The organism is Nostoc sp. LEGE 12447 (genome assembly GCF_015206985.1).
Classification (GTDB): domain Bacteria; phylum Cyanobacteriota; class Cyanobacteriia; order Cyanobacteriales; family Nostocaceae; genus Nostoc.
Genome location: NZ_JADEXT010000004.1, coordinates 1 through 57,671, shown reverse-complemented (window position 1 = coordinate 57,671; position 57,671 = coordinate 1). Strand labels below are relative to the sequence as shown.

The 57,671-nt window shown below is 40.4% G+C and carries 51 protein-coding genes and 2 pseudogenes (1 of these 53 running past the window's edge); 33 read left to right on the top strand and 20 right to left on the bottom strand.

Features of this window, described 5'->3' with window-relative positions; translation table 11 throughout:
• Nucleotides 1-352, top strand: partial view of an SDR family oxidoreductase gene (locus IQ274_RS07020; RefSeq protein WP_163929424.1) — the 3' portion only. The gene continues 329 nt to the left of window position 1, outside the view; only the last 352 of its 681 coding nucleotides appear in the window; its start codon lies beyond the left edge, outside the window; its stop codon occupies nucleotides 350-352.
• A 10-nt stretch (nucleotides 353-362) separates the two neighbouring features.
• On the opposite strand, the gene IQ274_RS36355 is transcribed toward IQ274_RS07020, so the two are convergent.
• Nucleotides 363-554 carry a hypothetical protein gene (locus tag IQ274_RS36355; protein ID WP_228058076.1) on the bottom strand — a complete coding sequence of 64 codons (192 nt, stop codon included), beginning with the start codon at nucleotides 552-554 and terminating at the stop codon, nucleotides 363-365.
• A 216-nt stretch (nucleotides 555-770) separates the two neighbouring features.
• On the opposite strand from IQ274_RS36355, the gene IQ274_RS07010 reads away from it, so the two are divergent.
• The 18 genes from IQ274_RS07010 to IQ274_RS06925 all read left to right on the top strand — a co-directional run bounded on the left by IQ274_RS07010 (nucleotide 771) and on the right by IQ274_RS06925 (nucleotide 36,190).
• Complete coding sequence (locus IQ274_RS07010; RefSeq protein ID WP_175586673.1) at nucleotides 771-971, top strand: hypothetical protein; 201 nt, start codon at nucleotides 771-773, stop codon at nucleotides 969-971.
• A gap of 647 nt (nucleotides 972-1,618) precedes the next feature.
• Nucleotides 1,619-5,788 carry an SDR family NAD(P)-dependent oxidoreductase gene (locus IQ274_RS07005; RefSeq protein ID WP_322745211.1) on the top strand — a complete coding sequence of 1,390 codons (4,170 nt, stop codon included), beginning with the start codon at nucleotides 1,619-1,621 and terminating at the stop codon, nucleotides 5,786-5,788.
• A complete protein-coding gene (locus tag IQ274_RS07000; RefSeq protein WP_194141803.1) occupies nucleotides 5,789-10,534 on the top strand; it encodes a non-ribosomal peptide synthetase in 4,746 nt (1,581 codons plus the stop codon). It abuts the gene before it with no gap.
• 145 nt (nucleotides 10,535-10,679) lie between these two features.
• Complete coding sequence (locus tag IQ274_RS06995; protein ID WP_163931233.1) at nucleotides 10,680-11,276, top strand: LysR family transcriptional regulator; 597 nt, start codon at nucleotides 10,680-10,682, stop codon at nucleotides 11,274-11,276.
• Between the two features lie 9 nt (nucleotides 11,277-11,285).
• Nucleotides 11,286-11,987 (top strand): cupin domain-containing protein, encoded by a 702-nt coding sequence (locus IQ274_RS06990; RefSeq protein WP_194141802.1) that lies wholly within the window; start codon nucleotides 11,286-11,288, stop codon nucleotides 11,985-11,987.
• Between the two features lie 12 nt (nucleotides 11,988-11,999).
• The gene (locus tag IQ274_RS06985; protein WP_194141801.1) at nucleotides 12,000-12,794 is read left to right on the top strand and encodes an SDR family oxidoreductase; all 795 of its coding nucleotides are present in this window, start codon (nucleotides 12,000-12,002) and stop codon (nucleotides 12,792-12,794) included.
• Nucleotides 12,795-12,898: 104 nt separating this feature from the next.
• On the top strand, nucleotides 12,899-17,815 hold the full coding sequence (locus IQ274_RS06980; protein ID WP_194141800.1) for a non-ribosomal peptide synthetase: 4,917 nt from the start codon (nucleotides 12,899-12,901) through the stop codon (nucleotides 17,813-17,815).
• Between the two features lie 52 nt (nucleotides 17,816-17,867).
• Nucleotides 17,868-18,884 (top strand): fatty acid desaturase, encoded by a 1,017-nt coding sequence (locus tag IQ274_RS06975; RefSeq protein ID WP_194141799.1) that lies wholly within the window; start codon nucleotides 17,868-17,870, stop codon nucleotides 18,882-18,884.
• A gap of 101 nt (nucleotides 18,885-18,985) precedes the next feature.
• Nucleotides 18,986-20,155: an aldo/keto reductase gene (locus IQ274_RS06970; protein ID WP_194141798.1), complete on the top strand. Its 1,170-nt coding sequence runs from the start codon at nucleotides 18,986-18,988 to the stop codon at nucleotides 20,153-20,155.
• Between the two features lie 19 nt (nucleotides 20,156-20,174).
• On the top strand, nucleotides 20,175-21,977 hold the full coding sequence (locus IQ274_RS06965) for an ABC transporter substrate-binding protein (RefSeq protein WP_194141797.1): 1,803 nt from the start codon (nucleotides 20,175-20,177) through the stop codon (nucleotides 21,975-21,977).
• 16 nt (nucleotides 21,978-21,993) lie between these two features.
• Entirely contained in the window at nucleotides 21,994-22,929 is a 936-nt protein-coding gene (locus IQ274_RS06960; protein ID WP_163931254.1) for an isopenicillin N synthase family dioxygenase, read from the top strand.
• A gap of 21 nt (nucleotides 22,930-22,950) precedes the next feature.
• On the top strand, nucleotides 22,951-24,594 hold the full coding sequence (locus IQ274_RS06955) for a glycosyltransferase family 39 protein (protein WP_163931257.1): 1,644 nt from the start codon (nucleotides 22,951-22,953) through the stop codon (nucleotides 24,592-24,594).
• A gap of 25 nt (nucleotides 24,595-24,619) precedes the next feature.
• Complete coding sequence (locus tag IQ274_RS06950; RefSeq protein WP_163931260.1) at nucleotides 24,620-25,114, top strand: GtrA family protein; 495 nt, start codon at nucleotides 24,620-24,622, stop codon at nucleotides 25,112-25,114.
• A gap of 9 nt (nucleotides 25,115-25,123) precedes the next feature.
• Nucleotides 25,124-26,233, top strand: coding sequence for a hypothetical protein (locus tag IQ274_RS06945; RefSeq protein WP_163931263.1), 1,110 nt, complete (start codon nucleotides 25,124-25,126; stop codon nucleotides 26,231-26,233).
• Nucleotides 26,234-26,418: 185 nt separating this feature from the next.
• Nucleotides 26,419-27,750, top strand: a complete 1,332-nt coding sequence (locus IQ274_RS06940; protein ID WP_194141796.1) for an MBOAT family O-acyltransferase — start codon at nucleotides 26,419-26,421, stop codon at nucleotides 27,748-27,750.
• A gap of 112 nt (nucleotides 27,751-27,862) precedes the next feature.
• Nucleotides 27,863-32,539, top strand: a complete 4,677-nt coding sequence (locus tag IQ274_RS06935; protein WP_194141795.1) for a non-ribosomal peptide synthetase — start codon at nucleotides 27,863-27,865, stop codon at nucleotides 32,537-32,539.
• A gap of 35 nt (nucleotides 32,540-32,574) precedes the next feature.
• Nucleotides 32,575-33,945 (top strand): MFS transporter, encoded by a 1,371-nt coding sequence (locus IQ274_RS06930; protein WP_194141794.1) that lies wholly within the window; start codon nucleotides 32,575-32,577, stop codon nucleotides 33,943-33,945.
• 232 nt (nucleotides 33,946-34,177) lie between these two features.
• Nucleotides 34,178-36,190, top strand: a complete 2,013-nt coding sequence (locus IQ274_RS06925; protein WP_194141793.1) for an ABC transporter ATP-binding protein/permease — start codon at nucleotides 34,178-34,180, stop codon at nucleotides 36,188-36,190.
• Nucleotides 36,191-36,404: 214 nt separating this feature from the next.
• Here the strand turns inward: IQ274_RS06925 and IQ274_RS06920 are convergent, their stop codons facing one another.
• From IQ274_RS06920 to IQ274_RS06900, 5 genes are all read right to left on the bottom strand, one after another.
• On the bottom strand, nucleotides 36,405-36,560 hold the full coding sequence (locus IQ274_RS06920) for a hypothetical protein (protein ID WP_163932919.1): 156 nt from the start codon (nucleotides 36,558-36,560) through the stop codon (nucleotides 36,405-36,407).
• A 78-nt stretch (nucleotides 36,561-36,638) separates the two neighbouring features.
• Entirely contained in the window at nucleotides 36,639-36,827 is a 189-nt protein-coding gene (locus tag IQ274_RS06915; protein WP_163932916.1) for a hypothetical protein, read from the bottom strand.
• 136 nt (nucleotides 36,828-36,963) lie between these two features.
• On the bottom strand, nucleotides 36,964-37,434 hold the full coding sequence (locus IQ274_RS06910; protein ID WP_194141792.1) for a DUF3592 domain-containing protein: 471 nt from the start codon (nucleotides 37,432-37,434) through the stop codon (nucleotides 36,964-36,966).
• A 211-nt stretch (nucleotides 37,435-37,645) separates the two neighbouring features.
• The gene (locus tag IQ274_RS06905; RefSeq protein ID WP_194141791.1) at nucleotides 37,646-37,807 is read right to left on the bottom strand and encodes a hypothetical protein; all 162 of its coding nucleotides are present in this window, start codon (nucleotides 37,805-37,807) and stop codon (nucleotides 37,646-37,648) included.
• A gap of 2 nt (nucleotides 37,808-37,809) precedes the next feature.
• On the bottom strand, nucleotides 37,810-38,028 hold the full coding sequence (locus IQ274_RS06900; protein ID WP_194141957.1) for a pentapeptide repeat-containing protein: 219 nt from the start codon (nucleotides 38,026-38,028) through the stop codon (nucleotides 37,810-37,812).
• Between the two features lie 17 nt (nucleotides 38,029-38,045).
• Between IQ274_RS06900 and IQ274_RS36350 the strand changes: the two genes are divergently transcribed.
• A complete protein-coding gene (locus IQ274_RS36350; protein ID WP_322745210.1) occupies nucleotides 38,046-38,468 on the top strand; it encodes a hypothetical protein in 423 nt (140 codons plus the stop codon).
• On the top strand, nucleotides 38,443-38,685 hold the full coding sequence (locus IQ274_RS37690; protein ID WP_322745209.1) for a hypothetical protein: 243 nt from the start codon (nucleotides 38,443-38,445) through the stop codon (nucleotides 38,683-38,685). Before IQ274_RS36350 ends, IQ274_RS37690 begins: the two co-directional genes overlap by 26 nt.
• Nucleotides 38,686-38,807: 122 nt before the next feature.
• Here the strand turns inward: IQ274_RS37690 and IQ274_RS06890 are convergent, their stop codons facing one another.
• The 3 genes and pseudogenes from IQ274_RS06890 to IQ274_RS37955 all read right to left on the bottom strand — a co-directional run.
• Nucleotides 38,808-39,797, bottom strand: a complete 990-nt coding sequence (locus IQ274_RS06890; protein WP_194141790.1) for a helix-turn-helix domain-containing protein — start codon at nucleotides 39,795-39,797, stop codon at nucleotides 38,808-38,810.
• 42 nt (nucleotides 39,798-39,839) lie between these two features.
• The gene (locus IQ274_RS06885; protein WP_194141789.1) at nucleotides 39,840-40,160 is read right to left on the bottom strand and encodes a hypothetical protein; all 321 of its coding nucleotides are present in this window, start codon (nucleotides 40,158-40,160) and stop codon (nucleotides 39,840-39,842) included.
• A 163-nt stretch (nucleotides 40,161-40,323) separates the two neighbouring features.
• Nucleotides 40,324-40,415: pseudogene (locus IQ274_RS37955) on the bottom strand (IS5/IS1182 family transposase); the annotation flags it as partial.
• A 187-nt stretch (nucleotides 40,416-40,602) separates the two neighbouring features.
• Between IQ274_RS37955 and IQ274_RS06875 the strand changes: the two are divergent.
• The 5 genes from IQ274_RS06875 to IQ274_RS06855 all read left to right on the top strand — a co-directional run bounded on the left by IQ274_RS06875 (nucleotide 40,603) and on the right by IQ274_RS06855 (nucleotide 44,757).
• Complete coding sequence (locus IQ274_RS06875) at nucleotides 40,603-40,878, top strand: hypothetical protein (protein WP_163932904.1); 276 nt, start codon at nucleotides 40,603-40,605, stop codon at nucleotides 40,876-40,878.
• A gap of 280 nt (nucleotides 40,879-41,158) precedes the next feature.
• On the top strand, nucleotides 41,159-42,055 hold the full coding sequence (locus tag IQ274_RS06870; RefSeq protein ID WP_163932901.1) for an acyl-ACP desaturase: 897 nt from the start codon (nucleotides 41,159-41,161) through the stop codon (nucleotides 42,053-42,055).
• Complete coding sequence (locus IQ274_RS06865) at nucleotides 42,031-42,414, top strand: holo-ACP synthase (protein ID WP_194141788.1); 384 nt, start codon at nucleotides 42,031-42,033, stop codon at nucleotides 42,412-42,414. Before IQ274_RS06870 ends, IQ274_RS06865 begins: the two co-directional genes overlap by 25 nt.
• A 275-nt stretch (nucleotides 42,415-42,689) precedes the next feature.
• The gene (locus IQ274_RS06860) at nucleotides 42,690-43,103 is read left to right on the top strand and encodes an acyl-CoA thioesterase (RefSeq protein ID WP_163932936.1); all 414 of its coding nucleotides are present in this window, start codon (nucleotides 42,690-42,692) and stop codon (nucleotides 43,101-43,103) included.
• Nucleotides 43,104-43,113: 10 nt separating this feature from the next.
• Nucleotides 43,114-44,757 (top strand): AMP-binding protein, encoded by a 1,644-nt coding sequence (locus IQ274_RS06855; protein WP_228058075.1) that lies wholly within the window; start codon nucleotides 43,114-43,116, stop codon nucleotides 44,755-44,757.
• Nucleotides 44,758-45,123: 366 nt separating this feature from the next.
• Here the strand turns inward: IQ274_RS06855 and IQ274_RS06850 are convergent, their stop codons facing one another.
• The 4 genes from IQ274_RS06850 to IQ274_RS37255 all read right to left on the bottom strand — a co-directional run bounded on the left by IQ274_RS06850 (nucleotide 45,124) and on the right by IQ274_RS37255 (nucleotide 47,180).
• The gene (locus tag IQ274_RS06850; protein WP_194141787.1) at nucleotides 45,124-46,458 is read right to left on the bottom strand and encodes an HlyD family secretion protein; all 1,335 of its coding nucleotides are present in this window, start codon (nucleotides 46,456-46,458) and stop codon (nucleotides 45,124-45,126) included.
• Between the two features lie 149 nt (nucleotides 46,459-46,607).
• The gene (locus IQ274_RS06845; protein ID WP_194141786.1) at nucleotides 46,608-46,727 is read right to left on the bottom strand and encodes a bacteriocin; all 120 of its coding nucleotides are present in this window, start codon (nucleotides 46,725-46,727) and stop codon (nucleotides 46,608-46,610) included.
• A gap of 98 nt (nucleotides 46,728-46,825) precedes the next feature.
• Nucleotides 46,826-46,951: a hypothetical protein gene (locus IQ274_RS37260; protein WP_265578520.1), complete on the bottom strand. Its 126-nt coding sequence runs from the start codon at nucleotides 46,949-46,951 to the stop codon at nucleotides 46,826-46,828.
• 103 nt (nucleotides 46,952-47,054) lie between these two features.
• Nucleotides 47,055-47,180 (bottom strand): hypothetical protein, encoded by a 126-nt coding sequence (locus IQ274_RS37255; RefSeq protein ID WP_265578519.1) that lies wholly within the window; start codon nucleotides 47,178-47,180, stop codon nucleotides 47,055-47,057.
• Between the two features lie 214 nt (nucleotides 47,181-47,394).
• On the opposite strand from IQ274_RS37255, the gene IQ274_RS06840 reads away from it, so the two are divergent.
• On the top strand, nucleotides 47,395-49,554 hold the full coding sequence (locus IQ274_RS06840; protein ID WP_194141785.1) for a peptidase domain-containing ABC transporter: 2,160 nt from the start codon (nucleotides 47,395-47,397) through the stop codon (nucleotides 49,552-49,554).
• Nucleotides 49,555-49,562: 8 nt separating this feature from the next.
• On the opposite strand, the gene IQ274_RS06835 is transcribed toward IQ274_RS06840, so the two are convergent.
• Nucleotides 49,563-49,787: a hypothetical protein gene (locus IQ274_RS06835; RefSeq protein ID WP_163932881.1), complete on the bottom strand. Its 225-nt coding sequence runs from the start codon at nucleotides 49,785-49,787 to the stop codon at nucleotides 49,563-49,565.
• A gap of 170 nt (nucleotides 49,788-49,957) precedes the next feature.
• Here IQ274_RS06835 and IQ274_RS06830 point away from each other — a divergent pair, with 170 nt between their 5' ends.
• The 3 genes and pseudogenes from IQ274_RS06830 (at nucleotide 49,958) to IQ274_RS36340 (ending at nucleotide 50,996) form a co-directional block, all read left to right on the top strand.
• Nucleotides 49,958-50,122: a hypothetical protein gene (locus tag IQ274_RS06830; RefSeq protein WP_194141784.1), complete on the top strand. Its 165-nt coding sequence runs from the start codon at nucleotides 49,958-49,960 to the stop codon at nucleotides 50,120-50,122.
• A 76-nt stretch (nucleotides 50,123-50,198) separates the two neighbouring features.
• Nucleotides 50,199-50,698: pseudogene (locus IQ274_RS36345) on the top strand (hypothetical protein).
• Entirely contained in the window at nucleotides 50,640-50,996 is a 357-nt protein-coding gene (locus IQ274_RS36340; protein ID WP_228058074.1) for a hypothetical protein, read from the top strand. Before IQ274_RS36345 ends, IQ274_RS36340 begins: the two are co-directional and overlap by 59 nt.
• Before the next feature lie 39 nt (nucleotides 50,997-51,035).
• Here IQ274_RS36340 and IQ274_RS06820 read toward each other — a convergent pair whose 3' ends face one another.
• The gene (locus IQ274_RS06820) at nucleotides 51,036-51,173 is read right to left on the bottom strand and encodes a hypothetical protein (RefSeq protein WP_228058073.1); all 138 of its coding nucleotides are present in this window, start codon (nucleotides 51,171-51,173) and stop codon (nucleotides 51,036-51,038) included.
• Nucleotides 51,174-51,377: 204 nt separating this feature from the next.
• Between IQ274_RS06820 and IQ274_RS06815 the strand changes: the two genes are divergently transcribed.
• Entirely contained in the window at nucleotides 51,378-51,638 is a 261-nt protein-coding gene (locus tag IQ274_RS06815; RefSeq protein ID WP_163932877.1) for a hypothetical protein, read from the top strand.
• Between the two features lie 35 nt (nucleotides 51,639-51,673).
• Here IQ274_RS06815 and IQ274_RS06810 read toward each other — a convergent pair whose 3' ends face one another.
• From IQ274_RS06810 to IQ274_RS06795, 4 genes are all read right to left on the bottom strand, one after another.
• Entirely contained in the window at nucleotides 51,674-52,807 is a 1,134-nt protein-coding gene (locus IQ274_RS06810; protein WP_228058072.1) for an efflux RND transporter periplasmic adaptor subunit, read from the bottom strand.
• A gap of 274 nt (nucleotides 52,808-53,081) precedes the next feature.
• Nucleotides 53,082-53,423: a hypothetical protein gene (locus tag IQ274_RS06805; RefSeq protein ID WP_194141782.1), complete on the bottom strand. Its 342-nt coding sequence runs from the start codon at nucleotides 53,421-53,423 to the stop codon at nucleotides 53,082-53,084.
• A gap of 151 nt (nucleotides 53,424-53,574) precedes the next feature.
• On the bottom strand, nucleotides 53,575-54,921 hold the full coding sequence (locus IQ274_RS06800) for a sensor histidine kinase (RefSeq protein WP_416209829.1): 1,347 nt from the start codon (nucleotides 54,919-54,921) through the stop codon (nucleotides 53,575-53,577).
• Nucleotides 54,921-55,595 (bottom strand): response regulator transcription factor, encoded by a 675-nt coding sequence (locus IQ274_RS06795; protein ID WP_163932870.1) that lies wholly within the window; start codon nucleotides 55,593-55,595, stop codon nucleotides 54,921-54,923. The genes IQ274_RS06800 and IQ274_RS06795 overlap by 1 nt, the downstream gene beginning before the upstream one ends.
• 241 nt (nucleotides 55,596-55,836) lie before the next feature.
• Between IQ274_RS06795 and IQ274_RS06790 the strand changes: the two genes are divergently transcribed.
• Complete coding sequence (locus IQ274_RS06790; protein ID WP_163932868.1) at nucleotides 55,837-56,232, top strand: hypothetical protein; 396 nt, start codon at nucleotides 55,837-55,839, stop codon at nucleotides 56,230-56,232.
• 565 nt (nucleotides 56,233-56,797) lie between these two features.
• Here IQ274_RS06790 and IQ274_RS06785 read toward each other — a convergent pair.
• The gene (locus IQ274_RS06785; RefSeq protein WP_175586849.1) at nucleotides 56,798-57,079 is read right to left on the bottom strand and encodes a hypothetical protein; all 282 of its coding nucleotides are present in this window, start codon (nucleotides 57,077-57,079) and stop codon (nucleotides 56,798-56,800) included.
• 135 nt (nucleotides 57,080-57,214) lie between these two features.
• On the opposite strand from IQ274_RS06785, the gene IQ274_RS06780 reads away from it, so the two are divergent.
• A complete protein-coding gene (locus tag IQ274_RS06780; RefSeq protein WP_194141781.1) occupies nucleotides 57,215-57,355 on the top strand; it encodes a hypothetical protein in 141 nt (46 codons plus the stop codon).
• The last annotated feature ends 316 nt before the right edge of the window (nucleotides 57,356-57,671 follow it).

Here is a 57,671-nt window from a genome sequence, read left to right as displayed (position 1 = left end):
AGGAGTAGCGAATATAATTCGCCATTTCGTACCAGCAATGGTGAAAAAGAAACGGGGTATTATTGTTAACTTTAGTTCCGGCTGGGGACGTTCGACTTCAGCCCAAGTTGCACCATACTGTGCTTCCAAGTGGGCAATCGAAGGATTAACTCGTTCTTTGGCACAAGAATTGCCAACTGGTATGGCTGCTATACCCCTCAATCCAGGTATTATTCATACAGATATGCTTTCTATTAGCTTTGGAGAAGAAGCTGCTAATTATACACCCGTGTCCGATTGGGTATTGAAAGCTGTTCCGTTTATTCTCAATTTAAAACCCAAAGATAACGGGATTCCCTTGACTATACATTAAAGAGTGAATCTCAATTGCGTAGGCGTAGCCAGTCGTAGACATCGTTGCCATTAGGAGCCGACAGTTGAATCATCTCAGTAAAACGTGAATACTTAACCGCATCGGTAGGGGGATAATCTGCCGACACTGCAAGTAACCCAATTTTGATATCCTCGAAATAAATCACACCCCCAATATGTCCATCAAGAAAGGAAAGCTCCATGAAATAAATGATATGGAGCTATGTAGATCAGCAAAAAGTCACTAATATTTATTGCCCTGCTAAACATCTGCTGACAAGTTTTTTGGAGGACAGCATCTAGATATTTATTATGGGCAGGCTCACCCAGGTCAGTAAATTCCGGCCAATCTGCAAAATGATCCATATAAAATAGCCAGATATCGGACAAGTCTGCGTCATTCGTCAGTTTTTGCTTAAGTGACTGCAATCGGTCGATATTCATATTGTGGCAAACAGACAGTACTGTTAAAAAGTTACCAATTATTTGTGCGTGAATGGGGGATTGTTGAGCCGGCTGGTGAATTAGCTGGTTTGCCTTTCCCTATTAATGCTCAGATGCTGCGGCATGGAACAGGTTATCCCAAGGCGAATAGAGGCGATGAAGTTTGTAGATGCTGAGTTATCATTGTCTACTCTTACACTTGTACACTTAACCGTATTTTCTCGTAATTTCTTTCAAAAATCAAATAGGATTCCTATCTTAAGAAGTTAATATAAAGCAGTCAATTTCCTATATGAAGGTTAGTTAAATATTTGCTCAACTGTCTTAACTGTCCACCTTATTATCTTCTTAACTGTCTTAACTGTCTTAACTGTCTTAACTGTCCACCTTATTATCTTCTTAACTGTCTTAACTGCTATTGCATTTTATTGACAAAACTGAGATTATTTAAAAGATTTAGGTTAAACAGACTAATTTCATAAATTTTGTACTTTAATACAACAATAATTTCTAAATATTATCTATAGTAAATTGATATAACAAAAAAAGGCTATTCCTGAATTAATTGATATAAAATAACAGCAAAATTTATATTTTGCAATATAAAACAGAGTAGTGTTTACAATAGTTTTTCGGTTGCCTAAATTATAGATTAGTAAGTATAAGCTTGTAATTTTTAAGTATATTTAAATTATAGTAAAGAGTGTAAAAAATGAATTTTTTAGAAGAAGAGAGTTTATTTTTGAAAAAAATACAACAAATAAAAACTAAATTTGAATTAGTTTTATTGGAGAAAGCTCCATTAAAGGAATGCACAGTGATTGTGAATAAAACATATCCACTGGAAGTTGTACCATATATTGTTTCAAGCTCAAATAACTCGCTAAAGCAAATTCGCTCTTATCTTCAAAATGTGTCCGGGGAAGCATTATTACCCAAAGCCGTAGTACCAGTATCATATATACCTTTAACTGCCACAGGAGAGGTAGACGAATTGGCTCTGATGAACATTCCTATTGTTGATGAAAGTTTAATTGAGCAAGTAGAAAAGCAACTAAACTCGCATCACAAAATTGAACAGGCAGTGGTAGTGGTGCAGGAGTTGAGAAAGAATATCCCCTCACTCCATTTATCGGATTTGATCCCAGATTGGCAAGACAAGAACGCGATCGCGGGAGGCGGGGTTTTGCCCATCGCTAACGTTACCCCAATTCCCATAGGCTCCCAAGCCAATACACAACAGCATTTCTCAGAGCCAAAGCCACTTGCCATCAGCCACGGCGGTATTCTACCGGATGATCCCAATGCACCTATTACCTTGCCCGAAGTTTTGCAAAGAGCTGCTCAACAGGTTACAAGTGGGGGAATTATTTACCTGTTGCCCGATGGCACAGAACTACGCCAATCATACGCTGAGTTACTGGAAGTTGCAGAGCAGATTCTTGCTGGTTTGAGAAAGTTGGGACTCAAGCCAAAAAACAAAGTCATATTGCAAATGGAACTTAGCTGTGACATTATTTCAGCTTTTTGGGGCTGCATATTGGGAGGCTTTGTTCCCGTAATCATGGAAGTGCCACCGACTTATAGAGAATCAAACAAGGTGGTGGATAAGCTTTGTCATATTTGGCCGTTCTTAGATAGTCCAGTTATCTTAACTACAGAAGTTCTCAAACCAGAGATAGAATTACTATCGCAATGGCTACCAACAGAACGCCTCAAGATAGGCACAATTGAAGTATTAAAAAACAATACTGTCAGTAAACAATATCACCATAGTCAACCAGATGAGGTAGCTATTTTCAACCTGACTTCTGGCAGTACAGGAATACCAAAATGCGTTCAATTGACTCATCAAAATCTCATTGCTCGCGCCAGAGGAGCTAACCTACTTAATCAACACGAGTCAGAAGATGTAATTTTGAATTGGCTGCCGTTCGATCACATTGGCAGCATTTCCGACTGGCATATTCGTGGTGTGGAATTAGGTTGCACGCTGGTTTATGCACAGAAAGAATATATCTTGGGTCGCATTCTCAACTGGTTGGATTTAATTAATAAATACCAGGTTACTCATAGCTGGGCACCCAACTTTGCTTATGCGATAGTTAATGACTCTCTCAAACAAGAACCAGAACAAAACTGGAACTTATCGTGCGTGAAATTTCTACTGACAGCTGGTGAAGCAGTATCTAGTAAAGCTGTGGAGGATTTTCGAGAAAACTTGGTTGCCTATGGACTCAAAGCAACGGCAATTCGCCCAGCCTTTGGTATGGCTGAGATGGGTTCGGGAATTACATATTATCAGCCTCTCCAAGAAGCACCTTTGTTGTTCCATAGAGTAGACAAATCTATATTGCAAGGTACTATTAAACGAGTAAAAATAGATCATCCGAATTACAGTATTTTTACTGATTTAGGCTCAGTCATTCCTGGAATTACCATTCGCATAGTAGACGAGCAAAACTCTGTATTAAGAGAAGACACCATAGGGCGTTTGCAAGTTAAAGGCGATGCCGTTTCTCCAGGATATTACAACAACCACAATGCCAACGGTCAATCCTTTTTAAAAGATGGCTGGTTTGATACTGGAGATTTAGGATTTATTACCAACGGACAATTAGTGGTTACTGGTCGTGCCAAAGAAACTATTATCATCAATGGAGCCAACTACTACAGCCATGAAATTGAAGCAGTAGTTGAAGAAATTGCAGAAATTGAAGTGTCCTACACTGCCGCTTGTGCAGTGTGCAATGCTGATGATGCAACAGAGAAACTGGCTATTTTCTTCAGTTCGCCAATTACAGAAGAAGCTAAACTGTTAGAGTTACTGAAGAAAATTCGCCAGACAGTGGTGAACCAAATCGGTTTAAATCCTGATTATTTAATTTTATTAGCTAAAGAAGATATTCCCAAAACCGTTATTGGTAAAATTCAGCGATCGCAACTTAGCGATCGCTTCCATGCAGGTGAATTTAACTTAATTCTCAAACGATTCGATATCTTACTAGACAATACCAACACGATTCCTGATTGGTTCTACCAAAAAGTCTGGCGACGTAAGCAAGCCAAGGTTTTAAAGACTTTATCCCAAAATAGCCTGACTATAGTATTCCTTGACGAGTTTGGATTAGGTACATTTGTTTGTCAGCAATTGCAAAAGCAAAACTTGCCATATCTGTGTGTCTCACCTGGATCGTATTTTACTAAAAAAAGTCCTAATAATTTCTGTTTAACTCCTGGAAATGCAGGTCATTATCAGCTATTGTTTGAGACTATAAAGGCAGACAACCTGACCATTGGTCAAATTTTGCATTTGTGGAATTATCAAGAATATGGCGTAGAAATCAAAAGCATAGAAGCTCTGGAAAAAGCCCAAGAGCAGGGAATTTACAGTTTATTGTTTCTTGTCCAAGCCCTAGCAAAAACTCAGGTATCCCAAGATTTAGTTCAATTATTATTTGTTTCTAGCTATACCCAGTCGACACAACCAACAGACAAGATAGCTTATGAAAAATCCCCAGTTCTAGGTGTAGTTAAAACTATTCCCCAAGAAATACCCTGGTTAAATTGCCGCCACATCGATTTGACACCAAATTCAATACAGGTGGATGGTAACTATCTTCTACAAGAACTCCAGGTTTTATCAAAAGACCAAGAGGTTGCTTACCGGGATGGACAGCGTTTTGTTGCAGGTTTGGAAAAAGTCAAACTGCAAGACAAACCTAAGCAAGAACTTCCCTTTAAACCAGGAGGAATGTATCTGATTAGTGGTGGACTTGGAGGTGTTGCGATTGAAATTGCTAAATATCTGATTAAGTTTTTTAATGCCAAATTGCTATTACTAGGTCGCACTCCTCTACCAAGTACGGACGTTGTATCCAAAACAATATCAGACAAAATTAAAGCTTATCAAGAATTAAAGCAGCTTGGAGCGGTGGTTTATGAGGCAGTGGATATCTGCGACTTGCAAGCCACACAGCAAGTAGTAGAAAAAGTCAAATCTAACTGGGGAAGTCAGTTAGATGGGGTGATTCATCTGGCGGGAACTTATCACGAACAAATGTTAGTGGATGAAACACCAGAGAGTTTAGCTGCAATTTTACGTCCCAAAGTCTTAGGTGCTTGGGTACTGCATCAAGTTTTAGAGAAGCAAGGACAGGGGGTTTTCATTAGCTTTTCATCTTTAGCAAGTTTCTTTGGTGGCGCTACAATTTCTGCTTATGCTGCTGCTAACAATTTTTTGGAAAGCTTTAATCAATACCAACGTTCTATTGGTGGGTTGCACAGCTATTGCTTTGCTTGGACAATTTGGCGTGATACAGGGATTAACAAGGGTTATCAGAGGCAAGAAATCACCCGCGCTCAAGGCTTTTATGAGATGAGCCTGCAACAAGGATTGTATTCCTTCTTGGCTGGTTTATATCATGACCAACCACAGCTGATAGTTGGTTTAGATGGTAGCAATCCCAAAATTCGGCGTTTTACCTTGGAGTTTTCAGGGTTACAGAAATTAACTGCCTATTTCACTACGAGTAACGGTGCTGCCGTACCAGAGTTATCAGATTTTACAGTGCGCGATCGCTTCACAACAACTGTTAACTGTGACTTTGTGCAACTATCACAAATGCCTCTCACTGCCAAGGGCGAAATTAATCGAGAATTATTGGCTAGGGGGATGACTCGTATAGGAGCGATCGCTCCCCGAAACGAAACGGAACGGCAAATAGCTCAAACCTGGCAAGAAGTTTTAGGCATACCCCAGATCGGCATTCATGACAACTTCTTTGAACTGGGAGGAAATTCTTTGCTAGCCTTCCAAGTCATTTCTCGGTTGCGCGAGACTTTTTCTGTTGAATTGTCGCCAAATCGTTTTTTTGCATCCCCGACTGTAGCTGGTTTGGCAGAAAGTCTGGAGGCGCTACAAACTGTTGTCACCACATGGAATGCAGCTATGGATGACGCAGAAAAAGAATATGAGGGAGGCGTATTATAAATGACAATAATAGAATTTGTATCTTATTTAAATAGTTTAGGCATCAAAATTTGGCTGGAAGGCGGCCAGTTAAATTATCGCGCTCCCAAGGGAGTGATAAACCCAGACCTGAAAAACCAACTGTTAGGGCGCAAATCAGAAATCCTGGCTTTTCTAGAAGAAGCTCAGATTGCAACAGACTCCTCTTTTGAGCCAATACCATCTATAGAACGCTCTGAAGAGTTGCCTTTATCCTTTGCCCAGCAGAGGATGTGGTTTCTCTATCAATTAGAAAGCCAAAGCCCATTTTATAACGAGGGTTTACAGCTGCGCGTTGCAGGTGTACTCAACGTAGAAGCTCTACAGCAAAGTATCAACGAAATCATCCGCCGCCACGAAATTTTACGGACAACATTTCCAGCAGTGGATGGAAAACCCTTGCAGGTAATTTTTCCTAGCTTGGCGTTGGTAATGCCAGTTTTAGACTTCCAAGGTATAGAAGAATCAGAAGTACAACAGATTGTCACCAAGGAAGCTCGCCAACCTTTTGATTTGAGTAATGGCCCTTTGTTGCGGGTTACTTTACTGCGCCTGGGATCGGAGTCCCATATCCTGGTATTGATCATGCACCATATAATCACGGATGGCTGGTCAATGGGGATATTCATCCAAGAATTGTCCACCCTCTACCGAGGTTTTACTCTTAGTTCTCCTTTACTCCTCCCTGAGTTGCCCATCCAGTATGCTGATTTTGCAGTTTGGCAGCGACAGTGGTTGACTGAGGAAATTCAAAAACAGCAACTAAATTACTGGAAGCAACAGTTAGCCGATGCGCCACCCTTATTAGAACTACCCACAGACAAACCACGCCCCGCCGTTCAGACTTTCTGTGGTGCTACCCAGGAATTTCAAATTGACCAGAATTTGAGCAAGCAAATCAAAACCTTCAGCCAACAGTCAGGAGCTACCCTATTTCATACCCTACTGGCGGCTTTCGTCGTTTTAATGTTTCGCTACAGTGGTCAAGATGATATCTGCATTGGTAGCCCCATTGCCAACCGCAACCGCAGGGAAATAGAACCATTGATTGGCTTTTTTGTCAATACATTGGTACTGCGTAACCAGATTAAAGGAAATCCCAGTTTCAATGAGTTTCTCTCTCAAGTGCGACAAGTTGCAACCTCCGCTTACACTCACCAAGACGTTCCTTTTGAACAAGTGGTAGAAGCATTGCAACCAGAACGTTCTCTCAGCTACAATCCCCTATTCCAAGTGGTGTTTGTCTTAGAGAATTTCTTGTTGGATACATTAGAATTGCCTGATGTCACCCTGACTCCTCAATTTGTAGAACGTGGAACATCTCAGTTTGATTTGACCTTGGCAGTTTGGGAGACAAAAGCGGGACTAATAGGTTCGTGGGAATATAACAGCGACCTATTTGAGGCAGATACCATTGCGAGGATGACAAGTCATTTCCAGACTTTGTTAGCAGCGATTATTGCTAATCCAAATCAATCCATTGGTGAATTACCAATGCTGAGTCAGCCGGAGCGACATCAGTTGTTAGTGGAATGGAATGATACTTATACGCCTTATCCTCACAGCAAATGCATCCATGAGTTGTTTGAGGAGCAGGTAGAAAAAACACCAGATGCGATCGCAGTAGTCTATGAGAATGAGTCTCTCACATACCAACAATTGAACCTCCGCGCCAATCAGTTGGCGCACTATCTGCAAACTTTAGGTGTGAAACCAGAAGTTTTAGTGGGAATTTGCATTGAGCGTTCGCCCTTAATGTTGGTAGGATTGCTGGGCATTCTCAAGGCTGGTGGGGCTTATGTACCCCTCGATCCGGCATATCCCCAAGAGCGGTTGGCGTTCATGCTAGCAGATGCCCAGGTATCGGTACTGCTGACCCAGGAAAGTCTGGTGACAACACTGCCGCCACATCAAGCGCGGGTAGTTTGTCTTGATAGCGCAACCTTCAGCACGATCGCAGAGAATTTACCTCACACGGTGACAACTGACAATCTGGCTTATGTGATTTACACCTCCGGTTCCACCGGCAGACCCAAAGGAGTCCAAATTGAACATCGAGGATTATTAAATCTCGTCTTTTGGCATCAACAAGCTTTTGCCGTGTCGTCCTTTGACCGAGTAACACAAGTTGCTGGAGTAGCATTTGACGCTTGTGGTTGGGAAATCTGGCCTTATCTGATGGCTGGAGCGAGTATCCACTTTCCCGATGATGAAACCCGGCTTTACCCTGAGCAAATGCGAGACTGGCTGTTGTCAAAGGCAATAACCATTAGCTTCCTCCCGACACCAATGGCCGAGAAAGTTCTGTCATTAAATTGGCCGGCCAATGCTGCTTTGCGAACTTTGCTCACAGGTGGAGATCAACTTCATCAGTATCCTTCAACTTCTCATCCCTTTGAGGTGGTGAATAATTACGGGCCAACGGAGAATACTGTAGTCGCAACATCCGGTACTGTTCCTAAAAGACAACAAGCTTACTTACCACCTGCGATCGGGCGAGCGATCGCTAATACCCAAGTTTATATACTAGATTCCCTGTTGCAGCCTGTACCCATTGGTGTCACTGGCGAATTGTACATTGGTGGTGAGAGCTTGGCACGGGGTTATCTCCACCGTCCCGACTTGACCGCAGAACGCTTCATTCGTAACCCTTTCGCACCCGAAGGACGACTTTATCGGACGGGCGATTTGGTTTGCTATCAAGCCGATGGCAATATAGAATTCTTGGGTCGCATTGATCACCAAGTTAAAATTCGCGGCTTCCGCATTGAACTTTCGGAAATTGAGGCTACTTTAACTCAACACCCCCAGGTACGTGACGCTGTGGCGATCGCCAGAGAAGATATACCTGGTGTTAAGAGTTTGGCAGCATACATCATCCCAGAATTGACACAGCCAACCAGTAATGAGCTACGCCTATTTCTTAAGTCAAAGCTCCCCAATTACATGGTTCCTGCATCCTTCACATTTCTAGAAGTTCTGCCGATTACCCCCAACGGGAAAGTAGATCGTCGGGCATTACCAGTACCGGAGTTCGATTCCGACGAATTTACTAGCTTTGTCTCACCCCATACCCATACTCAAGAAGTCTTGGCAAAGATTTGGCGGGATGTTTTAGTACTAAAACAAGTTGGTATCCACGATAATTTCTTTGAATTGGGTGGAGATTCCATCATTAGTATGCAAATTATTGCCAAAGCTAATCAAGCTGGACTCAAACTGACTCCCAAACAATTATTTCAACACCAAACAATAGCTGAATTAGCTACTGTTGCTGGTATAATTAATTCGGTTCAATCAGAACAAGGTTTAGTTACAGGGGTTGTCCCTCTAACACCGATTCTGCACTGGTTCTTTGAGCAAAATCTACCTCAACCTCATCACTTTAACCAATCCTTCCTACTAGAAGTTCCTGCAAATTTGCAACCGGAATTACTAGAGCAGGCATTACAAAAGTTACTCTCCCATCACGATGCTTTACGCCTGCGGTTTGTGCAGCAGGATGGGCAATGGCAGCAGTACAACAGTGATGCAAGCGATGTATCGTTGGGTATTGCAGATTTGTCATATCTGCCCCCAGCAGAACAGTTAAAGGCGATCGCAATCAGGGCAGATGAAGCACAAAGGACGCTGAACTTAGCAGATGGGCCGCTGATGCGGGTCGTTCTGTTTCACTTAGGCAATTCTCCCGGACGGTTACTCATCGTCATCCATCACTTGGCTGTCGATGGGATCTCGTGGCGGATTTTACTAGAAGACTTATCTGAGGCATACAAACAATTAGAAGTTGGCAAAAGTATCCAACTACCTGCAAAAACAACTTCCTTTAAGGATTGGGCAATTCGATTGCAGGATTATGCCCGCAGTCAAGAACTCCACTCACAGCTAGATTATTGGCTGGACTCAATGCAGTTCCCAATTGCTCCTTTACCGTTGGATTATGCTGCTGTTGCTCAAGATAACACTGTAGCTTCTAGTCAAATTGTATCTGTATACCTGAGTGTAGAACAGACTCGCGCTCTGTTACAGGATGTCCCTGGAGCCTACAACACTCAAATTAACGATGTGCTGCTGACGGCATTGGTGCAAACTTTCACTCGTTGGACAAGTTCTTACTCCCTACTGATTGACTTAGAAGGTCATGGACGAGAGGACTTGTTTGATGATGTGGACTTGTCCCGCACGGTAGGCTGGTTTACTAGTATATTCCCCGTTCTCTTACAACTTGAGGATCGCAACGATCCCGGAGAGGTTCTCAAGTCGGTAAAAGAGCAACTACGACGTATTCCCAACCGGGGTATTGATTACGGCATCTTGCGATATCTTAGCCCGAATGAGAGCGATCGCAATCAATTACAAGCGTTCCCCAAAGCTGAGGTGAGCTTTAACTACTTAGGTCAATTCGATCAAACACAGTTAGCAACCCTGGAATGGAAATTTGCCCACGAGTCTAGCGGTTCTATTCACAGCCCCAAAGGACAGCGCCGCCATTTGTTAAGTGTAGATGGATTAGTTGTTGAAGGGAAGCTGAAATTAGAGTGGCAATATAGCGAGCATTTTCATTCTTGGGCCACTGTGGAAAATCTGGCTAATGAGTATATAGAAGCCTTAGAAACTATTATTACCCACTGTTTATCCCCAGAGGCAGGTGGCTATACTCCTTCTGATTTCCCGGAAGTTGAGTTTAGCCAAGAAGCTTTGGACGAACTGCTAGCAGAAATTAATTAAATAAAGTTGTCTGTCCATACTAGAAACCCGGTTTCTGTTTTAACAAGATTTTCTGCAAATAAACTAAATTCCTGGAGGTAATTTATAACAAAGCTACTAATGACTCGCTACCAAAAAATATCATGATGATTACTCAGGAAAAACTATGCTGGAATTTCAGATTGAATTTCAACCTCGTATCCCTCCTTCCAAAAACTTAGTCATAGGTACTTTGGGGCCTACTGCTACTAGTAGTGACTACGCTGCCAAGCATATAACTAACCATCTGCTCTCAGAACAATTTACTGTATCAACTCAGTTATTTGATACTTTTATAGATGTCAAAGAAGCTTTGCTACAAGACAAAGTAGATATGGCTTTAGTCCCTCATGCTTACGACCGAATTAATGAGTTTTATATGGAGCCAAGTTTTGATTTAGGCTTCATTTTTATATATCCTACTCCAGTTTATGGATTGGCTAAGAAAAAAAATAAAGAGGTAGTTTTCAACGGTTCTAGAATTGTTACCCATCCTGCTCCTCTACCTTTGTTAACGAAACTGTTGCCAGATTCTCAAGATCAAACACAAATACAAGTGGATTTGTCTCCTTCTACCAGCGATTCAGCGATTCAGGTAATGCAGGGTTTAGCCGATTTCGCTATTACTAATGAGAATGCGGTGAAAGCCTACGATTTAGAATTTATTTCAATCTATGGAAACATCCGTATGAGTTGGTCGATTTTTCAGAAAAAATTAAATTAACAGAAAGTTATGTCTAAATATTTCCCCCAACCAAAAACCATCAAAATTAATTCTGATGTAGAGTTAATCGCATTTCAATGTCAAGACACAGTTGTGCAATTAGCTTCTATTCCACCAGGAGCTACTTTCGAATTACATCGACATCCCGAAAATCAAATTGGAATGCAAATCGCGGGGCGTTTGGAAATTAATATTAATGGTACTAAAGAAATTCTTGAACCCCTTCAGCAAGTTTATGTGGCTGGTGACAATGTTCTTCATGGTTCTATAAACCCTTTCTCAGAAACAGCATTAGCATTTGATGTGAAACGCATCACAAATTCTGAGGAAGCTGAGGAGGCTATTCTAAAAGTTTCACCAACTCAAGATGAAATTACAGGTTTTGAGTGTCAGTCTGTTGTTGGTTCTTGGTTTGAGATTGTCATCACCAAAATTCCTCCAAAAGGAATAATCCCAATTCGCCAAGCTGCTAGTGAAACAATGGGAATAATTCTTAACGCTCGATTGACGATCGCAATAGAAGAACAACAGCAGAATTTAAAATATGGTAGTGTTTATTATGCTCCTGCTGACGCTCTTTATGGAGGACATAATCCTTCTGATGAAACAGTATCTTTGATTGAAATTTTGATTAAACCTCGCTCTCGTGTTTCAGTCAAAGATGCTTTTTTAAAGACAGATATGATGGCGCGATCGCTAACTACTTCATAAAGGATATTTATCATGGATTTAGGCTTAACACAGAAAGTAGCTTTAGTGACAGGAGCAAGTGCTGGTATTGGTTATAGCGTTGCTCAAAAGCTGGCAGCAGAAGGTTGTCAGTTAATAATTTGTGGGAGAAATTCTGAGCGATTAGAACAAGCTTATCAAGGTTTGGTTGGCTCTCAAGCAAAAGTTATCCCGATTTGTGCTGATGTTCAAAATGCAAGTGATTCTCAAAATTTAATCCAAGAAGCTCTCAGCCAATTTGGAAAACTTGATATATTAGTCAATAATTCTGAGGGGGCAACATTTTCTAATGAAGCTGTAGAAAATCTATCTGATGAAGATTGGTTGTCTGTTTTTGAAGGTAAGTTAATGGGCTATATTCGCATGACGAATCTGGTGCTACCGACGATGAAAAATCAGCAATGGGGACGGATTATCAATATTGTTGGGACATCAGGGAAAGAACCTTCTAGTCGTCTTGTTAAATCGGGGGTGGCGAACGCTGGATTAATCAATTTTACTAAAACTGTTGCTACGCAAGTTGCTAAGTGGAATGTTTTAGTTACTTGTGTTAATCCTGGTTTGATTGATACTCCAAGGCATAGAGAATATTTGGAAGTATTCGCCCAAGAGGAAGGCCGGACTGTTGATTCAATCATTGCAGGAACGAATAAGATGATTCCTCTTGGTCGTCGCGGTGTTTCTAGTGAGGTTGCTAATTTGGTTGCTTTTCTAGCTTCAGAATGTGCTAGCTATATTACGGGTGTTACTATTCCAGTTGATGGCGGGTTGTCAACTTCTGCTTTTTAACAATTACTTTTTTAAACGAACCGCGAAGACGCGAAGAACGCGAAGTAAAGAGAGAAAGAGAGAAGAAGAGAGATAAATTACGTAATTAATATTATTTAAAAAAAATGGTAGTTGCACAAAAACAAAGTAAAAATAAAGATATTGAATCTATTTATCCTCTTTCACCTACGCAGGAGGGTATGCTCTTTCATACTCTCTATGAGCCGGAATCGACAATCTATTTTGAGCAGTTTAAATTAACTGTTCATGGCAATTTAGATCCAGGTATATTTGAGCGGGCTTGGCAACTTTTGGTAGAGCGACACTCGGCTTTGCGGACTCTTTTTGTTTGGAAGAATCGCAAACAATCTGTTCAGGTAGTGCGTAAAGGAGTGAATTTGCCTTGGTCTAATTTAGACTGGCGGATGTTTTCTAAACAAGAGCAAGAAATACGTCTTAATTCTTTCTTAGATTCAGATAGAAAACAAGGTTTTGAACTTGACAAAGCTCCAATAATGCGCCTTGCTTTAATTCGAGTAGCTGATGAAACTTATGAGTTTGTCTGGAGTTTTCATCACTTGCTGGTTGATGGCTGGAGTTGGCCGATTATTTTCCAAGAATTGTTTGCTTTATATGAATCAATTCAGAATAAGCAACAGTTGTATTTAGCTCCTAGTCGCCCTTACCGGGATTACATTAATTGGTTGCAGCAGCAAGATTTGGCTGGGGCGAAGGCGTTCTGGCAACAAAATCTTGAGGGTTTTACTGCACCTACGCCTTTGATAGTTGAACGAGCAATCGGGCAGAGTTCTCACCAACAGCAAAATATTGATGTGCGATCGCAGCATCTATCAGCCGAGAGGACAACTACCTTAAAATCTTTTGCTCAACAACATCATCTGACGCTTGCCACCTTGGTACAAGCAGCTTGGGGGCTGTTACTAAGTCGCTACAGTGGCGAGTCTGACGTAGTTTTTGGAACTACTGTATCTGGCCGCCCTGCTAGTTTATCTGGTGTGGAGTCGATGGTGGGGTTATTTATTAATACTCTACCTGCACGGGTGAAAATCCCTGATAAAACCGATTTGTTAACCTGGCTGGGGTTGTTGCAACAAGAATATATAGAGCGGGAGCAGTATTCATACACCCCACTGGTAGATATTCAAGGCGTAAGTGAAGTTCCTCGAAATCAACTTTTGTTTGAAAGCCTCGTTGTATTTGAAAACTATCCTGTAAATGTAACGTTGCAACAACTCCCTGGAAACTTGAGCATCGGGGAGCTACAAGACAGGGGACAAACCAATTATCCTCTCACACTGCTGGCAATTCCTGGCGAGGAAATGACCGTAAAAATTTACTACGATCGCGATCGCTTTAATGCAGAGATTATTGATCGCATGGCTGGTCATTTCCTCACTCTGTTGGAGGGAATTACCATCAATCCTCATCGCACCCCAGGAGAGTTACCGCTACTAACTTCAGCAGAGCAAGATTTACTTTTAGTCGAGTGGAATGCTACCTCACCAGCGCATCCCATCAATCGTTGCATCCATCAGTTATTTGAGGAACAAGTCAAAAAAACACCCCAAGCTTTGGCGGTGGTATATGAAAATCAACAATTGACTTATGAAGAGTTAAACCAGCAAGCCAATAAAATTGCCCACTATTTGCAACGTTTAGGTGTGAAACCAGATGTTCCAGTGGGTATTTGTGTGGAGCGATCGCTAGCAGCTGCGATCGCCATTTTAGGAACTCTCAAGGCTGGGGGAGTTTGCGTTCCCCTCGATCCTACCTATCCACCAGAGCGTTTAGCGTTCATGCTCAACGATTCTCAAACACCAGTCGTCTTAACTCAAACACATTTGCAGTCATTATTTAATGGCAACTTGGCTCATCGTCTAATTGTGTTAGATGAATGTGGGGACGAAATCGCCAAAGAATCTGAGAGCAATCTGCAAGTTGAAGTAGCAGCTGATAATTTAGCCTATATCATATATACCTCTGGGTCTACCGGCACTCCTAAAGGCACTCTTGTTCCCCAGCGATCGCTTACCAATTTAATAGAACACCATCAGGCAAAAATGGCCACAGGTATTGGTGTACTTCAGTTTGCATCCCTGAGTTTTGATGTCAGCTATCACGAAATATCCGTGGCGTGGGGCTTCGGAGGTACGCTGTATATGATTTCTGAATGCGATCGCAAAGATTTAGATAAATTAATCCATTTACTTGCTAATAACCCAATTGGTAAAGTTTTTCTGCCAGTTAGCCTTTGGCAGCAATTAGCAGAAATATACGGAGAGCAAGAACATTTATTTCAGAATATTCGGGAAGCGATCGCTTGTGGCGAACAACTCCAAATTACTCAGCCGATGATTAAGCTGTTTAAGCGTCTGGAAAATTGTACACTCTACAATTTCTATGGCCCTACGGAAGCAGATTTAGTGACAGCTTATACTTTTAGTCAAAAGCCGGATGAATGGCCGATTTATCCACCCATTGGTAAAACTGCCGTCAATGTGCAAGTTTATCTGTTAGACAGCAACCTTCAACCCGTGCCGATTGGCGTTCCTGGTGAACTCTACGTGAGTGGTGATGGTTTGGCTCGTGGCTACCTCAACCGTGCAGATTTGACTAATCAAAAATTTCTACCAAATCCCTTTGGAAGAGGCAGGGGGGCAGGGGAGCAGGGGAGCAGAGGAGCAGAAATTCTCGCCAGTCCCCAGTCCCCAATCCCCAATCCCCGCCTCTATAAAACGGGGGACTTAGCCCAATACTTGCCAGATGGGAATATCGAGTTTTTGGGACGGATAGATGATTTAGTAAAAATTCGGGGCTTTCGCGTTGAACTGGGAGAAGTTGAAGCCGTTCTGAGCAAACATCCTCAAATTAACCAAGCAGTAGCTAAAGTGCATGGGGAAAGTGCCAGGGAAAAATATTTAGTCGCTTACTTTGTCCCCATTGTGGGAGAGACAATCACAGTTGAACAACTGCGGACTTATTTGACTGAGCAATTGCCAGATTATATGATTCCATCGGCTTTTGTAGAAATGGAATCGTTCCCGCTCACACCCAATGGTAAGGTAAACCGTCGCGCTCTCCCAGAACCAACAACCAGCCGACCGGAATTAGGTCAAACTTTTGTTGAGCCGCGTACTCCCACCGAAGAAATCTTGGCTGGGATTTGGAGAGATGTTTTAGGGTTAGAACGAGTTGGTATTTACGATAACTTCTTTGATTTGGGGGGACATTCTTTACTAGCAACTCAAGTTATTGCTTTAACGCGCAAAGCATTTGGGATAGAATTACCACTATTGAGTTTATTTGAATCTCCCGCGATCGCACCTTTAGCCCAAAAAATCGCCACAGCTAAAGCGCCAGATCATCACGAATTAGCCCTCAAAAGCTTTCCCTCCCAAGGCGAGCCAATACCAATTTCTTTAACACAGCTAGAGTTGTGGTTTTTTGACCAATTCTATCCAGGGAATTCCATCTATAACCTGCCTTTGGTCTATCGCATCACAGGTGCGCTGAACGAGAAGGCATTAGAGGAGAGTTTAAGGGAAATTGTCCGGCGACACGAGACACTGCGATCGACTTTTCAGGTTAAAAATGGCCAAGTCGTTTATGCTGTTGTTAACGATCCTGTTTTTGACTTTTCTGTAATTGATCTCCAGCACCTCCCCAAAACTGAGCGCGAAGCTCAAGCCACACAACAGGCTGAACAGGAAATTAAGCATCCTTTCGATTTGGCACGAGGCCCTTTATTACGCAGCAAGCTTTGGCGTTTGGATGAACAAGAGTATCTATTCGTTGCCGTCACCCACCATATTGTTGCTGATGGTTGGTCTTTTAGTGTCCTCACCCAAGAACTGGCAAAAGTTTACGAAGCCTTCTGTGAGGGTAAGCGATCGCCACTGACTGAGTTACCGATCAAATATACCGACTTTGCTCAATGGCAAAGGCGGTGGTTACAAGGAGAAGTCTTAGAATCTCAGCTTCAGTTTTGGAAAAAGCATTTAGGCACTAGTCCGCCAATATTGAAGCTACCAACTGATTATCCACGTCCACCAGCGCGAACCTTTAAAAGTGCAGGCCAATCGGTAATTCTTTCCCAAAAATCAACAGATGCGCTCAAGGTACTGAGTCAACAGGAAGGCGTAACCCTATTTATGATCTTGTTGGCAGCATTCCAAACATTACTCTTCTCTTATACAACACAGGAAGACATCATTGTCAGCAGCGCCCTTGCCAATCGCACCAGAGTGGAAACTGAGGGACTGATTGGTTTCTTTGTCAATTTACTGCCATTTTGTACCAACTTAGGAGGAAACCCCAGTTTTCGGGAACTACTTGGCCGAGTGCGTGAGGTAGCTTTGGGTGTCTACACTCATCAAGAAATGCCCCTGATCAAGCTAATAGAAGAACTCCAGCCTGCGAGAGATCCTAGTTACACATTAATAAATCAAGTAATGTTTGTCTTTCAAAATACTCCAGAGGATAATTTACAATTTGCAAATCTCACTTTGAAGGAGCAGTTTATTGCTAGAGATACAAAAGATACCGCAGAGTTTGATTTAGAGTTAACGCTCGAAGAAACATCAACAGGTATTGAAGGTCTGCTCGTATACAGAACCGATTTATTTGAGCCTGCCACTATTACCCAGATGGTCGATAATTTTCAGACTTTGCTGGAAAAAATAACGACCAATTATAACCAACGTCTGGCTGAACTTATCTTAATATCGGAACCTCCAAGTTTGCCCCCTCAAACTGTTGTCTCCCCAATATCGAGGGATTTTATTACACCTCAAAATTCTATCGAAGAAGTTATGTTAGCTATCTGGAAAGAAATTTTAGAGATAGAGCAGATTAGCACTCAAGACAACTTTTTTGAACTGGGAGGGCATTCTGCTCAAACTCTTGAAGTTATATACAAACTACAGTCAGCTTTGCAAGTCGAACTACCGTTGATTTACTTGTTTGAAAAACCTACTGTATTTCAGCTAGCAGCAGCCATCCAAGACCAATTAAACAGTTAATAGGTTGATATCTCGTTTTTCAATTGTTATTGTCAACGTAGAGGTGAACAACATGGAAATTACAAAAAATAATCAAATAATTGAGAATGCCAGACCTAGTATTAGTGAAGTTACTCAAATATCTAACGAAGAACTTCGTATATTGCATGAGATTTCTACATTTAGACCGATTGTTCAAACAGTCGTTGTCATTAGTACATATTTAATCCTTGCAGCTATTGGTTTCTGGTTGAATAACTGGGCAGTGTGGTTATTAGTCTGGTTTGTTCAAGGATTTTTATTTGTCTGTTTTTTTGCGGCAATACATTATTGCTCTCACTATAGTTTGTATAAGTCAAAAAATGCTAACCGATTCATAGGGACTTTCTTATCATTAATATTATTGATGAACTTTTCATTTCACAAATATATTCATATTGGACATCATCGAGAAGCAAAAATCAAAGGTAACATTGTAGGAGATACCTCAGCATGGCAAACTTTTCCTAATATTAAGACCTATCTTCTAGCCTTGACATATTTTTATCCTCTCGCAGCATGGAAAAATTGGTGGATAGTGACCAAAGATTTATATTTAGAATCTTTTAAAACACATACACAAGAGGAATCAGCCTTACCAGCTAACTTTTATTTGAGCTATTTTAAAACACCGGAACAACGCCAATTTGTATTACAAAATAATTGGTTACTATTGGGCTGGTTTGTATTAATGGGAGGATTGACTGTAATTTTTCCTGTAATTTTATTCTTTGGTTACTGGATACCATTAATAACTTTTGCTTCTCCATTCGGTTTTATTTTCAGCATTACAGATCACTATGGCTGTAAGTTTGACTTAAATCACAACTTATGGAATGATACACGAACAATGATTTCTAATCCTATCATTAGGTTTTATTACTGGAATAATAATTACCATGTAGAGCATCATCTCTACCCAAGTATGCCACCGTGTAACTACTCTAAGATACATGAGTTAATTAAACATCAACTTGAGTATCTTGAAAAATCATACTTTATGTTCCATCTAAAAGTAATGCGAGGCTTGATTTCGGCAAAAAGTCAGTAGATATGTGCAAGCCTTTCAATTTGGAGATTTTTCGAGTAGCCAATTAATCGTTTGAAACGCCAATTTTCTTAATGAATCGCTCCAATCAAAACACATTTATAATGCAACATCGTAGATTTGGGCGTACAGAATTGCCAATGCCAGTGTTTTCCTGCGGTGGAATGCGCTATGTCTATACTGAGTATGAGGAACTGACTCAAGAAAAAATTCCCGATAAAAATCAGCAGAATCTAGAAGCCACCATTCGCCGTTCTTTAGAAGTTGGCATCAATCACATCGAAACTGCTCGAATGTATGGAACTTCTGAGATGCAATTAGGAGCGATTTTACCTAAGTTACCCAGAGAAAAAATCATTGTCCAGACTAAGGTTAATCCTACATCTGACTCTGAAGACTTCCGCCATTTATGTGAGAAATCTTTGGCTTTATTAAAGTTAGATTACATTGATTTATTAACACTGCATGGTATTAATTATTACCAACAACTTGAAGATAGCATTCGTCCCAATGGTTGTCTTGATGTAGCGCGGGAATTGCAAGCTCAGGGTAAGGTAAAGTTTATTGGCTTTTCTACCCACGCTCCGACAGACTTAATTATCAAAACTATTGAAACCAATCAATTTGATTATGTAAATCTCCACTGGTACTACATTAATCAATTCAATTGGCCAGCCATTGAAGCCGCCAAACATTATGACATGGGTGTATTTATCATTAGCCCATCAGACAAAGGTGGTATGCTCTATAAGCCTCCACAAAAGTTATCAGACTTGTGCCATCCACTGAGTCCGATGATGTTTAACGATCTCTTTTGTTTGAGCCATCTTCAAGTACATACTCTCAGCTTGGGCGCATCTAAGCCATCAGATTTTGACGAACACTTAAAGGTTATAGAACTTTTAGAGCAAGCGGATGAAATTTTACCGCCAATTTTAAACCGTTTAGAAAAAGCAGCGATCGCCACATTAGGACAAGACTGGTATCGCACTTGGCACACTGGTTTACCCAGCTATAAAGAAACCCCTGGTGAGATTAATATTCCAGTTATTTTATGGTTGCGAAATTTAGCGATCGCTTTTGATATGTTTGAATATGCCACAAGGCGTTACAACCACTTAAATAATGCCGATCCTTGGTTTCCTGGTCTGACAGCAGAACGAGTTAGACAATTTGACCTGGGCGATTGTCTGCGTCATAGTCCCCATGCGGATAAAATACCAGCTTTATTAGAAGATGCCCATAGGTTGTTATCTCAACCTAGTCAAGAATAAATTGCGGAGTGGTTTCACGATGTCATATTATAAGTTATTAAAAAATAATAAAAAATATACTTTAATTCGTCATCGTTGGCTAGTAATTTTACTGTCTTTGATAACTGCGATCGCAATAATTATCTATCATCAAACTAACTTAAAAATCAAAGCAACACCAATATCTCAAATTATTGTCTCTTTCCCAATTGAACCCACAACTTTTAATCCAGCTTTAATCGTAGAATCAGCTTATACTTTAAACTATACTTATGAGGGGCTAGTTAAAGAAAATGGACAGGGAGAAATTGAACCTAGTCTAGCCGAATCTTGGGAAACTTCTCCAGATAAAAAACAAGTAATTTATACCCTCAGAAAAGGCCTAAAATGGTCAGATGGAAAGCCACTAACTGCTGAAGATGTGGTTTTTACCTACAATGAAATTTATACTAATCCAGCCATTCCTACTTATGCTAAAGACTTCTTCATAATTGGCAAGAATCGTACTTTTCCTACTGTGCGGAAACTGGATGATTTGCGAGTTGAATTTAGATTACCTGAACCATTTGCCCCATTTATCCGGGCTACAAAACTGGAAATTTTACCAGCCCATATTTTCCGAGAAAGCGTCAAAATAAAAGACCAGGAAGGCAGACCTAAATTTATGTCTACTTGGGGGATTGATACTCCACCAGAAAATATTATTGTCAACGGACCTTACACAATAGAATCTTATACTCCGAGCCAGCGAATAATTTTCCGTAAAAATCCTTATTACTGGCGTAAAGATGCTCAAGGCAATTCGCAACCTTATATCGATCGTGTAATTGGGGAAATTATTCCTAATCAAGATACTTCTTTAATCCAATTCCGTTCTGGAGGATTGGATTACATAAACGTTAATACCAATTATTTCTCATTATTAAAACATGAAGAAGGCAAAGGACAGTTTACTATCTATAATGGCGGTCTTTTTATAGGATCAACTGCTATTACTTTTAATCTCAATAAAGGTAGTAAAAATGGTCAACCACTGGTCAACCCCATCAAGTCTCGTTGGTTTAATACAGTGGCATTTAGACAAGCAATTGCCTATGGAATTAATCGCCAACAAATACTCAACAATATCTATAGGGGATTGGGTAAACTGCAAAATTCGCCGATTGCTGTACAGAGCAAGTATTATTTACCCGTCCAAGCAGGTTTAAAGGTTTATGAATACAATCTTCAAAAAGCAAAAGAATTACTGTTGAAAGCAGGATTTAAATACAACAACCAAGGTCAGTTATTAGATGAGCAAGGAAATATTGTCCGCTTTAGCCTAACGACGAATGCTAACAATAATATATTGCAGGCAATGGGAGTTCTTATCAAACAAAATTTGAGTAACCTTGGCATAGCTGTTGATTTCAATCCTGTTGCTACTAGCATTTTCATCAACAAACTAACTCAAACTTTCGATTGGGAGTGTCAAGTGCTTGATGTTGCTGTCGGTCAAGAACCAAATGATTGGGCTAATGTTTGGTTGCCTGAAGCTGGTTGGCACTTTTTTAATCAAGAATCCCAAGCAGGACAAACGCCGATAATAGGGCGACAGGTTGCAGATTGGGAACGAAAAATTGGTAATTTATACATTCAGGCAGCCTCTGAGGTGGATGAATCAAATCGTAAAGCTATCTATGTAGAAACTCAACAAATTACTCAGGAGTATCTACCATTTATTTATCTAGTGAACCCTTTATCAATGGTGGCAGTACGAAATCGTATCCAAGGTATTGAACACTCTGCCCTACTAGGAACATTTTGGAACTCTTACGACCTGAAACTGACTGATATTAACTAAAGAGGATATCGTTTGTATGCAAATTCCTATCATTGATTTCAATCCTTTTCTTATAGGTGACTCAACCGCAAAAGAAGCTGTTGCCACACAAATTTCTCTTGCTATTCATGAGGTCGGATGTTTCTACCTCAAAAATTATGGTATTCCTCAGACTCTAATCGCTCAAGTCTTTTCACAAACCGAGTCCTTTTTTGCACTCTCTGAGCAAGAAAAAGAACAAGTATCTTTCTTTCCAGACCGGAATCTTCGCGGATATCATAATTTTAAAAAGAGTGAAGATAAACATAACGCAAATGAGCTAATGACTGAAGGATTTCATTTTGGGAAAGAAATTACTCCCGATGAAATTGGTGCGATTGAAGATCCTTTTTTTGAACCGAATAAATGGCCTAAAAATCCGACTCAGTTTCATGAAGTGATGATGGAATTTTTCACGGGTTGCCACGAAAGCGCCCTGAAAGTATTCCAAGCTTTGGCTATTTCCCTGAGAATTCCAGAAGATTACTTTACAAATTTATATTCAGAGCAGAATCACGGCATAGTTTTACATCACTACCCATCTATATATCAGCCTCCAGAACTAGGAAAAGTTTATCTGGCAGAACATACCGACATCGGAACGCTGACATTTTTATTTCAAGATTCTGAAGGGTTAGAAGTATATACAAATGCTGGGGAATGGGTTGTAGCGCCCTTCATTCCTGATGCAATTATAGTATTGGTTGCAGATTTAATGCAGCGATGGACGAACGATAAATTTTGCGCCACACGTCATCGAGTTATAGTTCCAACTCAATCTCACAGTGCTAAACAAAGGTATTCATGTGCCTTTTTTACAGCGCCTAATTACGATGCTCCAATTAACTCTATTAAGACTTGCTTAGATATAGATGAAGTGCCTAAGTATCCACCAATTCTTGCACAGGAATATTTCAAACAGCCAAAAGGATAGCTACTAATTTAGATTCAATAAATGGACAAACTACAATTGCTAGCAAAATCAAATCCTCCAACTTGGTTAAAAATTCTGGTAATTAGCCTGATTGGGTTAGGTATTTTCTTTCGCTTTACCCATTTAGGACAAAAAGTGTATTGGTACGATGAAATTGCTACATCGCTGGCAATATCTGGTCATACGCTAGCTGAGGTTAAACAAGAGGTTTTTAGCAATTGGGGCAATAATCCAGGCATAATTCCTGCCATCACTTTAGACAAATATCAACACATTAACTCAGATCGAACTGTGGCTGATACAGTGCGCTATTTAATAACTTCAGACCCGCAACATCCACCTTTGTATTATGTGATGGTGAGATTATGGGCGCAAGTTTTTGGGGATTTGCCGGCGGGAGTTAGGAGTTTATCGGCAGTGATTAGTCTGTTGGTATTTCCTAGTGTGTATTGGCTGTGTTTAGAGTTGTTTGAGTCATCACTTGTGGGGTGGGTAGCAATGGCTGTGATGGGGGTTTCTCCCTTGCAGGTTTTCTTTGCCCAAGATGCACGAGAATACGGTTTATGGATGGTGACGATTCTTGTATCAAGTGCTGCTTTATTACGAGCCATTCGCCGAGGAAGTTACTTGAGTTGGGCTGTGTATGCTCTCGCCCTAGCTTTAGGATTGTACACCCATTTATTGACAGTAATGGTTGCGATCGCTCATGGCATTTATATACTTATTAGCCAACGGTTTCGCTTTAACAAAACTCTGCGTAATTATCTGCTGAGTTCCATCGCCGCTTGCTTAATGTTTTTACCCTGGCTTATTGTACTCATTACCCAGGTTCATACAGCCACGAATCTCTTGTCATGGATCACATTTAAAACAGATAGTCCTTTTGACCTGATTGGGATTTGGCTTAGTCGAATTAGCCGTATATTTTTTGACTTTAATTTGGCTTCTGATGATGCTTGGGTCAATAACTTAACTTCTGAAAGTCCTTTATTCTATAGTATTCCTACGATAATATTTAGCTTATTTTTAATTATTTATATTATTATTTTTTTGACCAAATATTTATCAACTAATACTAGTCTATTTATTGCTTTGTTAGGGGGATTTCCGGGATTAACGTTCCTTTTTTATGATCTAGCTTTTGGGGGAATTCGCTCTATTCATTTTCGTTATCAGATACCGTTATACCTCAGCATTCAAATTGCTGTAGTGTATATTTTAGCTTTTCATCTTTTCTTGGCGAACAACTGGCAGAAAAACCTTTGGCAATTCATTCTGGTGGGATTACTCGTCTTTGGGCTAGTTTCTGATGTCAGATTTTTTCAGTCTGAAACTTGGTGGCCACAAATAGGTGGTAAGAATTTACTAGCAATGAGTAAACGTATTAACCAATCTAATAATAATGTTCTATTAGTAAGTAATAAAAATGATTATAACTTGGGAGTCATCCTCACATTAAGTCATAGTTTAGAACCAAAAATTTCCTTACTTCCCATACAAAATAACCAATTACCAATAATGCCTCAAGATTATAAATCTATTTTCTTTGTTGACGACCTAGAAAATAGTTTAGCTCATCAACTCCAGCAAGATAAAACTAACTCACTTAAATTAGTCTACCCACTTGAAGGATTTTGGCAACTCGACAAAAATCAGAAAATATAAAAAAAATTAAAAAAGTAGAAGTTGAATGAAGCAATATCTTGACTATTTTAATATTAGTTATCTGAGAGGTAAAGTCCACTTTTATCTCCATTCGGCACTTTTTAGTCGATTTATCCGCTTTGCTGTAGTCGGTTTTAGTGGAGTATTTGTAGACTTGGGAGCATTCTATTGCTTTCATAGCTCGTTATGTTTGGCGTTAACTCCGAGTGCAATGCTTTCCACAGAAATAGCGATTATTAATAATTTTCTTTGGAATGATTTATGGACATTTGGTGATGTGTCTTTTCAGCAAAAAAACAGTCAAAAGCTGCAACGCTTTTTCAAGTTTAATCTCATTTGTTTAATTGGGCTGATTTTCAATAGCCTAATTGTAAATTTGCTATTTTATCAATTTCAAGTGAATGAATACATAGCTAAATTAGTAGCGATCGCTTGTGTGACACTTTGGAATTTCTGGCTCAACCTGAAGATGAACTGGCAATTAACAAAGACAGAAGTAGATGTAGTTGTAGATATCTAAGTAAAAATCATGTTAAGACCACTAGTTATGTTTGGTTATAGTTTAATTTTTATAATTACTATAATTTTTTCTTCTGGATTCTTGAATGTAGCTTTACCCTATTACAAGACTATCCAAAACCTTGGTGAAATCAGTGTTAAATGGCAATATTTGACTGAACACAAAGATGATTATGACGCTATTTTTTTGGGGCCAAGTACTACCTACTTTGGTGTGATCCCGAAATTGTTTGATAAATACATGACGACAGAGGGTAAAAGTGTAAAATCTTTCAACTTTGGTATTGCAGGTGCAAATGTATCAGAACTAGATTTTTATTTACAAAAAATTCTGGCTTTAGAACCAGCAAACTTAAAGTGGATATTTCTCGACTGTTCAGTTGACCTATTTACAAACATTGGTTCTACTTCCGCTCAAGAGATATACTGGCATACTCCTCGGAAAACTATAGAAAATTTTCAATTAATACTGGAATCATCAATTGATAGTTGGCAAGTAAAAGCTCCATATATTTACGCAAATTTTCAAAGCTTTATCTACCGATGGCTAGGAATTGGTCAGCTTTCCACTTTCTGGCAGGAAAGAATATTAAATTTAGATTTATCAAATGCAGATCCATTAGCAAAAGTATCTGAAGATAGACTCCTACAAGAATCTGGATACTACGCGATAGATTGGCAAAAAAAAGCTGAGAAATGGAAGACTATATTCCGAACAAATGGTTTGGATACTTATCAAAAAAATCTCAAAAATGAACAAATAAAATTAGCCACTTTAAATTCAGAAAGCGCATTTAACAATCCATCTATAATATATGGAGCGAAAATGGTGAAAAATATTGCTTCCCGAATTGAACAACAGCAAGTTAACAATAAGAAAATTGAAGCTGTCTTTTTTATTCCGCCACTCCTAGAGACTGATTCCAACCCATCTGCTATTTACAAAGCATATCAATCAGGATATATCGATACCCTGTTTGCTTTTAATAATCCCAATAAGTTTAGTAATTTATATGAGGTGGATCGCAGAATTGATAGCGCCCATCTCAATTACCAAGGCGCTCAAGAATTTACACTTTTATTAGCATCAAAATTTGCTCAATACTTAAATAATTTATGATATTTACGGAATTTCGGTTTCTATTTTTCTTCCTGGTTGTTTTTTGCATCTATTGGGCTTTGCAGGAACACAATCATCGTAAATTCTGGCTGTTAATCTGTAGTTATATCTTCTATAGTGCATGGGATTGGCGCTTTCTTTTTTTGCTCTTGCTATCGACAGTCATTGATTACTTCGTCGGTTTAATGCTATCTAGACCGCAGGTTAATGATTCGCAAATACAAGAAATTACCAGCACGGAGGTAGTACAAAAAAAAGAAACTACAAGTTTTTGGAATTGGGATGCTTTACTGAACAAGCCACAAAATCAGCAACAACGTCAAGCGTGGTTGCTACTTAGTTTAGTAGCAAATATCGGAATATTAGGATTTTTTAAATACTATAATTTTTTCACTGATTCTGCTGCCAATTTATTAACTTTTTTAGGTTTACCTCTAAGTCTTAAAACCCTTAATATTATTTTGCCAGCAGGCATTAGTTTTTACACCTTTCAAACTCTGAGTTATTCCCTGGATATCTATCTAGGTAAACTCAAACCTGTGAGAAATTTTTGGGATTTTTCTCTATTTGTGACTTTTTTCCCGCAACTGGTTGCAGGGCCTATTGTGCGGGCATCTACTTTTTTACCGCAACTGCTAACCCCGAAAAATTTAGGCGAGGTTGATTTTAGGGGATGTTTAATACTTTTTTTTGTAGGGTATTTTAAGAAAGCGTGTGTTTCGGATAATCTCTCTCCTTTAGTAGAACAGTATTTCACGAATCCAGAAAATTATACTTTCTTGAGTTGTTGGATTGCTGTTATTGCTTTTGTCATACAAGTATACTGCGACTTTTCTGGTTATTCTGATATGGCGATCGCTTCAGCCGGGTTACTTGGATACAAACTACCTCTAAACTTTAATTTTCCCTACTTTGCCAGTAATATAACTGATTTGTGGCAACGTTGGCACATTACTCTCTACAGTTGGTTACGAGATTATATCTATGTTCCTTTAATGAGAAGGCGACCAAAAGCCGAACGTACAGAACTGTTTAAATACAGAAATCTTCTCATTTTGATGCTTTTATCAGGACTCTGGCACGGCGCTGCTTGGCATTTTGTAATTTGGGGTGGATTAAATGGCATCGCCTTAGTTATTCAAAAACAATGGTCAGATTGGGTGGCTCCCTATAAGGCATTTCTACCTTTAAGAAAGATACTAGGTATGCCCATTACATTTTACTGGTTTTGTGCCTTTGCCATCTTCTTTAGAAGTAACGATCTCAGCAGTGCAATAAAAATAGAGAAATCTTTTTTATTCTTGACTTCTCTTGGTTCTCAAAATCTCAATCTCCAAATTGCATGGATTTTTATACCTTTAATTATGCTCCACTGGGCAGCTTATAAGGGTTGGTTTGCTGATTGGTGGCGTAAAATTCCTAGTTGGAGTTTTGCTGTTTTCTTTGGGGTGTTGGTTTCAGCAATATTTCGACTGACAGCCATTAATCCTCAACCTTTTGTGTATTTTCAGTTTTAGTAGTGTTTGATTATTCTTTTAACGTAGACGCAGAGCGGCTTGCCGCAGGCTACCACAGAGGCATAGAGAACACAGAGGAAGAGGGAAGAGAGTAGTTTAGTAATTACGAATTATGACCAAGCTGGAAATAATTAAAAATAAGAATATTGAATCTATTTACCCTCTTTCTCCTATGCAGCAGGGTATGCTTTTCCATACTCTGTATGAGCCTGAATCTGGGGTGTATCTTGAGCAGTTCTGTTTAACGCTCTCTGGAAATATTGATATTGCGGTGCTTCAGCAAGCCTGTTTGCGAGTAGTGAAGCGTCACCCAGTTCTGCGTACTCTTGTGGTTTGGGAAAAGCAAGAAAAGCCTCTCCAGGTAGTATGTAAGGATGTGGAGTTGCCTTGGCAAAATTATGATTGGCGTTCGTTATCTTTAGAAGAACAACAAGAGCAGTTAGAAGTTTTTTTAGAAGCAGATCGAGTCCAAGGTTTTGTTCTTGACAAAGCTCCACTTATGCGATTTAGCTTAATTCAAATCGCTGATGATATTTACGAATTTGTCTGGAGTTTTCATCACCTGCTAATTGATGGCTGGAGTTGGCCAATTCTCTGCAAAGAAGTTTTTGCATTTTATAATGCCTTACTTAAAGACAAATATTTATATTTAAATACTCCCCGCCCTTATCGAGATTACATAAACTGGTTACAGCAACAAGATTTAAGAGCAGCAGAAGCTTTTTGGCGACAACAACTTCAAGGCTTTACTAATCCTACCCGTTTGCAACTAAATCGGGATGAGGCGCAGGTTTTACCACAGCCAAAAACTTACCACGAGCAGCAGTGCTGTTTATCGGCAACTATAACTGCTGCTTTACAGTACCAGGCACAGCAGTATCATTTGACACTTTCAACTTTCGTGCAAGCAGCTTGGGCAATTTTACTCAGTCGTTACACTGATGAGTCTGAGGTAGTATTTGGCGCAACTGTGTCCGGTCGTCCTCTCACTCTATCGGGGGTGGAATCGATGGTGGGACTATTCATTAATACTCTACCAGTTAGGGTGAAAATCCCAACAGCAAAGCCTTTATGGCAATGGCTGAGGAAATTGCAGACTCAACAGGTGGAGCGATCGCAGTATTCTTGGTGTCCGTTAGTAGAAATTCAGGCTATTAGTGAAATTTCCCAAGAATTACCCCTGTTTGAAAGCATTGTGGTGTTTGAGAACTACCCACACGATACGTTTTTATCAAATCTAGGTAGCAGCATCCAGATTACTAAACGGCGAGTCATTGAACAAACCAATTATCCGCTCACAGTCATCACTGTACCAGGACAAGAATTATCCCTACGCATTCTTTATGATGGTAGCTGCTTTGATGCTGAAACGATTAACCGAATGATCGGGCATCTTGTGACTTTGTTAGAGGGTATGAGCGCTAACGTCGAGCGGACAGTAGCAGAGATATCCATGCTAACTGCCACTGAGCAACACCAAATCTTAGTATGGAATGATACCCAAAAAGATTATCCTCACAAATGTATCGCTCAGTTGTTTGAAGAGCAGGTAGAACGGACACCGGATGCAGTAGCAGTGTCATTCCAATCCCAACAACTGACTTACCAGCAGTTAAATTGTCAGACTAACAAGTTAGCGCACCATCTCCAAAAACTTGGGGTAAAACCAGAAGTGCGGGTAGGGATTTGCGTTGAGCGTTCTTTATCGATGGTAGTAGGATTGTTGGCAATCCTCAAAGCTGGTGGTGCTTACGTACCTTTAGATCCGCGATCGCCCCAAGAACGCTTGAGTTATATATTTAGTGATTCTCAAGCGTCGGTATTGCTGACAGATTCACCAATTACTTTATCTGGGCAACCATTGACAGTAGTTTGCTTAGATACATCGGATTTCTGCCAAAACAGTCAGGGAAATCCTGTTAGTGGAGTGATACCAGAGAGCTTGGCTTATGTCATGTATACTTCTGGTTCTACAGGCAAACCCAAAGGTGTAGCTATGAGTCACCGTTCTCTGGTGAACCTTTTATATTGGCAAATGGACGAAAGTGCTTTAAGTTGTGCCAAAACTTTGCAATTTGCTTCCATCAGTTTCGATGTCTCTTTTCAAGAAATCTTCTCTACCTGGTGTAACGGCGGAACCTTAGTTTTGATCGCCGCAGAAATACAGAAAGATGGGTTCGCATTATTACAGTTAATTGCCGAAGAAAAGGTAGAAAGACTATTTTTGCCCTTTGTGGCCCTTCAGCAATTAGCCCATGCTGCCTCTATTGCTCAATCCTATCCTGCATCTTTGCGTCAGATTATGACAGCAGGAGAACAGTTACATATTACTCCTGTTTTAGTCAACTTTTTTAAGGAGCTTTCTGGTTGTACGCTACAAAATCAGTATGGCCCAACGGAGAGCCATGTAGTAACAAGTTTTACTTTAAAAGATGTGGCAAGCAGTTGGTCGCTACTTCCGCCCATTGGTCGGGCGATCGCAAATACGCAAATCTACATCCTTGATAGCCATCTGCAACCATTACCAATTGGAGTTCCTGGAGAACTGTATATCGGCGGTGTTGCGATCTCCAGAAGTTATATTAATTCCCCGGAATTGACTGCTGAGAAATTCATTCCTAACCCGTTTGCGAAAGACGGGAATCGTTTGTATAAGACAGGCGATCGCGTTCGATATTTACCTGATGGCAATATCGAATTTCTCGGTCGAATTGACAATCAAGTGAAGGTACGGGGTTTTCGCATTGAACTGGGAGAAATTGAAACCGTACTCGCCGCACACCCCCAGATAAAAGAAGCAGTAGTTATCCCCAGAGAAGATCAACCAGGGAACAAGCGCCTAGTCGCCTACATTGTCCCCAAACAACACTTAGACACCAGCGAACTGCTTTGTTACCTCAAACAAAAGCTACCCGAATATATGCTACCTTCTGCTTTTGTAAAGTTGCTGGATGTACCTCTAACCCCCAGTGGTAAAATAGAGCGCCGTGCTTTACCAGCACCTTTGAGTCGGGAAACACGTAACATCTCTACAGACTTTATTCCACCCCGTACTGCAACTGAAGAAGTTTTGACAGCAATCTGGAGTGATGTTTTAGGACTAGAAAAAGTTGGTATCCACGACAACTTCTTTGCATTAGGAGGGCATTCTTTATCAGCAATGCAAGTCATTGCTCGGTTGCGAGAAACCTTCAAAGTGGAGTTACCCATAAGCTGCCTGTTTGATTACCCGACAATAGTCGAGTTAGATCGGCAAATTTCAGAATACCGCCAAAAAGAGGCAGGGGAGCAGGGGAGCAGGGGAGCAGGGGAGCAGGAGAGAAATAATCATTCTTTCTCATTCTCCTGTGCCCCTGTGCCCTCTTGTAAAAATGACTTGACCCCATTTCTCAAACCAGTACCTCGAAACACAAAAGAGTTGCCAATCTCTTTGACTCAGCTTGAGTTTTGGATATTAGCTCAATTGCATCCCGGCATTCCCGTCTATAATATTCCACTGGCTTATCGCTTGACGGGTTTACTCAACGTCACTGCTCTAGCACAAAGCCTTGTTGAAATTGTCCGTCGTCACGAAACTTTGCGAACTACTTTTGCGATCGCTTCCAGCGGGGCGCAGCCCATCGCTAATAGGCAAGTGGTTCAGAAAATTGCTCAACAGCCTATATTGCCATTTTCGGCGATAGATTTGCGAAAACTTTCTCAATCTAAAACTGAGCGAAAAGCTCTGGCTCAAAGATTGGTAACTGAGGAAAAAAACCAGCCTTTTGATCTAGAACAAGAGCCTTTATTACGCGTCAAGCTGCTGCGGCTCTCTGATGCCGAGCATTTACTAATAATAACTATCCATCATCTGGTTTGTGATGGTTGCTCTGTGGGTGTGTTTTTACAGGAGCTAACAAAATTATACGAAGCATTTTGTCATGGTCAGCCCTCACCGCTTCCCGATTTACCCATCCAATATGCTGACTTTGCCAATTGGCAACAGCAGTGGGTTTCTCGTCCTGCTTTCGTGTCTGACCTTAACTACTGGAAGCAGCAACTAAGTAATAGCACACTTTTACTACAGTTACCTACGGTTCGTCCGCGCTTACCAGTACGAACTTTCCAAGGTGCAAGTCAAACTTTCATCATCCCTAAAAGCCTAACAAATGCTCTTAAACATTTGAGCCAACAACACAATGTAACTCTATTTGTGACTCTGCTAACAGCCTTCAAAATAGTGCTATTTTATTACACCGGACAGTCAGATATTATTGTCGGCACTCCCTTTGCCAATCGCCAGCAAGTGGAAACTAAAGAACTTATTGGATGCTTCATTAACACATTGCCAATACGTACATATCTGGGTGGCGATCCAAGTCTGAGAGAGTTGCTGTATCAGGTGCGTGGATGTTTTTTGGCAGCTTGCGATCGACAACAAATTCCCTTCGTTAAGTTAGTAGAAGCACTACAGCCAAAACGAGATCCAGGCCATTCTTTGCTCTATCAAGTGATGTTTAACTTCTTGCCTCCAACAGATTTAAAACTGACAAATTTGGCTGTTCATCCCTGGTCAATTGAAAGTCAAACAGCAGAGTTCGATTGGGATATTTATCTCCAACAAACAACATTAGGAAGCATTGAAGGGAAATGGTGCTACAAAATCGATTTATTTGATGCTTCTACTATTAGCCGTGCGGTAACTCAGTTTCTAGTGTTGCTTGAGCTGCTAATTACTAATCCCGAATGCCGTCTGACTGACTTTTCCTTACTATTTCAGCAGCATAATTCTCAATGCCGTGCAATTTAGGTACACATAACAAGTAATTATACGACGTACAGATTATGGAAAAAACAAGACTGACTGTTTTACAGGAAATGTGGCTATTTATCATTGTTTGGGTAGGACAGTTGATTGCCTTGATTGGTTCGAGTACCACTGCCTTTGCCTTAGATATCTGGGTTTACGATCGCACCGGATCAGTTACCCAGTTTGCTTTAGTTTCTCTGTTCAATACTCTACCGCTAATCTTAATTTCCCCGATCGCTGGGCCTCTGGTAGATAAGTGGGATCGCCGAAAGACAATGATTATCGCTGATGTCTTGGCGTGTTTGGGAACAATTGCGATCGGCGTTTTATTTGTCATCGGTCGGTTAGAAGTCTGGCACATTTACCTAGCCAATACCTTCACTGCTGTTTTCATGGCTTTTCATACACCTGCTTATACAGCATCAACAGTCTTACTAGTGCCGAAACAGCACCTTAATCGTGCCAACGGACTAATGAGTCTGATGTTTGGTATTTCCCTAATCATTGCACCAACTCTCGGAGGTGTTTTACTAACCATTGTCCATTTGCAAGGGATTATTTTGTTTCACGTAACGGCTGTATTTATTGCTTTTGTTTCCCTGATGCTGGTTCGGTTCCCGGAAGTTAACACAAGTGCTGTTGCAACTGCAAAAAGTTCATTCCTGAGTGAAGCAACTTACGGATTGACATATTTGATCGCTCGACCAGGACTGCTGGGATTAGTGTTATTCTCAGCCTCCAGCTTTTATATTGTGGGAGGTATTAATGTCATCACTATTCCGCTAGTCTTAAATTTCGTTTCAGTCAGCTTTTTGGGAACTATTCTTTCACTATTTGGCATTGCTATAGTAGCAGGTGGCTTGCTCGTCAGCATCTGGGGAGGGCTAGAACGCAACATATATGCCATATACGGGTGTATGCTTTTGAGTGGCGTATTTATTTTCGTCGCTGGTTTGCAAGCCTCTCTTGTCGTCTTCACTGTTGGTATCTTCTTATTTTTCCTAACACAACCGATCGTTTCCAGTTCTACGCAAGCTGTGATGCAAAATAAAGTAGAACCTAGTGTGCAAGGTAGAGTTTTTGCAATCAAAGGAGCGATTGAAGCAGCCGCTTTCCCTTTAGGCTATATCACCATTGGGCCTTTAGCCGAGAAGGTTTTTGAACCATTAATGGCTACTAACGGTTCTTTAGCAGGAAGCATCGGACAAATCATCGGTGTGGGGTCAGGTCGTGGGATGGGATTTCTACTGATGATTATGGGAGTCTTGACCATTTTAGAAACCTCTATTGCCTACTTGTACCCTCGCTTACGGTTTGTGGAAGATGAACTGCCTAATGTTAATGCAGTTGCAATAGCTGCTGATACAGCTTCTAGTAAGAATGACGCAGTTTCTTTGATATCCTAAATTTGGCGTTGCATAGCGGTGGTTGATTAAAAACTCTACTAATTTGCAATTATTATTATTTTATTTTCGGAATTTTCGATTTTTGAAAATTGGTAATTGTTAACTTAGTCTATAAATCGGAAAATTTTTGTATCTAGATTCAACATTTCTACTCTACATTAAATCCTGTGTTTGTTCCTCGGTTAGTATTTTTGTATTTCAATCAAAAAAGATGTTCAGCTTATTTTAGAATATGCAAACAAAAGTTTCTCGCGGTCAATCCTTAAAGAATGATCCTTCTCCTCCGGCTTCTAATAATTTTTGGGAGAATGTAAGAGCGATCGTTCAGCCTTACTGGTATCCAACAGATTCCGGGGAAAGAGTATTTCCAGACGTGATTCGAATATGGGGGATGCTGATTCTCCTGATTTTATTAATAATCGCGCTAGTGGGCGTAACTGCCTTTAATAGCTTCGTTACTCGCTATATAACCGATGTCATTGAAGAGAAAGATTATCCTAACTTTATTAATACAATAGTAGTTTTCGCCGCTGCTCTTGTCTGCATAACACTCTTAAACGGATTTTCTAAACTTGTCAGAAAAAAAATCGCTCTTGATTGGTATAAATGGTTAAATAATCACACATTATCAAAATATTTGAGCAATCGTGCTTATTATAAAATCAACTTTAGATCCGATGTTGATAACCCAGATCAACGAATATCGCAAGAAATCGAACCCATTACCAGTAATGCTTTGAGTTTTTCAGCTACTTTCCTAGAAAAAGTGCTGGAAATGATTACTTTTTTAGTAATTCTTTGGTCAATTTCCCAATTTATTGCAATTGTTTTGATTGTTTATACAATCGTAGGCAACTTGATTGCTATTTACTTAGGTCAACAATTAAATAAAATTAATCAAGAAGAATTAGAACTGAAAGCAGAATACAGTTATTCTCTGACTCATATTCGTAATCACGCTGAATCGATAGCTTTTTTTCAGGGAGAAAAGCAAGAATCTAATATAATTCAACGAAGATTTATTAATCTCCTGAAAAATGTCGAACGCAAGATTAATTGGGAGAACAATCAAGAACTTTTTGACGGAGCATATAAGTCTGCTATCCAAATATTCCCATATCTGGTACTAGCACCTTTATATATGAGTGGTCAAGCTGATTTCGGAGAAGTTGTCCAAGCCAGTGTAGCTTGTAATCAGTTTGCCTCGGCTATGGCAACATTAATTAGAGAATTTGGGACTTCTGGACGATTTTCCAGTTATGTTGAGCGTTTATCTGAGTTTTCAGATGCGTTAGAAGCAGTTACCAAACAACCAGATAATGTCAGTACTATTAAAACAATAGAAGAAAATCGTTTAGCTTTCGAGAATGTCACCTTACAAACGCCAAACTATGAACAGGTGATCGTTGAAAATTTGTCACTTTCTGTTCAACCAGGAGAAGGCTTATTGATTGTTGGGCCGAGTGGACGAGGTAAAAGTTCTCTGTTGAGAGCGATCGCTGGTTTGTGGAATGCGGGAACTGGCCGTTTGGTACGACCTCCCCTAAAAGAAGTATTATTCTTACCCCAACGGCCTTATATCATTTTAGGGACTTTGCGCGAACAGTTACTTTATCCTAATACGAATCGTCAAATGACCGACGCAGAACTCAAAGACGTTTTGCAACAAGTAAACTTGCAAAACTTACTAAGTCGAGTTGAAGGCTTTGACACTGAAGTTCCTTGGGAAAATATATTATCGATAGGAGAACAACAACGTCTTGCTTTCGCACGATTGTTAGTTACTCATCCGAGCTTTACTATATTGGATGAAGCAACAAGTGCTTTAGATTTGAAAAATGAAGGAAGTTTATATCAACAGTTACAATCAACGAAAACAACATTTATTAGTGTTGGGCACCGTGAAAGCCTGTTTGATTACCATCAATGGGTTTTAGAACTTGCACAAGATTCCAGTTGGCAACTTGTAACTGTCCAGGATTATCGAAATCAAAAAGCAAGTGTAACTAAATTTCCGTCAAATACTCAAATCAAAATAAATGATTCGCCTGAAGATAAAGCGCAAAATGAGTCAGAAATCAGCACAGGCGAAAAACTTACTCATAAGGCAATGAATGAATTAACATACTATTCACTTAGCACTATTAGAAGCAAGGCAAGCAAAGGAGAATTTATCACTACTAAGGATGGCATTATTTATCGCTATGATAAAGATCCCAATGTTTTGAAATGGGTTTTAGTCTGACAACATTCAAACTACCCAACCAAAGGGTGAGAATGCTGAGACAACCTAAACTCAGGAAAGCAAAGTTTCAGCCAATATCCAAAAGCGGGAACAGCCAACCGCAAACATCAACTCAGGAGCAATAGTTTTTATTAGTAAATAAGGTGCGTTTCCACTACCCTAGTTGCACGATTGCATTGTGGCATTTGTCCTCAATTGGCGGTCTTTCAATATATTATATAGTTGTGTCTGCCGCTAGTCCAGAGTTCTCAGCCACTTGCAACTGTTGTTCAATTGCATCCAACTTTTCGCCAAGTTCCCTCAACGTAAGCTCCTCTGCCTGAAATTGCTGTTCGTATTGAAACTTGTGGGATAGGTCTGTCTCTATCACCTATGCATTTCTTATCCTGTCAACTCTATGCCTTTGCAGTGTGTAGGCTTTTTCGAGTGAGTCTCTTTCGGAGAGCGATCACTGGCGTTGATTCTGTGATTGGACTGAATTACCTGATACCGCCATCTGCTTCCCAAGGTGAATGTTGTAGATGTCGCTGCCAATTTGCCCAGCATTCACTGTGCGAGCGTTAATCAACCCGCCGCCAAACTGTGAATTGCGTAAGTCGTTCTTGGAGACTTGCTTTGGGTCTTCTGAGTCGGGCATTGGTCTGTTTAGGCAGATTTAAGCGTTGTTGTTATGAACATTACCACCTATCTAGTTTGTCTTGACAGGGTTGGTATCTAATATGCAATCTGAAAGCTGTCAGTTAGCTAGATTGTGATTACCGTGTTGTGCAACATCAACTATGGTCAGCTTGCCCACCTGAAGACCATTGTATAGGCAACACCTTAGCAAGACTAGAGACTATAACTAAGCCACCCATCCCAAACATTCCCACAGAAACCAAGCCTTCAAGCGGATTCACTACAAGCGCAGTAGTTTCTGGTTGTTTGGGGTGATAACGGACAACCACTTTGTTGCCATTACTGGAGCGGTAGGATTCATAATTACCTGTAAAACGAATCCGCTCATTTTTAGCTACAAACTCAATAACTGGTGCATAGGTTTCTATGAGCTTATCCTTACTATCGCGCTCACGACGACTGATGCTGTCCACTACCATCCCCTGTGTTTCTATCAGTGTTGCACGCTCGTGTGCGATTTTATTGCTTACCCAAAAACCACTAGCAATGAACACCAATCCAATTACCAGTCCTATAATTGCACTTAATTTATCGTCAAAAGTACTTTGGTGAGGTTTGAAATGCATGGACTTGACAATAGCACAATAATTAACTAATTACACTCTACTTCAGTATCATACAGTTTAGAGGTATGGAGCTTCCTGTTGATCCATTCTTACAACTTATTATATTTTTCTCTCCATTTATTCCAAGTTTTTACACCTTTCTTTAGTATTGCCAAATGCTCCTCATTTGCCATCACCAGCTAAATCCTCTACTTCATCTGTAGCAACGGAACTATTCAACATCCTGCCATCCTTTTAAAGTTGCCAAAAGTATATTGACAAGAGGATGATCTACTAGTTTCTTTAATGCCTCTGTTCCACCGGCTTTCAACGCCCCAATTACCCGCGCTTTCAAAGTGGGATTACTATCGATTTGCTTGAGCGCTTCTGTCACCGCTATCTGTTAACTAAGACCAACACTCTGATCATATCTTTCTTGGTAGTACGCAAAGATATGGTGTCAATAGTGAAGTAGGGTAAAAATAATCCTGCTAATGTTGCGAACAGCAACGCAGTACTGAATAAAGCAATTAATCCACGCCACATCAATCCTGTTTTTGCATGACTGAAGTTTGTTCTTGTGAGATTAGCACCTGTAAAATCTGCTCCTCGGATATCTGCGCCGCTAAAGTTTGCCCGTTACGATCGCGTCCCAAGAAAAACCCTTCCCTACTGCTGCCGATTTTGCTAAAGCAGTACAACTTGTCGCACCAACAACTAAACGCACCACAAAAAGCGAAAACCCTAAAACGCAATTGTGTAATTCTGTCACTGTTTCATCACAATTGCACCCCCGCTATGGTGAATCGGGAGTGATTGAGGCAGACGCACCAAATAACTATCAGCAGATTGTCACCTTCAGCGATGGTGAGAGGCTGCTGGTAAACAATAGTGATTTGGCTGATTTAAATGCCGCAATTGTGTCCGAATCAAGTGAACGGACTTACCCAAAAGAGTACACCGAAGCGATCGCAGCACTCAAAAAACAGCATAAACAGGAACTAGAGCGACTTTCTCAGGAATTGAGAATTGGTTTGCAAAGAAGCAGGTGCTAAAGCTGAAGCCCAGGTACAAGAGCAAATCCAATCCTTGCAAAACCTGTACAAGCAACAGAAAGAGCAAAACATCCAGTTACAGCAACTGCTGGATGAAATGGAATCACTACGGCAGTTGGAAACTGAGAATCAACAGCTTAGGCAGCGCATTCAGGATTTGGAACACGCTGTAGAGCAACGTCCTTCGCAACAGTGGGGAAATACCATGACCGTATAGGCGGCTGAAAAGGCCTATATCAGTGCTTTGTACGGCATTGTAGACATTCAGAAGATACCGTTTAACAGTTAAAATTGGCGGCATAGCCCACACGAGAGCCGTTATCAGGCACGTGCAGTTCGTTAATATAATCCTTCTGGTGGGGAAATATCAGATCCGACAGCCACACCAGTGTTAGTAGATTTAATCCCTGGTTTAACAGTAGGGGATTGTTGTTTTAACGATTGTAAAACAGAAGAAGAGTTATCTTGCTCATTTGATATATTGGTATTTGCTTGTTGCTGGGACATCAAAGTTAATCCTCCCATTGCACCAGCAAGAAGAACTGTATAACCTACATATAAATGCGTCGGACGAATTTCCAATCCCATTCCTTTTTTAGATTTATCCGAAAAAGGCTGAGTTACTGGTATAGCTGCTAGGAATGGCAAAGAGGCAGCTAAAGCAACACCATTAAGTCCTAAAGCATCTCCATAACGTCGTATAAATCCACGTACAAAAATGTCATCTGATAATTCTTTCCAGTTGCCGTTTTCTAATGCCTCTATCAGCTCCGTTCGGATATGAGTGGAAAGCTGGATGTGGTGCAAAGAAAGGCCTTTGGACTGACGGGTCTTTTGGAGTTGTTGCCCGATTTGACGTAGGCACACCATGCGTTGTTGAGCTGCAAGTTCAGCTTGTTCAGCAAGTTCTGCTTGAGAAATTCTCTGATGATTCAGCAATTGTAGTGGTTTTTTCCACAGCGAATTTTCTGCTGTATTTTTAGAGGTTTCCTCTCGGAGAGTGCAATGCTCCTGCTGTATCTCTGGTGAAGAATTGACTGTTTCTGTGGCTGGCTTGTTATCTGTAACTGTTTCAACTTTTTGAGATTGTTGGGCAAATTGTTGAAATGCTAACCCGATTGCTTCTCTACCTACGGCTTTTAATAAATCTTGAGCCTGATCTGTTTGTTCACCTATTAACTTCTGTACAATCGCTAAAGCACGTCGATAAACTCCGCTACGATGCAGTTTTACTTCTATTTCTCCTAAAAGCGATCGCAACTCATCTTGAGAAATTTCAATATTCGGATTGTCCAGAATTTGCAAATAATATACAGGAGTAGTAACCATTGTGAAAGCCTTTTAGATGAACTCAATCAAAGAAAGTTACAATCATATTTTCACTATTTTTCCTAACTTCAACTTTGTTTTCCGGATGTTAATTGTATAATTTAAATTTTTTAATTGCTCATCAGCACTGAAATAAGGCAGTAATAACCGTAGTGATGGTTGTAAAAATGATACTAATGTCTTTTGGAGAAAAAACCTTGAGTGCGTACCAAGAGTAAGTTCTAGAAGTGCTGCAACGCAATACTGATTGTTTTTATCAGGTACAAGATATGAGTTGGCGGCTGGTGCTTTAATTGTGGCGGCAAGTTGGGGAGAAGTTTCTGCTGTAACTATTGACCCAATCGTTATAACTGTTTGAGTCAATACTCTGCCACCTGAATCCTTACGTAGTGAAAGAAATAGTCCCAACAGCTGGTGAGATACAAACCCCGCTTTTCAAAACGACTGCATCGGTCTGAGTTTCAAGCCCCGTTTCAATGCTGTCTTCTCTACACCCTACGCTCTAACCCCCATACCCTTCTTTGTGACCATGCTTTAAACAGATAACCTGACCACTTTTTGACGGACTACTACTTGCGTTTTTAACGTATGTTCTCCTTGTTTACCGCTAAAAAACTTCATCAGGACACATAGCAACTCATCTTTAGTATAAATACGCAGCTAAAACTTTATTAATTGTGCTAATTTAAGCTTACTGTATGTAATCGATAGCATATAAACGTCAAATTCTCTGTTAATGTTAAGTAAAACTTGTAACTAACAGCATCTAACTTACTGTAATACCGCAACAAAGGAGTTTCAAATCTTGAAAGACTATATCTGTGAGATTTTTGCCCAAAATGTTGGTTTATCTATTGCAGAAATTTTTGAAAATGACTTGACGCTATCGGCGATTATTGCCCGTTCCGATCACCTACATAACAGCATCGATCTGATGGAGATTTTCGCCAAAACTGCGAATATGCTGAAAAAGCAGTATGGAGTCCAAATACGTTTGCCAGCTTTCTCTCTTGATACCCCTATTTCAGATGTATTAGAAGCATTTCTAAATGAAGCTGATAAAGTTAATACTTTGACCTAAAAATAATAAATTTTAAATCTCAAAACTTTTGCAGAATAAAGTCTAGAGAATAAAGGGTATTGGCAAAAATTTTCATTTTTAGTTTTACAACCAGCTTTTTAACCCACGTTCGCCCTTGGCGTTACCGTACTCCTTCTCCTAACGGAGAAGCAAGCTACGCGTCAGCGTCTTGAAGAGAATGGTAGATGGGTTTTGTTTATGTAGCTGCGACTTCCAGTTAGTCACCAAGGCTTTTCAAATAACCTCTAAAACTTAAAAATTAAATTCAAATATCTTCACTATGGTAAATACAATTTCTCGATCTGATATTGTCAGCAGCTTATATGCAATTGTTGCCGAGCAACGAAGCTCTTTAGTTGATTTAATATGGGAACAACACCATTTCCATGAAAAGCGCCGATGGAGTGCAGTGGAAATGATTGGTGCGATTAACCTGGAGGCTGTGAGTAAATTTGACAAAGCTAATCTCTGGAATGCTGGACGTGCAGAATTGACTACTAAGCCAGGAGCCGATCGCTTGGCTAGATTAGCTGATGCTGAGTGTCGTCGTTGGCAAGATGGTAATCCAGTTTTAGCAAGCATTATGCAAGCTTGTAGTACTTGGAGCCGTTACTGGAATGAGGAAGAAAGCTTTCACGAAACCACACTTAATCGCTTATCGACTCTACTCAGTCTAGAACCTGTCAGTGACGAGACTGTCATTGAGTTTCGGAAGATTTTTCCCGACGATGACATGCTCAGAACACTAGTATTATTAGCGATTTCAGAGATTACAGCCACGGTTAACTACTCTTGGTGTGCAAGTATTGCTCAAGACCCTGGATTGAAAAAGCTATTTAAGCAAATTGCTGCTGATGAATCGCAGCATCTGACATACTTCATAAGTTTTGCCAAAGCTTTAGTTGATAGTGAAGAGTACTCACCCAAAGGCGCATTTGCTGTTGCACACTTGTTTGTGCGAGAAGGGGGCGAACTTTATGGTAGTAACCGCCAACATCTTGAGCAGCGGGATTCTCACGTCAACTGGTGGGATTCGATCAAGTATGAGATGGTTCTGCCAGACAATATTGAGCGCAAACAAAATCTGATATTTTCTGCTCTCAGACAAATTACAGGAATTCAGGTAAACTCTGCTGCTGAAGTTGAGCAGACATGGCTGGATCTGGTGGGATGTTAATTGGACTGGGGCACGATATTCAACTGATTGCAGAACTAACAAAAGTTGAAGCTTTGAAACTTCCAGGCATTTTCTTTACAAACACTGAGTGCCTTTACTTCAGCCAAAGTAAAAACCCTCTCCAAAGTATGGCAGGTACTTTTTCAGCTAAAGAAGCCTTGTTTAAGGCTTTAGCAATGACCCCTAATTTCTACTGGACAGATGTAGAAGTGCGACATAATTCCTGTTACGCACCTTACTTTGAATTTTACGGCTCACTGGCAGAGCATTTTCAGGTTCAAGGTTGGACTGTTCACCTTTCCATATCTCACAGTGGGGATTATGTGTCTACTGTTGTGGCTATCTCTCCCCAGTCATGATTGCAGCGACTTGGGACTTGGCAGTAGAAAGGTGCAAATAAACAGAAGTGTGTAATAAAAAGTAAAGTTAACTAAAACCCTCTTTCCCTTCGGGTTCGTTACTTTGCCAGACGCTCGAAGACTCGCTAACGCTGCGCTAACGACGCAAAGCGCCAAGACGGAAAGTGACTCGCCTTCTGCCACGCCACTTGCTACAACGAGGGAAACCTCCACAATGCCGTGCCTCCTCTGCCTTCTGCCTTGCCTTGATAATAAATATTCACGCCAACCCACTTATGAACTTTGAAGCTGTTAACCTAAAACTTCAGGTACGCCCAAATGACCTTGACAGTTTGGGTCACGTCAATAATGCCACTGTTCTCGAATACCTAGAAGCAGGACGATGGTCATGGCTTGAGCATCACAACTTATTTCACGGACAGCGGATTATTCCTGTAGTTGCTCGTATTGAAGTCAACTATAGCCGTGAAATATTACCTGGAGAGGTCAAGATTATTACGAAGCTCAAAGACGCGGAGGAAAATTACTATTATCAAGTAATTTTTCACCAATTTATTGAGATTTTCCAAAACGGAACTGTAAAGGTTGCTGCCGATGCTCTTGTGAAAGTAGCATTCATTGATTCAATTGAACGATCGCTTAGAACTCTCCAGGATTTTCTTGATGAAAATAAGCAACAAAATAGTTGAGGTCAAAACAATGCAAGACTTACAACCTAGAACTAAGCTGTCGATGACCGCGATCGCAATGATTCAGGCTCTCAAGAATACTGACTCACACTTGGGCTTGTTCTTAAGGCAGGATCGTGCTGCTGAGTCTAAGTTTCTCGCCTATTGTGAGATGTACCAGAAGATTGCAGCCTATATGGAGTACTTTCGGACTGCGGGTGTGACAGCTGGCTCAAGGATTCTGTTTCCTTTTGAAACAACCGAAGGTGTGATTATTGCATTCTTTGCTTTAGTTGGACTGGGAGCAATTCCACTGTCAGTCAAACCCTACAGCATGGGTGTTGTTAAAGAGAGCTACCTGGAATTTTTGACCAAGGTTACAACCCAATATCAAGCTGAATTTGTGTTGGAAGCACCTAGTATTAGAAGTTTAGAATTGAGCCTCCAGCGTTTACAGTTACCAGACACAGATATTCAGCCCCAAGAATCAGCAAATTTTGCAACAATTACAGATACTGATATTGCTTTTGTGCAGTTTTCTTCTGGCTCGACTTCTTTCCCCAAAGGAATTCCAGTCACTCATGGGAAAATTGTGACACAAATGCAGGCGATCGCTAACCATGTTCAAAATAGACCCAGTGATGCAACTGCAAGTTGGCTGCCACTTTATCACGATATGGGATTAGTAGGTGGTTTGCTCACAACCCTATACGTGAGGCATAACTTGCACCTGAGTACCCCAATGCATTTTTTGATGAATCCCGTGGAGTGGTTGAGCGAACTGTCAGAAAAAAAGATTGCGATCGCAGTTATTCCAGATTTTGCCATTAGCTACTGTCTCCGTCGCTTGGCAATTACCGATCCAGAAGAAATTGCCAACTTAAACTTGACCCAGCTACGAATGGTTTTTAATGGCAGCGAGCCAATTAATATAGACAAACTACATCAGTTCTTGGAAGTGCTTGCACCCTATGGATTGCAACCTACAGCAATTAAGCCTTGTTATGGTATGGCGGAGGCAGTCCTGATGATTTCCTGCTGTAAGTTAGAAGATGTTCCCCGGATTGTGACTTTGGCAAATGGCTGCAAAGCTATTTCTGTAGGTCAAGCGTTGAGTACATTTGATATCCGTTTAAGAACTGAAGATGGTCTTTTATGCCATGAAGGTGAAATTGGTGAAATTGAACTCAGAGGCGGGACTTTGGTCGATAATTATTTTGAAAGCGAACGCCCTTTTTACAATTGTGATGGTTTTTTCCCTACTGGTGATTTGGGTGTAATTAGCGAGGGTGAGTTGTTCGTCATAGGTCGGCTGAACGATCGCTTCAAAATTAATGGTCAAAGTTATTTTGCAAGCGATTTTGAACATACCATAGAGTCGCTACCGTTTGTACAACCGAGCAAAGTTGCGATAATTCAGGCTGATGACCGCATTATTGTCTTGATAGAAACCAAACAGGCCAGTATTCTTCAACAAGTAATTGACCATCAACGCCAAGTCAGCGAGATTGTTCTCAACCAGCTGGGTATTAAAATTCTTGTGGACAATATACTCTTCATTCGCCCAGGACAACTAGAAAAAACTAGCAGTGGCAAGTTACGGCGAATAGCGATCGCTCAAGCCTACATCACAGGGAAAATTATGCTTGCTAAAAACGCTATAAATGGGTGTTAATTTTTTACTAATACCATCGTTATACTAAGTTAAAAAATGGTTGCGGTACATGTAGCGACTGTCTTAAAAGTCAAGCGCTCGTCAACGGAAAACTAGGGCTAGGAGAATTGACGCAACTGAGGAACGCTACGCTAGATTCGGTAGTGGCATGTACGGGCACAAAGATTGTAAGAGCCTGTCAAGAAACAATTTTTAAAATTTGCTATTTAAAAAGCTTACTAAAAAAGCATTTATAACTAAAAAGAAGGAAGGTTATTTCATAATAAGCTCTAAGTTATGAAATTGGTAAATTATAAAATTATTAGTTGTAATTCTGACAGACCAAAAAGAATGAGAGCAACCCGATCTGCTTCCAAAAGAACTAATTTACAAATCTGTTAGTAGCCTTGCTTTTCTCAGGAGAAAAGTGAGTATCGTTTCTTTGTGACAAATAATATCTGCTCTAACCTCCATTCCGGCTTGGATCTGGTAGGAGTAATTGCCTTTCTCTAAATAGAGTTTTTCAACTTCAATTGTCACTTCATAATAGGGTGCAACTGAACTATGACGACTATTTTGAGACACGATTGTATCGGCAGCTATGACCCTGACAGCGCCAGGGAGCGTACCATAATCTGGATATGGATAGGCCGAAACCCCTAGCTCCACTTTACCATCTTGACAATCTGCGACTTTTGCAGCTTTGCATAGCCGTACCTGAGCAATATCTTGAGTAGCAACACGGGCTTTGACAACTAAAGCAGCACTATTGGGAGATATTTGAGCGATCTCATCTCCTAAACGCACTACCTGGCCAGGATTTCGCAGTTCAAGTTTTAGAATCGTACCAGCCTCGGATGCCCGAATTATAGTTTTATCCAATTTTATAAAGACTTGTTTTAAGTCTTTTTGAGCGCTGTTAATTTGATTTTGGATTTCAACTTGACGGCGGATTAATTCTTCTTGTTCTTTATTTAAACTAGCGAGAGTAGATTCACCTATTGCCTGTTCTTGAGCAATTTTTTCTTGTGCGATCGCCACATTTGCAGAGCTAGGATTAAGCCCCACTTTGGCGCGTTGCCACCTTGCAAGTGCAGCTTTAAAAGCTTGTTCTTTCTCTTTGATTTGGAGAGTAGCAATCGCCCCTGTGTTTGCTAGTTCCCGATATCGCTGAAGTTCTTCCCGCGCTAATTCAACAGATGCTTGTGCTTCTTGGACTTGTGTCTGAGTTGTGATTTGCCTATCTTTATAATCTCGTTGGTTGCGACTTAAGTCAGCTTGTAAAGATGCGATCGCTCGTTGCCTCGAATTAGACTCAGCAGTGATTTGAGCTTGTAGCGCTTTGATTTGGTAAGCAATTTGCTGAAATTGCTGCTTATTTTGCTGGATATTGTCTGCAATTTGGTTTTTTTTGGTTTCGATTTGAGAGTTGTCGATAGTCGCAATCGGATCTCCCTGCTTTACTAACTGATTTTCTTGCACTAAAATCTTTGTTACAGTTCCTTCCTCAGCTGTTTGCACAAACCGTATATCTCCTGAAGGACGGATTGTAGCGGGTGCTTTAACAGTAACATTGTATTCAGTAACAGCGAGAATAGTTATAGTAGCACCTACTGTCCCAACTAGAAATAAACCCCCTAACGTCGTCCAAAGACTAATTGATGGTAAAAATTGGTCACTGTGAATTGGGCGAACTAAATCTGGGCTGGGGTCATTAAGCATAATTAAAGTATCAAGTAGCAAATTACAAATAGATAAAAACCTGGAAAAATAAGTTTAAAATTTTCCAGGTTTAACTAGTATTACATTTAATTTTTTCACTTAACTAGGTTGCTAAATATTTACTACCTAGTCAAAGAATCTTTTAATTTCTAAAGCGTACCTATTTTACCGCCACCGCTCACAAGGGACATCTCTTTTTCATTTAACTTTTCTACTAGCAAGTGTGCTAAACACTGTGTTTTACCTTCTTTCTTCTCTTGCTTTTTCATAGTGCAATTTTCCTTTGTATGTAGATGTTTTTGTTGCTTAATCTCAAAACCCAGTATTGAAGTATCTTGATAGCAGAGTAAATTAGAGATTTTAACTTCTAAAGCGAGCCTATTTTTCCTGCGCCGTTTACAGAAGACATCTCTTTTTCATTTAAGATTACAACTAATAAATTAGCAATAGGCTGTGTTTGAGTTGATTTGCTGATTTGCTTATTCGTTTTCATCGTTAATTTTTTGAGGTTGTAAATTTCAATGTTTATGATTACAAGGAAAATATTCTACTATTTTCCACCTTCATCATTATTCAATTTAAAGGTTTGTTAACGCCTAAATTGCATTTAGTTGACCTCCACCAGTGATAGTATTCATATCCTTTTCAGTCAGGTTCACAACTAACAGATTGGCAACAGGCTGTGTTTTGGTTGGTGTTTTAACTTGCTTTGTGATTTTCATAGCAAAATTCCTTGTATTGTTTCGTTTTGAATCAGGAATAGCAGCATCTATCCTGAGATAAAACTCCTGTATTAGATACTACACGTCCTCTTCATATAATTACAGTTATATTGCACAAAAGTCGAGATGAGGGAAGTGTGTATCAAATTCATACAAACTTCATAAAAGTACGGTTATCATGTAGCCAATGTTTTGTGGCAGCTTTTTCGCCAAAATGGTCAGATTTGTAAAATATCCCTGTGTCTTACAAGTTGCTGAGTCCGACTGTGGAGCCGCATCCTTGGCTACTGTTGCTAAGTTCTACGGACGAACAGTGGCAATTAGTCACATTAGAGAATTAGTTGGTACTGGGCAGCAAGGAACTACGTTACTGGGGCTGAGACGAGGGGCTGAGGGACTGGGTTTCAATGCCCAAGGTGTAAGGGCTGCACCAGAAATTCTCGACCAAATAGATGCAGTCTCTTTACCTGCGATCATTCACTGGTTGGGATATCACTGGGTGGTGTTGTATGGCAAGCGAGGTAACAAGTATGTCATTGCCGACCCTGCTATTGGTGTGCGTTATTTATCTTGCGAGGAGCTAACCAAAGGCTGGCAAAATTACATCATGCTGTTATTAGAGGCAGACCCAGTACGCTTTGCAGAACAATCAGATGATGAAGTTCACGGTTTAAGACACTTTTTAGGGCGTTTATTACCTTACCGAATAATTCTTGCTGAAGCGTTGTTGCTTAACTTCATACTTGGTTTAATTGCTCTGACATCTCCTTTTTTAATTCAAATCCTGACTGATGATGTGCTAGTTCGGCGAGATACTGGGCTGCTTAATGCTGTGGTAATTGGTGTTGCTGTAATGAGTCTCATCAGTACCAGTCTCAAACTTGTACAGTCTAATTTAATTGCACACCTCGCTCAACGGCTAGAATTAGGTATAGTTTTAGAATTTATACGCCAAATATTGCGTTTACCACTAATTTATTACGAAACTCATCGCAGTGGCGAAATTATTAGCCGACTCCATGATATTCAACGAATTAGAAATGTTATTTTTCAGCTATTGGTCAGTCTACCTAGCGAATTTTTTATTGCCATAGCTTCTTTAGCCTTACTGCTATTTTATAGTTGGGAACTAATGCTCGCTATTGCTGTGATTATTGTTTTAATGACAGCATCAACAATTGTGCTTTTCCCTATTATGCAGCAAAAAACTAAACGGGTATTAGCTCAAGAAAGTGAAAATCAAGGAATTTTAGTTGAAACTTTTAAAGGCGCGCTTACTCTCAAAGCTACTGTAGCTGCACCCCAACTTTGGGAAGAACTCCAGGTGCGTTCTAGCAGTGTAGCTAACTTAACTTTTCGTACTGTCCAATTAGCAATTACTAATCAAACATTCTCTGATGTTGTTTCAATTCTCGGTAGTGTAGGCGTACTGTGGTTGGGAAGTCAATTAGTATTTACAAAGGAACTGAGTATTGGTCAACTAGTAGCTTCATATAGCTTGACTCAAAACATAATTCGTTTAATTACTGATTTAGTAGTAATTATGAATCAAATAGTCTGGATAAAAGCAGCCGCAGAAAGGTTAAATGAGATTGTTGATGCCTCCCCAGAAATCCAAATAGAAGATTTTAAGAAAGCCTATGTTAAAATTCCAGCAAATGCTGAAATAGTTTGTTCTCAATTAAATTTTAACTATCCTAGTCAAATAGATTTATTGGAAGATTTTTCTTTAATAATTCCTGGTGGTAAAGTAGTCGCTTTAATTGGCGAATCTGGCTGTGGTAAAAGTACATTATCTAAATTAATTGCCGGACTATACCATTTAGATTCAGGTAATATCCGTATTGGAAGTTATAATCTAAAAGATATCTCACTAGATTGTCTGCGCCAGCAAATTGCTTTGATTCCTCAAGAACCTCACTTTTGGAGTCGTTCAATTATTGCCAACTTTCGCTTAGGTGCTCCTCATATCACTTTTGAAGAAATTGTCAAAGCTTGTCAACTAGCAAAAGCAGATGAATTCATTAGTCAACTTCCAGACAAATATCAAACTGTTTTGGGAGAATTTGGTGCAAATATTTCTGGAGGACAAAGGCAACGATTAGCTATAGCAAGAGCTATAGCTACCGATCCACCAATTCTGATTTTGGATGAATCAACTGCTAACCTCGATCCTCACACCGAGAGTGTAGTTCTAGACAATCTGTTATTTGATCGCCAAGCCAAAACTACAATCTTAATTAGTCATCGTCCAAGAGTGATTAACCGAGCTGATTGGATTGTCCTACTGGATGAAGGCAAATTGAAAATGCAAGGTACTCCAGAAGAGTTGCGATCGCAACCAGGCAAGCATTTAGATTTTTTAAAGCCTTAATCATTATCTCAGCAGATTAGAAAACAGTTTGAATTTAACTGCTTCGGTGTAATCGAAATCACACGCTCAGTCTTACCCGTGATGCGCCGCCAGAAATCTGTGAATTCTGTATCATCATCTGCACGGGTGGCATATTCGGGGAACAGAAGATTTATTATACGGCTGCGACGTTGCTCCCTGGGTTGAGTTGGTTCAAAGATGAGTTGTGATGACCAGCCGTTATAGCTTATCACTGTAGCGACTGGTCACATAGCCAGGTGGTAAGTAATGCAGATATGGTATTTGAAGTTAGTAGTGGTAATGTACTACAAGACTATTAATATAGTATTTTACTAAGCACCAGTTAGCCTAACTTTTTAATGCTTCACTCTGCTTCCAAGTGAGAAAGATAATTTATGTGGATATGGATGCCTTCTATGCATCGGTGGAACAGAAAGATAAGCCTAGCTACCGAGGTAAACCGTTAGTTGTCGGTGGCAGCCTAGGGCGGCCGCATCATGTCAATAAGCAAAGTCTATTCTCAATAGAGCTAAAATTAATGTCATTAACCTTTGCTTATTGCGAATAATTAGGCGATCGCTTTGGGGCTTTAAAAATAATCAAACGCGAAATCCTGATTTTTTCGTTGGTTCTTAAGCTTCGTTGTGATCAAGAGTAATTTAGATGCGTTTGCCCTAGGTGGCAGCCCGAATCAGCGAGGCGTAGTTGCAGCCGCCAGTTATGAAGCTCGTAAGTTTGGCATTCACTCTGCGATGCCCTCAGTAACTGCGTTCGCTAAATGTCCCGCATTTATCTTTGTCAGACCGAGATTCGACGTTTACCGAGATATTTCCACTTCAATCCACGCTATCTTTAAACGCTACAGTGATTTAGTGGAAGGGGTTGCGCTAGATGAGGCATACCTTGAGTTACTGAGAATAGGCAAAACATCCCCTACGCTTCTACTATCGCAAGACACATCAAAACTGCAATTTTCCAGGAAACCCAGTTGACGGCAACCGCAGGTGTGTCGATTAACAAGTTTCTTGCAAAAATGGCATCAGGGCAGAACAAGCCCAACGGACTGACGGTTATTTTACCGGAGGATGCGATGTTTACGACAAGCCGCAAGCGTCTACGCCTTTTTAGAGCAGCTACCAATTGAAAAGTTTCACGGCATTGGAGAGGTGACGGCGGCGAAGATGCATTCGCTCGGCATTCATAGTGGTGCGGATTTGAAAGAGCGATCGCTCTTGGAGCTAACACATCATTTTGGTAAAGCAGGTAATTATTACTACAAGATTGCCAGAGCAGAAGATGACCGCCCAGTTGAGGCAAATCGGGTTCGCAAATCGATTGGTGCAGAAACCTCGTTTGCACAAGACTTAAGCAATATCAGTCAGATGTTGCAAGAACTCGAACAAATTGCCCAAATTGTCGAGCAACTTTTAGCGCAGCTGTAAGCCCCACTTCTAAAAAGCTCAGTTACCGTCGTAAGCATTTCACAAGCTCATCAATGATTGTAATTGTGTGTCTGAATTATCTCCCAATTCTTGTTGTAATTGGGATAGTTGATTTTCTAACGCTTCAGCAGTGTGGATAAGATTAGACTCTTGAGCTGTTTTTGTTTTTAGCTTCATGGCAAGGCCATCTGTCAGCCAAAAAGCTAAATAGCTGAAATTCTTCACTTTACATTTGACGATTTTGGACTATGAGTCATACTAAAAAAAGGTTCATGATTCTAGCAATCGCTAACTATATTTCCAAGCAGCCATTTGGCTAAGGAGATAGTTGAAACTGGGTTGACATTATTGGTGAAAACTTATTAGTTGAGAGGTGAAGTCATGAATCAGTCTCATGAAGAAGACAAAAATAAATTCCTTTCCCCTCGTGGCCGCTACTACGGACAAGTTAAACCAGAAAACTTAGTGTTTAATGCTAACTTGCAAGAATTTGCTCAAAAAGTTGACACGATCACCAGTTTAGAAAGCAATGGTAAGCTTGAGCCAGAAGATGCTTATCAGCAAATTAAGGAACTTTGGAAACAGTTAAAGCACAGTAAGAAGGAACTGGGAATTGGTGAGGAGCCATCGGCAACAGCCTGATAACTGACCTAGTTTAACTAAAGCACTCTGGGGAATCATAATGACTGAGTGATTTCAGAGGGCAGTTTTATCCGCCCGAACATTCCCGGCATTAAATTTGTGGCTTCTTTAAGGGCTATTTTGACAGTAAAATTACGACTGTTGGGGTTTGCAGAAGGAATAATTTGATTTACTTGTCCGCGCACAGAACGCTTGAGAGCATCTAGCTGCACTTCCACTTCATCTCCTTGTTTCACCAAGGACTTCATTGACTCTGGTACTATAACGCTAAACTGCAAGTGATCGCTACTTTCCAATGTCACTAAAGGTTGTCCAAAACCCGCTATTGCACCTACTTCTGTATGTTTCTTAGTGACGACTCCAGCAAATGGTGCTTTAACAATGCTGCGGTTTAGGTTAGCAATCGTTGGCTTTACTTCTGCTCGTGCTTGCTGAACTTGGGAACGCGCCTGCTTTACTCCTGCTCGTGTTTGCTGGACTTGGAAGCTTGCCTGTTTGACGGCAGTTTTGGCTTGCTCAATTTCCTGCAAGGCTTGTTCAATCCCAGTTTTTGCCTGTTGAATGCGAGCTTCAATTAATGCAACCTGTGTATTGGCTGTATCTAGTTGTAATTGACTGACTGCACCATCTTTTCGCAGCATAGCCATGCGTTGTTGATTGAACTGAGCGTCAGCTAGTTGTGCTTGTGCTTCCTGCAATTTGGCTTCGGCTTCTTGTTGACGAACCTCTGCTTGATTGAGTTGTGCTAGAGCTTGAGTTTTGTTTGCTAGGGCTTGAGTTTGGGCGGCAGTCGCAACTGTTACACCTGCCTGAGCTTGGAAAATCACAGCCGATGTTTGATTGCGTTGTGCCTGGATATCTTTGATATCAATAATGGCAATGGTTTGACCTGCTTTAACTCTGTCGCCTTCTTGCACTGGCAAAGTTTTAATCTGTCCCATAATTCGGCTGGTAGTAGTAACGGTTTCTACCGCTTCCAACGTACCATTCAGGGGGATTCTACCCAGACTGAATGCTTTCTTGGTCAGGGGCGCTTTTACTTTTATAGGTTTGATAGTGCTAGTTATGGTAGCAGTAGATTCCGCAGAATTAGAAAAAAAGGATAACGCGATAGCTCGCAAGCCTGTGATTGCTAAAAGGGCTGCTAAAAAAAACATATCGCATTTCATTCGCTTACCTTTGCTGTGATACTAACCCAAGACGAATTAAAGTGATTATTTACTAAGGAATTTCTCTCCCCGCGCGATCGCCTACGTCAGGCGCTTGCGCCATTGTACTCTATTTGGCATCACGCAGATGTCATCCAGTACTGGGAACCTTCCTTGAACTATTTAAGAAATTTCTGCTCTTGAGCGCGATCTCAGTTTTATCTGGAGGTCACGCTCAAGAGCAGAAACGAACGGCCGTTTCGGTGATTAGGGACACTGCTGGAGTGTAGAGAATTTAATCGTCATGAATTTGAAAAATTTCACCGTTGGCACGAGTAATACTCAGGGCTTTGAACTCATTGTCGTCATAGTTGCCAACGACGGTGACTTTTTCTCCTACAGAGAGGTTAATGGGTTGTCCTAACTGAGGTTCTGCCTCAATGATGATTTGTCCCTTACCATCGTTGAGAATGAACTCATCATCTAAAAGTCTAGTAACTTCGCCGGAAATACTGGTAACACGAGCGTTTGGCAAATTCTCAAATTGGTTTGGTGCTTTCTGCGCTTCCACCTCAAAAGGCATGAGCAACGCAAACAAACCGGTTAGGACGATACTGGGTGTAGGATTGAAATTCATTGGTTAAATCCTCCAATCTGATGTGTAATGGACGCTTATTTTCAGATTGTCAGAAAAAAGTAACAAGAAGGTAACAGCTTGATCCCCAGCCAGGGTCTTCTTTTACTACGAATGAAAATATTTGCTAGCCAACCCGGTATTGAATTGTTCGTTATGGTGAGGATTTAGGCGTGAATGGTAGTTTGATTTGAAATGTAGAGCCTTCACCCAAACGGCTGATTGCTAGAATTTGTCCCCCATGTACCTGGACAATCTGTTGTGCTAGAGCTAATCCTAACCCGAAACCTCCTGTATGGCGCGAGCGTACACTATCTACTCGATAAAACCGCTCAAAGATATAGGGTAAATCTGCCTCTGGAATCCCAATACCGCTATCCCGGACTTCAATTACCACCCAACCAGACACAAGGAAAACTCGTAAGCGAACTCTACCTCCAGACGGCGTGTAGCGGCAGGCATTACTGAGAAGATTTTTTACTGCTTGCCGAATTAAATCTGGATTGATTCTCAACATTACCAATTGTTCAGGAAATTCGCTGGTTAATTCTAAGTTTTTTGCCTTTGCTGAGTGGGTGTATTCCTCTACTAATATTTCGAGCCAGCTAACCAAATTGACGAGGTTAAGTGCCTCTGGTTTTAACTGTCCTTCATTTCGAGCTAAGAATAATAAATCACTAATCAACATTCCCATTGATTCAGCAATCTGGTCGATATTATCTAGGGAACTTTGCTGTTCATTAGGGTCAATTGGTTCGAGCAAACCAAACTGAGCATTATGCCGAATTGCCTGAAGGGGTGTCCTTAGCTCGTGGGAGGCATCAGCTGTGAAGCGCTGTAATTGCTCGTAGGATTGGCGAATTGGCTGCATAGCCATTCCACCAAGAAACCAACCCGTCAAACCAATTACGCTTAAAGCAATGGGTACACCTACTATTAAAAACAGTCTCAATGACCATAAAGTTTCTTCAACAGGCGCTAAAGAAGCTGCTATTTCCAGATAGCCGATTAATTGTTTATCCTGAAAAACCGGAACTGTTAATTGACGTAGCATTTCATTGTGACGAACACTGGTGGAAACGCGATCGCCTTCTTGAGGCGACTGTTGTGCAGCATCACCTAACCTAATTGTTTGAAACCCTAGTTGATTATTTAACTGCTCTGATGGAGTGACACCAAAAAACTCTAGTAGTTGCTTTTTGGGAGTGTACCAACGGGCATAAATAATCCTATTGTCAAAGGGCAAAGCTTCACCACCTAAGATGGGGACATCTTCAAGACTAATGCGTTGCTGTTGTTGGTAACGTCCATCTTCAACACCCGCCGCCATCAGCTGCGTTGTGTTGTAAAGTTCTTGGTCAAATGCCCGCAATTGCTCTTTGACTTCTAAAAAGTAAAGTATGATTGCAAAGATCACCAGAATACTTCCCATTGAAAGCGTAAACCAGCGAGCTAGGTTACGCCGACTGCGGCTGAACATGGGAGGAATGAGCGATCGCATTATTCAGGGGCAACTAATCGATATCCTATACCGTACACGGTCTGAAGCCAATCTTCTGCTTTTACCATCTGTAAGCGCTGCCGCAGTCGATGCACTAACATCGTTATTGCTTTACTATCTGGTTGTATATTCCACTCCCAAAGTGCTTGTTCGATTTGGGCGTGAGTGAGTACTTGCTTAGGATGTCGCAGAAAGTATTCCAGCAATTGAAACTCTCGACCCGATAATTGGACTGTAGCTTCCTGGCGTTCTAACGTTAGAGTGTTGAGATGAAGTTGTAAGTCGGCTAACTCTAGCGTGTCACCTTGCCAGAGTGGCGCTCTGCGTCCCAATGCTCGTACTCGTGCCAATAGTTCTAGCAAACTAAAGGGTTTAACTAGGTAGTCATCTGCACCAACATCCAAAGCAGACACTTTATCCAAAATTGCATCCTTAGCAGTGAGAATCATTACTGGAGCCGTTTTACCTGCTTGGCGATACTTTTGACACAGACTCACACCACTGAGCTTGGGCAACATCCAATCTAAAATTAACAGGTCGTAGTCTCTCTGTTGCATTAACCACTGGGCTGTTTCACCATCTTCAGCACCATCTACAATATGTCCGACTTTCGAGAGCGCACCCTGTAGTGGTTGTAATTGAGTAATATCATCCTCTACAAGCAAGATTCTCATTCATTATGTCGCTATACTTTTTATTTTCCTATGATAAATTCATAATCAACCTTTTTCTGTATTATCCCTGTTATCTCAAACTGGGATAAGCCAATCTCTGACAGCCCTCTGAAGCTTTAATTTCTGAGTTTTGGCTAAAAATTTTAGTTTCTGTGAGTAAAGAAAAGCTTAAAGTTTTATTTAATCAAGGGTTGAGAATTTTACTTCAATTATTGTTTACCGAAAGTGAGAAAACAGGGTTATGGCTCGACCTCGTTGGCTGCAACTTCTAATTAAATTAGGGCTAGAGTTTTGGCTGCCAATACCCTTAATTGGACTGTTTTTTTGGTTAAGTACGGGTTTGCTGACACATCAAGTCTTAAGCTACACCTATGACACAACCGCCCAAATCCACGCCGACTCAAAACATCACATTCAGTTTTCTGTTTCACTCGCTGTTATGTCTATTGAAGCGGTAATTCAACGTCAAGAAAAGTTGACTGAAGTCAAAGTTTACACTGCTGATTCAGTGTTAAAGCAGATGGAATTTGAATTCCCCGTGACTGAATTTGCTCAAGTTGATGCCGCAAGCGCTCAAGCTTTAGGATTACCGATAACAGCAATTAAGCAGTTAATACGTTATCGCATTGAAAACTAAGGGACTTCCAGCCCTGGGTATTTACTTGCAATCCAAAACTTTACTAATAAATCATCTATATGAACTTTAAAATATTTGAAACGAGCTTGTCTTTTTTGTAAATATTGTTAAGCAAATCGCAATCGAAGTGAGCCTTGCAAGAGGCGTATAATCAGCAAGTATTGCCAATTAAATTTAGTAAACCTTATCTTCATACAATTGCATCTAATATTTATTTACTCTTTACCCAAAGGTGAAATTGACTAAATACTCTGGATATTGACTTTGATTCAAGCACTATATTTAACTCTATAACTTAACGAAAGCTTAACTTAATGCCTCTAGAAAAATTTCTAGAACCATTAAGGTTTAATAATTTTGGTTCTTCAGTATCTGTTATGCCAAATTATTAGTTAGATATCAAAACTAGGCTCGACAATAAAGCTCAAAAGCCCGAATCAGTGCTAAACCCCATAAAAAACTAGGAAATAATGTTTATTTCTGTTGCCAAGTAAGCGTTTCATGGCTTTTTTGAAGGTAATTTAGCATGATAGATATATTAATTTTTATTCAGTCAGAGCTTAATTTACTCACAGAAATTATCAACTCTCAACTCGCGCCACACATCAGACGGTTGCCACCCGGAGTTACCCACAGAGCGGAGGGGGCGATAGTGTTTAGAAATGTATTCGGATTCGGAAACGTAGTCTTCAATGTATACAGGTGGATTGGGTTCAATTACTGTTTCAAGAATATTTTGGCTCTCAGGCATCTCAATGGGTTCAGTCGGTGGTGGGGTTACTTCTGTTTTCTTGCGAACTGGGTTAGGGTTTTTTTTGATGAGTCGTTTCATATCTATAGGAATCATTCGGCTTTCCAGAAAGAACGGATATCCCAGAATACAAGAAGTTATCAGCGAATCAGAGACATTTTGCCATAAAGTTATATGGGCGTGGATTGCTTTTTAGGGACGGGAGCCAGTTTGATTTGGCATTGATACAACTTGATCGCTGTACCCCGCCAATCACCCATTCAGGTAATAGTTGCTCAAAACGACCATTTTTTCTTCTCTGTATACAAAGGCGAAAATGAGAAGTTGATTGTCTCTTGGGTTGCGATTGTTGCCATTGAGCAGTGCCAATAAATTTATATATTCTATTGAGATGAATAACTCATTGCCTGGCTAAAACGATTTATTTACTTTTCCCTGACTTGGCAAAAATCTTTAATTATTTTTTAATGTTTCCATTAGGTGATGCCCTCAAACCCTCACAGCCCCTTATTACTCAAGATACAAATTAACTATTTGCTCTCAAGTATCTTTAGGTAGAACTTACGCCTAATGTGAATTAAAGAGGTTGAGACTGGAAAGTGAGAACATTAATGCCAAAATGTCGGCGAAGCAACAAACGTAGTGTGTGAGATGCAATTTTGGCAGCAATATGTACACAAAAGCCGTC

Coding starts and splice junctions, on each gene's coding strand:
- IQ274_RS36355 (WP_228058076.1), bottom strand. CDS start 554: ATGGAGCTTTCCTTTCTTGATGGACATATTGGGGGTGTGATTTATTTC.
- IQ274_RS07000 (WP_194141803.1), top strand. CDS start 5,789: ATGACAATAATAGAATTTGTATCTTATTTAAATAGTTTAGGCATCAAA.
- IQ274_RS06995 (WP_163931233.1), top strand. CDS start 10,680: ATGCTGGAATTTCAGATTGAATTTCAACCTCGTATCCCTCCTTCCAAA.
- IQ274_RS06990 (WP_194141802.1), top strand. CDS start 11,286: ATGTCTAAATATTTCCCCCAACCAAAAACCATCAAAATTAATTCTGAT.
- IQ274_RS06985 (WP_194141801.1), top strand. CDS start 12,000: ATGGATTTAGGCTTAACACAGAAAGTAGCTTTAGTGACAGGAGCAAGT.
- IQ274_RS06980 (WP_194141800.1), top strand. CDS start 12,899: ATGGTAGTTGCACAAAAACAAAGTAAAAATAAAGATATTGAATCTATT.
- IQ274_RS06975 (WP_194141799.1), top strand. CDS start 17,868: ATGGAAATTACAAAAAATAATCAAATAATTGAGAATGCCAGACCTAGT.
- IQ274_RS06970 (WP_194141798.1), top strand. CDS start 18,986: ATGCAACATCGTAGATTTGGGCGTACAGAATTGCCAATGCCAGTGTTT.
- IQ274_RS06965 (WP_194141797.1), top strand. CDS start 20,175: ATGTCATATTATAAGTTATTAAAAAATAATAAAAAATATACTTTAATT.
- IQ274_RS06960 (WP_163931254.1), top strand. CDS start 21,994: ATGCAAATTCCTATCATTGATTTCAATCCTTTTCTTATAGGTGACTCA.
- IQ274_RS06955 (WP_163931257.1), top strand. CDS start 22,951: ATGGACAAACTACAATTGCTAGCAAAATCAAATCCTCCAACTTGGTTA.
- IQ274_RS06950 (WP_163931260.1), top strand. CDS start 24,620: ATGAAGCAATATCTTGACTATTTTAATATTAGTTATCTGAGAGGTAAA.
- IQ274_RS06945 (WP_163931263.1), top strand. CDS start 25,124: ATGTTAAGACCACTAGTTATGTTTGGTTATAGTTTAATTTTTATAATT.
- IQ274_RS06940 (WP_194141796.1), top strand. CDS start 26,419: ATGCTATCTAGACCGCAGGTTAATGATTCGCAAATACAAGAAATTACC.
- IQ274_RS06935 (WP_194141795.1), top strand. CDS start 27,863: ATGACCAAGCTGGAAATAATTAAAAATAAGAATATTGAATCTATTTAC.
- IQ274_RS06930 (WP_194141794.1), top strand. CDS start 32,575: ATGGAAAAAACAAGACTGACTGTTTTACAGGAAATGTGGCTATTTATC.
- IQ274_RS06925 (WP_194141793.1), top strand. CDS start 34,178: ATGCAAACAAAAGTTTCTCGCGGTCAATCCTTAAAGAATGATCCTTCT.
- IQ274_RS06915 (WP_163932916.1), bottom strand. CDS start 36,827: ATGCCCGACTCAGAAGACCCAAAGCAAGTCTCCAAGAACGACTTACGC.
- IQ274_RS06910 (WP_194141792.1), bottom strand. CDS start 37,434: ATGCATTTCAAACCTCACCAAAGTACTTTTGACGATAAATTAAGTGCA.
- IQ274_RS06890 (WP_194141790.1), bottom strand. CDS start 39,797: ATGGTTACTACTCCTGTATATTATTTGCAAATTCTGGACAATCCGAAT.
- IQ274_RS06870 (WP_163932901.1), top strand. CDS start 41,159: ATGGTAAATACAATTTCTCGATCTGATATTGTCAGCAGCTTATATGCA.
- IQ274_RS06865 (WP_194141788.1), top strand. CDS start 42,031: ATGGCTGGATCTGGTGGGATGTTAATTGGACTGGGGCACGATATTCAA.
- IQ274_RS06860 (WP_163932936.1), top strand. CDS start 42,690: ATGAACTTTGAAGCTGTTAACCTAAAACTTCAGGTACGCCCAAATGAC.
- IQ274_RS06855 (WP_228058075.1), top strand. CDS start 43,114: ATGCAAGACTTACAACCTAGAACTAAGCTGTCGATGACCGCGATCGCA.
- IQ274_RS06850 (WP_194141787.1), bottom strand. CDS start 46,458: ATGCTTAATGACCCCAGCCCAGATTTAGTTCGCCCAATTCACAGTGAC.
- IQ274_RS06845 (WP_194141786.1), bottom strand. CDS start 46,727: ATGAAAAAGCAAGAGAAGAAAGAAGGTAAAACACAGTGTTTAGCACAC.
- IQ274_RS37260 (WP_265578520.1), bottom strand. CDS start 46,951: ATGAAAACGAATAAGCAAATCAGCAAATCAACTCAAACACAGCCTATT.
- IQ274_RS37255 (WP_265578519.1), bottom strand. CDS start 47,180: ATGAAAATCACAAAGCAAGTTAAAACACCAACCAAAACACAGCCTGTT.
- IQ274_RS06840 (WP_194141785.1), top strand. CDS start 47,395: ATGGTCAGATTTGTAAAATATCCCTGTGTCTTACAAGTTGCTGAGTCC.
- IQ274_RS06830 (WP_194141784.1), top strand. CDS start 49,958: ATGGATGCCTTCTATGCATCGGTGGAACAGAAAGATAAGCCTAGCTAC.
- IQ274_RS36340 (WP_228058074.1), top strand. CDS start 50,640: ATGCGATGTTTACGACAAGCCGCAAGCGTCTACGCCTTTTTAGAGCAG.
- IQ274_RS06820 (WP_228058073.1), bottom strand. CDS start 51,173: ATGAAGCTAAAAACAAAAACAGCTCAAGAGTCTAATCTTATCCACACT.
- IQ274_RS06815 (WP_163932877.1), top strand. CDS start 51,378: ATGAATCAGTCTCATGAAGAAGACAAAAATAAATTCCTTTCCCCTCGT.
- IQ274_RS06810 (WP_228058072.1), bottom strand. CDS start 52,807: ATGAAATGCGATATGTTTTTTTTAGCAGCCCTTTTAGCAATCACAGGC.
- IQ274_RS06805 (WP_194141782.1), bottom strand. CDS start 53,423: ATGAATTTCAATCCTACACCCAGTATCGTCCTAACCGGTTTGTTTGCG.
- IQ274_RS06800 (WP_416209829.1), bottom strand. CDS start 54,921: ATGCGATCGCTCATTCCTCCCATGTTCAGCCGCAGTCGGCGTAACCTA.
- IQ274_RS06795 (WP_163932870.1), bottom strand. CDS start 55,595: ATGAGAATCTTGCTTGTAGAGGATGATATTACTCAATTACAACCACTA.
- IQ274_RS06790 (WP_163932868.1), top strand. CDS start 55,837: ATGGCTCGACCTCGTTGGCTGCAACTTCTAATTAAATTAGGGCTAGAG.
- IQ274_RS06785 (WP_175586849.1), bottom strand. CDS start 57,079: ATGATTCCTATAGATATGAAACGACTCATCAAAAAAAACCCTAACCCA.